The organism is Thermoanaerobacter sp. A7A (assembly GCF_000445185.1).
GTDB lineage: Bacteria > Bacillota > Thermoanaerobacteria > Thermoanaerobacterales > Thermoanaerobacteraceae > Thermoanaerobacter.
Genome location: NZ_AVAF01000010.1, coordinates 1 through 51244, shown reverse-complemented (window position 1 = coordinate 51244; position 51244 = coordinate 1). Strand labels below are relative to the sequence as shown.

Annotated in this window: 50 protein-coding genes, 5 tRNA genes, 1 other RNA gene, 2 riboswitches and 2 other annotated features; of the genes, 7 read left to right on the top strand and 49 right to left on the bottom strand. The window is 34.4% G+C overall.

Going from position 1 to position 51244, the window contains the following annotated elements; all coding sequences use genetic code 11:
* Positions 1-281 precede the first annotated feature (281 nt).
* The 31 genes from M663_RS0100945 to M663_RS0100790 form a co-directional block, all read right to left on the bottom strand.
* Positions 282-545: a DUF1657 domain-containing protein gene (locus tag M663_RS0100945; RefSeq protein WP_003867368.1), complete on the bottom strand. Its 264-nt coding sequence runs from the start codon at positions 543-545 to the stop codon at positions 282-284.
* An 81-nt stretch (positions 546-626) separates the two neighbouring features.
* A complete protein-coding gene (locus tag M663_RS0100935) occupies positions 627-899 on the bottom strand; it encodes a pro-sigmaK processing inhibitor BofA family protein (RefSeq protein ID WP_029687606.1) in 273 nt (90 codons plus the stop codon).
* Between the two features lie 55 nt (positions 900-954).
* Complete coding sequence (locus M663_RS0100930) at positions 955-1227, bottom strand: DUF2508 family protein (protein WP_029687605.1); 273 nt, start codon at positions 1225-1227, stop codon at positions 955-957.
* Positions 1228-1276: 49 nt separating this feature from the next.
* On the bottom strand, positions 1277-2449 hold the full coding sequence (locus M663_RS0100925; RefSeq protein ID WP_029687604.1) for an HD-GYP domain-containing protein: 1173 nt from the start codon (positions 2447-2449) through the stop codon (positions 1277-1279).
* Between the two features lie 54 nt (positions 2450-2503).
* Entirely contained in the window at positions 2504-2887 is a 384-nt protein-coding gene (gene crcB / locus M663_RS0100920) for a fluoride efflux transporter CrcB (protein WP_029687603.1), read from the bottom strand.
* Positions 2829-3287 (bottom strand): fluoride efflux transporter CrcB, encoded by a 459-nt coding sequence (gene crcB, locus M663_RS0100915; protein ID WP_273702567.1) that lies wholly within the window; start codon positions 3285-3287, stop codon positions 2829-2831. Before crcB (M663_RS0100915) ends, crcB (M663_RS0100920) begins: the two co-directional genes overlap by 59 nt.
* 60 nt (positions 3288-3347) lie before the next feature.
* A riboswitch (Fluoride riboswitch) is annotated at positions 3348-3407 on the bottom strand.
* 59 nt (positions 3408-3466) lie between these two features.
* Complete coding sequence (recR, locus tag M663_RS0100910; RefSeq protein WP_029687601.1) at positions 3467-4066, bottom strand: recombination mediator RecR; 600 nt, start codon at positions 4064-4066, stop codon at positions 3467-3469.
* Between the two features lie 9 nt (positions 4067-4075).
* Positions 4076-4411: a YbaB/EbfC family nucleoid-associated protein gene (locus M663_RS0100905; RefSeq protein WP_029687600.1), complete on the bottom strand. Its 336-nt coding sequence runs from the start codon at positions 4409-4411 to the stop codon at positions 4076-4078.
* Between the two features lie 70 nt (positions 4412-4481).
* On the bottom strand, positions 4482-6038 hold the full coding sequence (gene dnaX / locus M663_RS0100900; protein ID WP_029687599.1) for a DNA polymerase III subunit gamma/tau: 1557 nt from the start codon (positions 6036-6038) through the stop codon (positions 4482-4484).
* Positions 6039-6096: 58 nt separating this feature from the next.
* Positions 6097-7992 (bottom strand): HD domain-containing phosphohydrolase, encoded by a 1896-nt coding sequence (locus tag M663_RS0100895; protein ID WP_029687598.1) that lies wholly within the window; start codon positions 7990-7992, stop codon positions 6097-6099.
* Between the two features lie 293 nt (positions 7993-8285).
* An RNA gene (gene ffs / locus M663_RS15000) (signal recognition particle sRNA large type) lies at positions 8286-8552 on the bottom strand.
* A gap of 19 nt (positions 8553-8571) precedes the next feature.
* Positions 8572-8665, bottom strand: a tRNA-Ser gene (locus tag M663_RS0100890).
* Between the two features lie 55 nt (positions 8666-8720).
* Positions 8721-8811: transfer RNA gene (locus M663_RS0100885), tRNA-Ser, on the bottom strand.
* 4 nt (positions 8812-8815) lie between these two features.
* A complete protein-coding gene (gene tadA / locus M663_RS0100880) occupies positions 8816-9262 on the bottom strand; it encodes a tRNA adenosine(34) deaminase TadA (RefSeq protein WP_004399459.1) in 447 nt (148 codons plus the stop codon).
* 121 nt (positions 9263-9383) lie between these two features.
* Positions 9384-10406 (bottom strand): DUF1646 domain-containing protein, encoded by a 1023-nt coding sequence (locus M663_RS0100875; protein ID WP_004399460.1) that lies wholly within the window; start codon positions 10404-10406, stop codon positions 9384-9386.
* Positions 10407-10462: 56 nt separating this feature from the next.
* Positions 10463-10951, bottom strand: a complete 489-nt coding sequence (locus M663_RS0100870) for a 4Fe-4S binding protein (RefSeq protein WP_004399462.1) — start codon at positions 10949-10951, stop codon at positions 10463-10465.
* A 15-nt stretch (positions 10952-10966) separates the two neighbouring features.
* Positions 10967-12112 carry an NADH-quinone oxidoreductase subunit D gene (locus M663_RS0100865; protein ID WP_273702566.1) on the bottom strand — a complete coding sequence of 382 codons (1146 nt, stop codon included), beginning with the start codon at positions 12110-12112 and terminating at the stop codon, positions 10967-10969.
* Between the two features lie 6 nt (positions 12113-12118).
* On the bottom strand, positions 12119-12595 hold the full coding sequence (locus M663_RS0100860; protein WP_003869955.1) for an NADH-quinone oxidoreductase subunit C: 477 nt from the start codon (positions 12593-12595) through the stop codon (positions 12119-12121).
* Positions 12585-13181: an NADH-quinone oxidoreductase subunit B gene (locus M663_RS0100855; RefSeq protein ID WP_003869956.1), complete on the bottom strand. Its 597-nt coding sequence runs from the start codon at positions 13179-13181 to the stop codon at positions 12585-12587. The genes M663_RS0100860 and M663_RS0100855 overlap by 11 nt, the downstream gene beginning before the upstream one ends.
* A 23-nt stretch (positions 13182-13204) precedes the next feature.
* A complete protein-coding gene (locus M663_RS0100850; protein WP_029687596.1) occupies positions 13205-14089 on the bottom strand; it encodes a complex I subunit 1 family protein in 885 nt (294 codons plus the stop codon).
* A complete protein-coding gene (locus M663_RS0100845; RefSeq protein WP_029687595.1) occupies positions 14086-15960 on the bottom strand; it encodes a proton-conducting transporter membrane subunit in 1875 nt (624 codons plus the stop codon). The genes M663_RS0100850 and M663_RS0100845 overlap by 4 nt, the downstream gene beginning before the upstream one ends.
* A 10-nt stretch (positions 15961-15970) precedes the next feature.
* Positions 15971-17434, bottom strand: a complete 1464-nt coding sequence (locus M663_RS0100840) for a proton-conducting transporter membrane subunit (RefSeq protein ID WP_004399466.1) — start codon at positions 17432-17434, stop codon at positions 15971-15973.
* Positions 17431-17793, bottom strand: coding sequence for a cation:proton antiporter subunit C (locus M663_RS0100835; protein ID WP_004399467.1), 363 nt, complete (start codon positions 17791-17793; stop codon positions 17431-17433). The genes M663_RS0100840 and M663_RS0100835 overlap by 4 nt, the downstream gene beginning before the upstream one ends.
* A 4-nt stretch (positions 17794-17797) precedes the next feature.
* On the bottom strand, positions 17798-18538 hold the full coding sequence (locus M663_RS0100830; protein WP_004399468.1) for an MnhB domain-containing protein: 741 nt from the start codon (positions 18536-18538) through the stop codon (positions 17798-17800).
* Positions 18528-18770 carry a hydrogenase subunit MbhD domain-containing protein gene (locus M663_RS0100825; protein WP_004399469.1) on the bottom strand — a complete coding sequence of 81 codons (243 nt, stop codon included), beginning with the start codon at positions 18768-18770 and terminating at the stop codon, positions 18528-18530. The genes M663_RS0100830 and M663_RS0100825 overlap by 11 nt, the downstream gene beginning before the upstream one ends.
* A 1-nt stretch (position 18771) precedes the next feature.
* Positions 18772-19086 (bottom strand): monovalent cation/H(+) antiporter subunit G, encoded by a 315-nt coding sequence (gene mnhG / locus M663_RS0100820; protein ID WP_019907161.1) that lies wholly within the window; start codon positions 19084-19086, stop codon positions 18772-18774.
* Between the two features lies 1 nt (position 19087).
* Positions 19088-19339, bottom strand: a complete 252-nt coding sequence (locus M663_RS0100815; RefSeq protein WP_003869964.1) for a monovalent cation/H+ antiporter complex subunit F — start codon at positions 19337-19339, stop codon at positions 19088-19090.
* Entirely contained in the window at positions 19336-19809 is a 474-nt protein-coding gene (locus M663_RS0100810; protein WP_004399472.1) for a Na+/H+ antiporter subunit E, read from the bottom strand. Before M663_RS0100810 ends, M663_RS0100815 begins: the two co-directional genes overlap by 4 nt.
* A 312-nt stretch (positions 19810-20121) precedes the next feature.
* Positions 20122-20847: an SGNH/GDSL hydrolase family protein gene (locus M663_RS0100805; protein ID WP_004399473.1), complete on the bottom strand. Its 726-nt coding sequence runs from the start codon at positions 20845-20847 to the stop codon at positions 20122-20124.
* Between the two features lie 590 nt (positions 20848-21437).
* Positions 21438-21514 (bottom strand) — tRNA-Arg (locus M663_RS0100795).
* A 70-nt stretch (positions 21515-21584) separates the two neighbouring features.
* Positions 21585-24314: a UPF0182 family protein gene (locus tag M663_RS0100790; RefSeq protein WP_019907113.1), complete on the bottom strand. Its 2730-nt coding sequence runs from the start codon at positions 24312-24314 to the stop codon at positions 21585-21587.
* Between the two features lie 206 nt (positions 24315-24520).
* Here M663_RS0100790 and M663_RS0100785 point away from each other — a divergent pair, with 206 nt between their 5' ends.
* On the top strand, positions 24521-25738 hold the full coding sequence (locus tag M663_RS0100785; RefSeq protein ID WP_029687594.1) for an LCP family protein: 1218 nt from the start codon (positions 24521-24523) through the stop codon (positions 25736-25738).
* A 356-nt stretch (positions 25739-26094) separates the two neighbouring features.
* On the opposite strand, the gene M663_RS0100775 is transcribed toward M663_RS0100785, so the two are convergent.
* The 4 genes from M663_RS0100775 to lepB form a co-directional block, all read right to left on the bottom strand.
* Positions 26095-26188: transfer RNA gene (locus M663_RS0100775), tRNA-Ser, on the bottom strand.
* Between the two features lie 33 nt (positions 26189-26221).
* Positions 26222-26311 (bottom strand) — tRNA-Ser (locus tag M663_RS0100770).
* 82 nt (positions 26312-26393) lie between these two features.
* Positions 26394-27665, bottom strand: a complete 1272-nt coding sequence (gene serS / locus M663_RS0100765) for a serine--tRNA ligase (protein WP_003869969.1) — start codon at positions 27663-27665, stop codon at positions 26394-26396.
* Between the two features lie 36 nt (positions 27666-27701).
* Positions 27702-27892 (bottom strand) — a binding site (T-box leader).
* A gap of 48 nt (positions 27893-27940) precedes the next feature.
* On the bottom strand, positions 27941-28471 hold the full coding sequence (lepB, locus tag M663_RS0100760) for a signal peptidase I (RefSeq protein ID WP_004399479.1): 531 nt from the start codon (positions 28469-28471) through the stop codon (positions 27941-27943).
* A gap of 137 nt (positions 28472-28608) precedes the next feature.
* Between lepB and M663_RS14995 the strand changes: the two genes are divergently transcribed.
* Positions 28609-28779: a hypothetical protein gene (locus tag M663_RS14995; protein WP_003869971.1), complete on the top strand. Its 171-nt coding sequence runs from the start codon at positions 28609-28611 to the stop codon at positions 28777-28779.
* Positions 28780-28882: 103 nt separating this feature from the next.
* Positions 28883-29947 carry a sporulation integral membrane protein YtvI gene (ytvI, locus tag M663_RS0100750; RefSeq protein WP_029687593.1) on the top strand — a complete coding sequence of 355 codons (1065 nt, stop codon included), beginning with the start codon at positions 28883-28885 and terminating at the stop codon, positions 29945-29947.
* Positions 29948-29965: 18 nt separating this feature from the next.
* Here the strand turns inward: ytvI and ribE are convergent, their stop codons facing one another.
* The 12 genes from ribE to ilvN all read right to left on the bottom strand — a co-directional run bounded on the left by ribE (position 29966) and on the right by ilvN (position 42492).
* Positions 29966-30430, bottom strand: coding sequence for a 6,7-dimethyl-8-ribityllumazine synthase (gene ribE / locus M663_RS0100745; RefSeq protein WP_003869973.1), 465 nt, complete (start codon positions 30428-30430; stop codon positions 29966-29968).
* Positions 30431-30503: 73 nt separating this feature from the next.
* Positions 30504-31694 (bottom strand): bifunctional 3,4-dihydroxy-2-butanone-4-phosphate synthase/GTP cyclohydrolase II, encoded by a 1191-nt coding sequence (locus M663_RS0100740; protein WP_029687592.1) that lies wholly within the window; start codon positions 31692-31694, stop codon positions 30504-30506.
* Between the two features lie 37 nt (positions 31695-31731).
* Complete coding sequence (locus tag M663_RS0100735; protein WP_004399482.1) at positions 31732-32355, bottom strand: riboflavin synthase; 624 nt, start codon at positions 32353-32355, stop codon at positions 31732-31734.
* 10 nt (positions 32356-32365) lie between these two features.
* A complete protein-coding gene (gene ribD / locus M663_RS0100730) occupies positions 32366-33448 on the bottom strand; it encodes a bifunctional diaminohydroxyphosphoribosylaminopyrimidine deaminase/5-amino-6-(5-phosphoribosylamino)uracil reductase RibD (protein ID WP_029687590.1) in 1083 nt (360 codons plus the stop codon).
* 84 nt (positions 33449-33532) lie between these two features.
* Positions 33533-33647: riboswitch (FMN riboswitch) on the bottom strand.
* On the bottom strand, positions 33645-35306 hold the full coding sequence (gene ilvB, locus M663_RS0100720) for a biosynthetic-type acetolactate synthase large subunit (protein WP_029687589.1): 1662 nt from the start codon (positions 35304-35306) through the stop codon (positions 33645-33647). It overlaps the preceding riboswitch by 3 nt.
* Positions 35303-36973 carry a dihydroxy-acid dehydratase gene (gene ilvD / locus M663_RS0100715; protein WP_042805004.1) on the bottom strand — a complete coding sequence of 557 codons (1671 nt, stop codon included), beginning with the start codon at positions 36971-36973 and terminating at the stop codon, positions 35303-35305. The genes ilvB and ilvD overlap by 4 nt, the downstream gene beginning before the upstream one ends.
* Positions 36974-36978: 5 nt before the next feature.
* Positions 36979-38046, bottom strand: coding sequence for a 3-isopropylmalate dehydrogenase (leuB, locus tag M663_RS0100710; protein ID WP_029687587.1), 1068 nt, complete (start codon positions 38044-38046; stop codon positions 36979-36981).
* Positions 38047-38048: 2 nt separating this feature from the next.
* Positions 38049-38531 (bottom strand): 3-isopropylmalate dehydratase small subunit, encoded by a 483-nt coding sequence (leuD, locus tag M663_RS0100705; RefSeq protein ID WP_003867393.1) that lies wholly within the window; start codon positions 38529-38531, stop codon positions 38049-38051.
* Between the two features lie 2 nt (positions 38532-38533).
* On the bottom strand, positions 38534-39787 hold the full coding sequence (leuC, locus tag M663_RS0100700) for a 3-isopropylmalate dehydratase large subunit (RefSeq protein WP_029687586.1): 1254 nt from the start codon (positions 39785-39787) through the stop codon (positions 38534-38536).
* Positions 39778-40974, bottom strand: a complete 1197-nt coding sequence (locus M663_RS0100695) for a 2-isopropylmalate synthase (RefSeq protein ID WP_029687585.1) — start codon at positions 40972-40974, stop codon at positions 39778-39780. The genes leuC and M663_RS0100695 overlap by 10 nt, the downstream gene beginning before the upstream one ends.
* Before the next feature lie 19 nt (positions 40975-40993).
* Positions 40994-41989, bottom strand: coding sequence for a ketol-acid reductoisomerase (gene ilvC, locus M663_RS0100690; protein WP_029687584.1), 996 nt, complete (start codon positions 41987-41989; stop codon positions 40994-40996).
* Entirely contained in the window at positions 41989-42492 is a 504-nt protein-coding gene (gene ilvN, locus M663_RS0100685; protein WP_029687583.1) for an acetolactate synthase small subunit, read from the bottom strand. The genes ilvC and ilvN overlap by 1 nt, the downstream gene beginning before the upstream one ends.
* Positions 42493-42532: 40 nt before the next feature.
* Positions 42533-42771: a binding site (T-box leader), on the bottom strand.
* A 276-nt stretch (positions 42772-43047) separates the two neighbouring features.
* Between ilvN and namA the strand changes: the two genes are divergently transcribed.
* On the top strand, positions 43048-44061 hold the full coding sequence (gene namA, locus M663_RS0100680; protein ID WP_029687582.1) for an NADPH dehydrogenase NamA: 1014 nt from the start codon (positions 43048-43050) through the stop codon (positions 44059-44061).
* A 25-nt stretch (positions 44062-44086) separates the two neighbouring features.
* Here namA and gyrA read toward each other — a convergent pair whose 3' ends face one another.
* Entirely contained in the window at positions 44087-46510 is a 2424-nt protein-coding gene (gyrA, locus tag M663_RS0100675) for a DNA gyrase subunit A (protein WP_004399495.1), read from the bottom strand.
* 14 nt (positions 46511-46524) lie between these two features.
* A complete protein-coding gene (gene gyrB, locus M663_RS0100670; RefSeq protein ID WP_004399496.1) occupies positions 46525-48426 on the bottom strand; it encodes a DNA topoisomerase (ATP-hydrolyzing) subunit B in 1902 nt (633 codons plus the stop codon).
* Positions 48427-48618: 192 nt separating this feature from the next.
* On the opposite strand from gyrB, the gene M663_RS0100665 reads away from it, so the two are divergent.
* Genes M663_RS0100665 through M663_RS0100655 form a run of 3 tightly spaced genes read left to right on the top strand, consistent with a single transcriptional unit; the run spans position 48619 to position 51063 of the window.
* Positions 48619-48948 carry a tRNA-binding protein gene (locus tag M663_RS0100665; RefSeq protein WP_004399497.1) on the top strand — a complete coding sequence of 110 codons (330 nt, stop codon included), beginning with the start codon at positions 48619-48621 and terminating at the stop codon, positions 48946-48948.
* Between the two features lie 31 nt (positions 48949-48979).
* The gene (locus M663_RS0100660) at positions 48980-50335 is read left to right on the top strand and encodes a Mur ligase family protein (RefSeq protein WP_004399498.1); all 1356 of its coding nucleotides are present in this window, start codon (positions 48980-48982) and stop codon (positions 50333-50335) included.
* Positions 50332-51063: a glutamine amidotransferase gene (locus M663_RS0100655; RefSeq protein WP_004399500.1), complete on the top strand. Its 732-nt coding sequence runs from the start codon at positions 50332-50334 to the stop codon at positions 51061-51063. Before M663_RS0100660 ends, M663_RS0100655 begins: the two co-directional genes overlap by 4 nt.
* Positions 51064-51244 lie beyond the last annotated feature (181 nt).

Genomic DNA, 51244 nt, shown 5'->3' with positions numbered 1-51244 from the left:
TATTAGCAAATTCTATTCCCTTTGTCAATACCCTCTTTTGTCCATTTATCCTAAAAGTTTTATTAATAAAATTTGACTTTGCGTGTATATACTATATCACAAATACATGTTCATGACAAGCCTTAAAAATATTTATTAAACTTAAATAACGACTATTTAGTGTATCTATCTTATTATTACATGTTAATCCTCATTTTTATGAGATTAAATTCGTGTAAATATTAGCAGGAAGTTTTAATTTATTAGGAATAAATTGATTGGAGGCACAAGGCCTCCACAAACTACTTTTTATTAGTAAGAACATTTTGTTGATTCTGCTGAGTTGCTTGTTGAGTAGCTTGAGACTGTTGATTGAGTTTGTTGTGGGTATTTATATAATTTAACCTATTAGTGAGCATAGTAACATGTCTCTGCATATCTTGTTGCATCTGTTGGAACATTTGTTTTGCAGCAGGGTCGTCTGTAGAGCTTGCAAACTGCGCATAAGTTCCAAGGGCAGCTTGCGCTGCTGCAATAGCCTTTTCCATATCGCTCTTGACAGTCATAAAAATCCTCCTTTTATTTGTTTTACATAAATTATTATTTCAAAAAGGAGGATTTTTAAACTATTTATTTTTGTTGCAACTTCAAACAATATACTGAAGAATTATCAAAAGAATAATCCCAGGGATGCCTAAAAAACCCGCAACAAGAGCAGTAACAGGATTTATAGCTATATATAAGCCGATGGATTTTCCTAACAAATTGATAATAAACAAAATCAATCCACCAATAATTCCATTTATTATAATTCTTAACAAAAATTTTCTTGGTACAACTAATAACCAACCTAAAAAGTAGAGGAGAAATAAGCCTATTAGATAAGCGATAATTATATTGTATTCAATGCTTATGTTCATATAAAAACCCCCTAAGAGTTTATACTGTTATATTTATACTTAGGGGAAGGACAAATTATGATAAAAGAGAGTTAAAATTATCAGAATTTATTCCCTCTTCTTTTGCTTTTTTCAATAAATATATGTACTTTCTCTTTAAACTCTCTAACCGATATATGGCATAATCTACTAAATCAGGGTCTGTGACACTTTGAAAATATATTTCTGCATCTTTCAATTCTTTTATCGTTTGTCTCACTTCATTTACTAATTGATAGTTCTCACTATTGTAGTCATATATATTTTTTGTTACCGCTATTTCTTTTAAATAATCAAAAAGCATTCCCATAATATACCTCCTCAACCGTATTATTTCCTAAAATACGGTTGAGTATACATCAAAGTACCACTTCTTTTAAAATTTCTAAAGATTCTTCGCTTACTTTATTATCTTTCACCGATTTTGCAATAATGTCTATCGCTTGCTTCGGTTCAAGTCCCTTTCTATAAGGCCTGTCTTCTGTCAATGCTTGATACATGTCACAAACCGCCACATGTCTATCAATCTCTCCAATTTCATCACCTTTTAATCCCTCAGGATACCCGCTTCCATCTAATTTCTCGTGATGATTTGCTGCCCATTCTGCTATATCATCTATTCCTCCTATTTCTTTGAGTATTTCTTTAGTATAATAGGTATGAGATTTTATAACCATAAACTCCTCTTCAGTAAGCTTGTCCGGTTTGTCAAGAATAGAATTAGGTATAGCTAGCTTTCCAAGGTCATGTAGCAATCCCGCAATTTTTATTTTCCTGGTCACTTCTTCATCATAGCCTATCACTTTGGCCATATTATATGCCAAGTTTGAAATACCTCTTGAATGGTTATATGTAAATCGGCTTCTATTATCGATAATCTGCGCGAAAGTTTCTGCTATATCCTCTAATTCATTAATTCCTATTGAAACCATGTCCTTAGGTTCAATCCTTTTTAATATAGTTTTTATATCAAAAAATTTATAATCAAGCCAAAATTTTTCTTGTCTTGTAAGATCAAGTAATGCATTTGCAATCACAGGATTAAACGTCTTGCCAGCACCACTTTTTATATATTCTTTGATATTATTCCGAATACTATACTCGCTTTCTTTCCCAGCCAATGAGGTGTACCGTATATCAAATTGATCAGATATAAAAACAATTTGAGCTCCTAAAGGAATAGAATCGCCGTTTAGCTTAAAATGTCCGCTTCCATCGTAATTTTCATGATGATATCTTATAATATCCGAAAAATTTTCTCCAAAGGGCAACTTCTTTACAATCTCACTTCCTCTTTCACTGTGTTTCCACCATTCATCTGTGTCAAAGTCTTCGTATATATCCCCTTTCCCTATATCATGTAAAAAAGCAGAATAGTATACTTTTTTTGATTCTTCTTCGTTTAAATTTAACATCTCAGAAATCCTTAAAGAAATATAAGCCACCCTTCTTGCATGTCCCATGTTTTTATACTCTTGGACGTCAAGGGCCAAAGATAAAGCGGACAGCAAATTATTATAATTTAAGTTCACATTTTATTCCTCCTAATTGATATTTATTTTCTACTGATATATATTATACACCAATCAAATCAATTTTCCCATATAATTTCCGAGATAATATCCCAATACTCCTCCTATTAGTCCAAATATAATTGTTAAGGACATATATATAAATGCATGAAAATATTTTTTATTCTTGATTAAGTCTACTGTCTCATGGGAAAAAGTTGAGTATGTTGTAAAAGCACCTAGAAATCCCGTTGTCAGAAAAAGTTTAACATCATAGCTTAAATTTACATTTATTTTAGGACTTGATAAAAAGTTTAATAAAAACGCACCTAATACATTTATAATAAAAGTTTCAATAGGAATAACTATCTCTCGGTTTTCCTTTATATGCCGCGATATTTCATATCTCAATATTGTTCCAAAAATTCCTCCAATTCCCACATACAGTATACTTGTTATCTTCCTTCTTCCGCTCCTTTAGTAAGTCAAAAGTTTTGTCAGCAAATTCAAATCCTAAATAAGACATCAAAAGGCCACCAAATATTGATAAAATTATATAACTTAGAGCAATATAATCTTTCCCTGCTTTTAATAAATTTATTGTTTCCATACTAAAAGTAGAAAATGTTGTAAAAGCCCCAATAAATCCTGTTGTTATCGCTAACCTCAAATTAGTATTTACCTCGTACTCATCCATAGTAAAATTAGCGATAAAACTTAACAAAAACGAACCTAAAATATTTATCATAAAAGTTTCAAAGGGAAATATAGTGTGATACATTTTTGTAAAGTAAATTGTTATTAAATATCTTAGTACTGCTCCAAAAAATCCTCCAATTCCTATATAGATGTACTCCATGAAAATCCCCTTTCTGTTTACATTTTTAGGCAATAAAAAACCCCTATTAGGCCTTCTATCATCCTAATAGGAGCCATTAGCGTTTCCGCATTTATGGCGAGCTCCATCGCCTTATGGTATTCATCACAAATTTATTATAAATTTATTATAATAAACTACAAATGAAAATGCAATACCTTTTACAATTCTCTTCTACCTTCAAGAGCCCTTGAAAGAGTTACAACATCGGTGTATTCCAGGTCACCGCCTACCGGCACCCCATGAGCAATCCTTGTGACTTTTATTCCTAACGGCTTTAATAGCTTAGCAATGTACATTGCCGTCGCTTCTCCTTCTATGTCAGGATTTGTAGCAAGTATGACTTCTTTTATATTTCCATTTTTAACCCTGTCTAAAAGTTCTTTAATTTTTATATCTTCAGGACCAACGCCTTCTATCGGAGAAATAACACCATGGAGTACATGATACACTCCTTTATATTCTCGTATTTTCTCCATTGCGACAACATCCATAGGATGAGAAACAACACATATAAGAGAATGATCTCTTTCTTTATTACTGCATATATTACAAACCTCTGTATCAGTTATGTTATAACAAATTCTACAATACTTTATCTTTTCTTTTGCATCAATAATCGCTTGAGATAAGCTTTTTACCTCTTCTAAAGGCATGTTTATTATGAAAAAACCAAGCCTTTGTGCTGTTTTAGGACCTATACCGGGCAACTTTGACAGTTCTTCTATAAGCTTTGCTAAAGATGCAGAATAATAATTCATTTTTTCACCTCAAAACAGTCCAGGAATGTTTAGTCCTCCAGTTATCTTTGCCATTTCAGAAGCAATCATTTCTTCTGCATTTCTCAAAGCTTGATTAACCGCAGCCAATACAAGGTCTTCCAGCATTTCTACATCCTCTTTATCCACCACATCAGGGCTTATTTCAATACTGACAAGCTCTTTTCTGCCATTAGCCACTACTTTTACCATCCCACCACCGGCAGTAGCTTCTACAGTTTTTTGCACTAATTCCTCTTGCACTCTTTTCATTTCTTCCTGCATCTGTTGGGCTTGTTTAATCATGTTATTTATATTAAACCCGCCCGGAAATCCTCCTTTTGCCATAACAGTATAACCTCCTAAATTTTTATTCTAAAAATATTTATATGCTTTTTTGAATTATTTGTGAAAATTATTATATTATCTCTATATCTTCGCCAAAAAGCTCTTTAACTTGCTGCACAAGTAATTCTTCTTCATTTTTCCTTAACTCAAACTTCAAAGGGATTGCTTTCCCAACTAGTTTTTTTAATATTTCTTCAATAAAACTCTTGTTTTCCGCTTTGCTTAATTCTTCCTTTAATAAAGCATACTCTTCAGGATATTCTACCACAATTATTCCTTTTTTTAAATAAGGAGTCCCTTTTTCTATAAAGGCATACAAAGCTATTCTTTCTTTTTTTATCATTTCTTTTACTTCAGCCCACACCTTTTCTAGATCTATATCCTCTTGCTGTACTATTTGCGATATCACGTTTTCTTCTTTTTCTTCTTCTGGCAAATTTATTTTTTTATTTTTCTCTCCTTTTTCTTCCTTCAAAAAAAATTGTCCTTTTTCTAATTTGTCTTCTATTTGTTCTACTCTTGTTAACAAACTCATCATATCGTAAGAAATTTCCGGCTTTATCAACCTCAAAATAGTTACTTCTAAGAGGGTTAACGGAGATATAGCATATCTAACTTCTTTTTGTAGATTTGTAAATTTTTCTAAAGCGTTAGTCAAAAAAGCTGTACCAAATTTTTGCACTCTTTCTTTTATAGTTTCTACATCGCTATACAAAATTTCTTTTAACTCTTCTCCTCCTGTTTTGTAAAGCACCATATCTCTTAAAATATAAGTTAAGGACTTTAAAAAATTTCCCACGTCTATTCCATAAGACAAAATTTTATCTAATTGTTTCAATGAAGCTGCTACATCTCTAGCATTCATGTGATCTAAAAGTGAAAATAACATTTCATCATTAGCTACACCTAACATTTCGCATACATCTTCATAGGTTATAAGGCCTTCTTTGTAAGAACCACATTGTTCTAGTAGACTTATTGCATCTCTCATAGAACCATTGCCATAGAGAGCAATAGTTTTAAGGCCCTTCTCTTCGATTTTTATTCCACTGTCATTGCAAATTCTATCGAGATTTTGAGCGATTAACCGGGTAGGTATTCTTTTGAAGTCAAACCTTTGACAGCGGGATAAAATTGTATCAGGCAATTTATCCGGTTCAGTAGTAGCAAGAATAAAAATCACATGAGGAGGAGGTTCTTCCAACGTTTTTAAAAGAGCATTAAAAGCCCCCGTAGAAAGCATATGCACTTCATCAATTATATATACTTTGTACTTAGCTTGAGAAGGAGCGTAAATTACAGACTCTCTCAATTCTCTTACATCATTTACACTGTTATTAGATGCAGCATCAATCTCTAAAACATCCATCGTAGTATTGTTATTTATAGCTTGACAAATCTCACAAGAATTACAAGGCTCTCCATCTGTATTATTTAAACAATTAACTGCTTTTGCAAAAATCTTAGCTATACTGGTTTTCCCTGTTCCTCTTGTGCCTGTAAAGAGATAAGCATGTCCTATCTTATTAAGCTTTATTTGATTTTTTAAAGTTTTTACAATATGCTCTTGCCCCACCACCTCTTTAAAGCTTTTGGGCCTGTACTTTCTATATAAAGACTGATACATACTTTAACACCTCGTTATATTCAATTGTAACAAAAAAAAAGAGATATTTCTATATCTTTTAAGAAGCATTTGAAAAAACTTGATTTTTTATCTCTTCTAGTCTGTGTTTTTCATTCATGTAAAGAGAAATAAAGGTATCTACCACTTCAGGATGGAATTGTGTTCCTTTATATTTTAAAAACTCATTTATAGCTTCTTCAACATTCATTCCTTTTCTGTAAGACCTATCTGAAGTCATGGCATCAAATGCATCTGCCACACCGAGAATTGCTGCCTCTATAGGAATTTCTTCCCCTTTTAACCCATAAGGATAACCTTTCCCATCATATCGCTCATGATGCTTTGAAACAGCCTCTAATATCTCTTCTGGCAGATCAATAGGCATTAAAATTCTTCTTGATATTTCTGGATGACTTTTAATTACCTTATATTCTTCATCTGTAAGTTTTCCCATCTTCAAAAGAATCGCATCTGAAATACCTATCTTTCCTATATCATGTAATATCCCAGCAATTCTAAGTTGTTCTACTTTTTCTCTTGAAAGTCCCATATATTCTCCTATCAAAGCCGCATATTGAGATACTCTCATAGAATGTCCTTTCGTATATAAATCCTTTGCTTCCATTGCATAAGCTAAAGCTTCTATAGTCTTTATAAATAACTTCTTGATTTCGTCATAAAGCTTGGAATTTTCAATTGCAACAGAGACTGCACTCGCAATCGACCTCAACAAACTCATGTTTTTTACTGTCTTGGTAGAAGTCCATACAGTCAATATTCCAATCGTTTCATTCCTGGAGACTAAAGGCACAATAACGACAGAAAAGACTTCTTTAGCAACAAAAATAGAGGTTAAATTATTATCATGTGGGAACTCCTCAACACCTTTTATTTTTATTTCTTTCAAATTCACTAAATCATTAATATCTTGTTGTGGTAATATTATTTCACTTGAGATAGGATAATCTTTAAGCTCCCCGCCTTTTGTAAGTAAAATAAATTTTTGTGACTTTTTATCATGCTCTCTTATGGTACAGAGAGGTGAATTGAGTATATTTGCTACTTTTTCCACAATATTATTTAACACTTCCTTCATGTCACTTCCCGATGTTAAAAGTCTTCCTACATCGCTTATGGCCAATATTTCATTGTTTTTTTCAACTATTTGCTGTTTAACATGATAGATCTCTGTAATATCCCTGGAAATACCTTGTATGCCTACCACATCTCCCTCAACTTTAAGCCTTTTTACATGAGTTTCTGTTATGACCAGCAAACCTTCTTTACTTTTAAAATTAATCTCCGAAAAATTGATTTTTCCTGCCATCATGTCTTTTAATGTCTCTTTACTTTCTTCATCCACAATTTCCAAGAGACTTTTCCCTATTAACTCCGGAGGTGTATAATTCAAATATCTTACAACTCTTGAATTGACAAATTCAATAATAAAATTTTTGTCTGTCACCCACAAAATATCTAGAATATTATCAACTAACAATCTATATTTTCTTTCAGAAATTTCTAGCTCATGAGCTAAAACTTCTAATTGCTCATATGAAGCTTCCAACTCTGCATTAAATTCTTGTAATTCTTCGTTTTGGCGCATTAAATTCTCAGTTTGTTCTTTTAGTTTCATGTAACTTTGTGATAACTCCATTGCCATAGAATTGAAATTTTTTGATAGTTCTATAAATTCTTTTGAATCGGTAACATTTATGCGAAAACTAAAATCCCCTTGAGCTATTCTTTTTACACCTTCATTTAATTTCTCAAGGGGCTGAGATAGCTTTTTAGACAAAATAACAGATAGCCCCGTTAAAATTAATAAAATTATGCCACCGATAAAAATTTTATTTTCAAATCCTGATAAAAAATGCGCAACAGACAATGTGTACACAGTTATCGATAAACCAAATAAAACAAAGAATAGCTTTTTATTATAATCACTTAACATAAAATCCCCCAACTTTCTTCTTTTGTAGAAAACGACTTCTCTATGTTATTTCGGATAAACCTATAAAAACTTAAATGGAAACTTTTAAGAAGGGTTATGTAAAAACATATGGGTTCTAGAATAAACGTTGGAGTAGGCAAAAATCACCCATAAAAAAATAGCGCACTTATTCTGAATGCCTCCCACAAAAATAGACTCAGAATAAGTGCATCCCAATCATCACAAAATTTCTAAAAGCTGAAGATATGATTTTTGAGAACATAATAGGCAAAGGACAAATAAAAAATAAAAGGCCGTACACCCAGCTTCGACCTGCCACCATAAGCGTTACATAAGCAGTTAGCTCCACTCAAGCGCCCCTGCGGCACACGGAAGTGTTTGCTTACCGCTGCTTCCTTCCGGACCTGACGGGGTTCGCAAATTTCCGTTGCGCAGGACTCAAGTATCAACGCCACTTACTTATGCCAGACCTTACAATGGTCAGGCCTCAGCCTGGGAATTCGACCCTGCTATAGCGGGTTGCAGGTTATAGGGCACCGCTACCTCCCCATCTAGTACGGCCAAGAATTACCTTTTTCATGGCGGAGAGAGAGGGATTCGAACCCTCGGTACCCCTTTTAAAGGGTACACACGATTTCCAGTCGTGCACCTTCGTCCACTCGGTCATCTCTCCACGTTTTACTGGACTTCAACCCATGTAATTACTCCACCTTTTTATTCAATTTTCATGGCGGAGAGAGTGAGATTCGAACTCACGAGGCGAAAAATTCGCCCACTCGCTTTCGAGGCGAGCGCTTTCGACCACTCAGCCATCTCTCCGCACTTATCCCCTTAAATTTTCAAAGAAATCTTTTAAAAGAGTTTTGCATTCCTCTTCCATTATTCCAAAATACACTTCTGTTTTACTTCCTAAATAGCTGTTATTTAAAATATCAACTACTGTACCTGCAGCACCTGTTCTTTCACTTTCCGCTCCTATATATACCCTCTTTATGCGGGATTCTAAAATAGCTCCAGCGCACATAGGGCAAGGCTCTAAAGTCACATACATGCTACAGTCATCAAGTCTCCAACTGCCAAGAGTTTTACAAGCTTCTTTTATCGCTAATATTTCCGCATGAGCTGTTGCATCATTTGATGATTCTTTTTGATTGAATCCTTTCCCAATTATTTGTCCATCTTTTACAATAACAGCTCCAACAGGTACTTCTCCAAGTTGGTAACTTTTCTTCGCCTCTAAAATAGCAGCTTCCATGAATCTATTAATCATACAATCCACCGTAAATATGCATGCCCACAAAATAAACCTGTGGCTTTTTATTTGTACTCTGCATAAAGGTATTTTATCAGAGAATTATTTAAGTGTCAAGTATACTCCTACTTGAATTTATTTAGATCACAAACAATACAATATAATACACTATCAAAAGTATTGCACCTAGAGGAACAGCAGTTCGTGCCCATTCTGTACTTTTTATTTTTAATTTTCCCGCTGAAATGATGTTTGGAATATTACCTGGAATTAACATCCCTCCACTAATAAGCATTCCCATTAAAATAGCTCTTATCTGTTCCGGCGTCATTGATGGAGAAATTTCTGCTGCTGCTAGCGTAGCATTATCAACAATTGCGGAAATTGTATTTACCCAGTATAAAAGCTCACTTTTCATTTTAACAATATATAAATCAATTATAGGCTTAAAACCTGTTCCAAGTAGCTCTAATGCAAAAATAAAGACGAATACTTTAAAAGCTCTAATGAATACTTCTTTTATATTCTCATCTGCCTCAACATCTTCTGTAGGCTCACCTATCCCACTTTCTCTTTTTGCAAAAAATGTTCCTATTAATCCAAGAGCTAAAATTGCAATTATTATATCAATACCTATTAATCGTGCAAGATAAAAGAAGTCCGCATGTAACTTGGATACAACAATAGTAGCCAGTGGCTCTCCTACAGGCGTTAAAACAGCACCAAGGCCTATGGAGAAACAAGCAATGACAATCAAATTTACTTTGTTTTTTCTAGTAAGAGGCAAGTAGTTTACGACTTCAACCAAAACCAAAGAGGCAATTATTGCTGTAATAATGCTTGACATGAGCCCAAGTACCACGATTATAATGAATGCGAAAAGCCTCAAAGATATTTTATCTGCAACTTTTTCAACACCTATTTTCAATTTTTCTTTTAACAATGTAAAAATTAACCCTGCAATCAAAACTGCCAAAGTAATATAGTAAATGAGTGGATTTTTGAAAATATGGAAAAACAATTCTGCACTAAATTGTTTTGACACAATTACAGATATAATTCCCATTGTAAATAAAAAATATTCCAAATTGTGTTCTACTTGCTTTACCACAAATGGCAATAACAGAATAAGTACTAAAATTACAACTAATGCTGTTACCATATATTATACCTCCTACTTTTGCATATGTTTATCAATATAATCACAATGAATAATTTTTATCCTAATATTTTCTTGGCTTTCCCAGTATTATACCCTATATCATCTCCCAAAGATTCATCCGGCATAAGCTTAAATTTTTGCTTTATATGCTCTACCTCTTCCTTTGCACTCATCGATTTTACTGTCTTTACTTTGTATATATAATGTCTTGACATCTTTAATGAGTTAGTTGGACAAACATCTACGCAAAATCCACAAAAACTACACCTTCCATAATCAACAACTGGTTTTTTAATAGCTCTGCCTTGCTCATTTTCGCCAATAACTTTCATTTCTATAGCATCGAAAGGACATATTCTCTGGCACATTCCACATCCAATACATTTGTTTAAATCATTGGTATGAAGCCCTCTATAAATAGGCGATACGCCATCTTTTGGAAACACTTTCAAAATTTCTTTGGGATATTTTACTGTTATAGGTTTTTTAAATAAATTTTTAAGATTAGTAAGCGGGGAATATACACTCTTATCTCCCAGTGACATATCGTTACTTCCCTCCTATTTATCTATATCAGGCGGACAAATTGCAAGTGATGCCATCCACGCAGCTACATCATCTATTTTCATTTTGGGAAGATGTTTTTGCGCAAGCAGTAATCCTGCAGGAAGAGAAGGACCTCTAACCGCAACTCTGTATGGCTTCATTCCGCCGTCTGACACTACATAATATCCAAACTCTCCCTTTGACGATTCAACTTTTGCATATGCTTCTCCTTTTGGCACTTTAAGTGCCGAAAGATTTCCAAGATTTAGTCTAATCTCTCCTTCTGGCATGGTCTTAAGTGCCCGCCTTATAAGATTAATCGTTTCTTCAAACTCCAATCTTATTTGAATAGCCCTAGTTAATGCATCTCCACCTTCTTGTGTTATTACTCTAACGTCAAGGTAGGGGTAAGCTGCATATGGATCATCAACTCTTACATCATAGGGGTTACCTGATGCTCTAAGATTCGGGCCAGTAAGCCCATATTTTACTGCATCTTCTTTAGAGACATAACCTAATCCTTTTAATCTTTTGTGGATTATAGGATTTTCAAACAGTAATTTATCATATTCAATTAGCCTTTTTTCTAAATGGTCCAATACTTTATATAGTCTTTCTACAAAACCATCAGCCAAATCATTTCTAACGCCTCCTGGTATGCTAAACATGTGGTATACTCTTGCTCCTGTTAACCATTCGAATAAATCAAGTATTAAGTCCCTATCGGCGGTCATAATGTTCATAGCCGTATATAGACCTACAGCTGCAGCAAGGGCACCCATTCCCATTAAGAAAGAAGACAGCCTGCTCATTTCAAGAGTGATTGTTCTTAAAAATTTTGCTCTATCTGGGATGTCAACCCTTAGTATCTTTTCAATGGCTGTACAATAGGCTACTTCATTGGGGTCTGGATCAGCAACACATATTCTAGGAACAAGTGCTATATTTTGAACCCACAGCTTCTGTTCCATTAATTTTTCAAATCCTCTATGCAAATGTCCTGCATTGGGTCTAACTTTAACTATTTCTGTCCCTATCATTTCAAGTACATAGCCAAAATTACCATGCATTCCTGGATGATTAGGACCAAAAAAAAGCTCGTATACAGTTAAATTGTCTTTTTCAGCTATTTTGCTCAACATATATGATGGTGAATCCATCATATATCACCTCCTTATCTCGGCACCAAACAATCTTACAGAAAACTCTTTTGTATCAAAATCTTTTCTAAGCGGCGGTATATCTACCCAATTTTCCAAGAACAAAGGAGATAAATCTTTGTTTCCCTCAAAAATTATCCCAAAAAACTCGTGTATTTCTTGCTCATAAAACTGCGCTTGTTCCCAAAGATTTACTATCGTTGGTATAACAGGATTATTTCTGCTTATTCTTACTTTGTTTAAAACATGAATTTTATGAGTGTAAGACCAAACATGATAAACAAGTTCAAATTCACCTTCATCTATAAAATCAACTGCATTTATAAATGATAGATGATCAAAACCTATTGACCTTAAAAATACCAAATGGTTTAAGAGGTTATCTTTTTTAATATTTACACTTATTTGATTTGGATAAAGGTCTAAAACCTCTACTCCTTTTTGATTTAAAAGTTCTATTATGCTTTCTTTATCAAGTTTCATAATTCCCCTCCTTTTCTTGATAAATTGACTCTGTTTCGCTGCTTCCTAATATTGGGGCTGTTTTCCTTAAAACTCTATCCTGGTTCTTTTTATAGTATTCATAGTTTTCTTTGTATTTTTTGTACGCTCCTCCCTCGCCAGACTGTATCATTTCCATTAGCGTTTGCAATGCATCTATAACTGCTTCTGGCCTAGGCATACAGCCCGATACAGTAATATCAACAGGAATATATTCCGCAAGATTTGTTATGGTGTTATAAGAATCCCAGTAAATTCCTCCATTTACTGTACACGAACCAAATGCTAAAACCCATTTGGGTTCTGGCATTTGTTCATAAATCTTTATAATCCTCTTTAATGTCTTCAACGAAACATATCCTGTTACTAAAAGGACATCTGCCTGTCTTGGCGTCGCCATTGGCACTATGCCAAATCTTTCAATATCCCACCTGGATGTCATTGAAGGCGGCAGTTCCACTGCTCCGCAACCTGTACAGTAATGAAGCATCCATATAGATCTTTTTCTAAAAAAATCTATCAAATTATCAATATAGCTTCTTTTATCATTAGCCTTTAAATCTTCCATTCAAATTGCCCCCTTCTATTATCTTACAATAATATTATCGCAAGCTGGACAACTGCAATGCTCATGGGAACAGTCCAGAGAAATTTAACTGCCTGCTCTATTCTAAATCTCGGGAATACGGCCTCAATAAGTATAGTAATTAAATATATTTCAAATTGTTTTAATACAAAAGTAAATACATTTGAAGCACCGCCCATAAATAAATTTACCATTATCCCTGTTTCAACAAAAATTGAAACTGCATGTGTCAAAAATGCAAGTCCCAGGTACTTACCACCAAGCTCCACCATAGGTCCTGAAGCTATCTCAGCAGGTGCTACCATTGCATCAAATGGTTTTTCTCCCATTATCGCTTGTAATGCAATTTCAGCTGCTAAAAATCCAAGCGGAAATTTAACCATATTCCAATTCAATATTCCACCTGCCTGACTTTGCGCAATAAGCTCAAGAGAAGAAGTCCCATTAAAAATTATTAATCCTAACATTACTGTAAAAAACGGAATTTCATATCCCAGCATCATTGTAAGTGCACGAGATACGCCAATTGTTGCATTGGGATTTCCACTGGCTGCAGCTGCCATCGCCATTCCAAGATGTCCAATGGCCATGAGGTAAATTATTAGAATTAGATTAGAACTAGTCTTTATAGCCATATGTCCAGCTACTGGAACAAATAGCATAGTTGACAGTAGTCCCGCAAGCGACATTATCATTCCAAGGTCCATCACAAAATTGTGTGTTATGGACTTTCTGGCAAAGAGTTTTCCTACATCTAAAAATGCCTGATAAAATGGTGGACCTAATCTCAGCTGAATTCTTGCAATAATCTTCCTCCCTATACCCATAAATAAGAGTCCAATAAATATTGCAAACAAGCTATAACCAAAAACTCTTATAGCTGCTATCATAAAATCCAACCCCCTAGTATAAATAAGAGAACACCAATGCTAAAAAGCAACACTGCTCCTTCTCCTCTTTTATATAGCCCTTGAATGGTTGGGCTTATATATTCAAAATTTTTACCTATACTTGAAAAAAATCTATCTATTGAAATTCTTTCAAAAAGCGGGTCAAACATCTCCTTAAATGGTTGGTAAAATGAATAAGAATAGTTAAACTTGTCTGCATCAACTCCCCATTCTATTGGGTTCTCTCCTGCTGTGTAATTATCATGCTGTGGTATAGTTTCGGATTTGTTTCCAAACAAATACATCAAAGCTGCAACTACAATACCCATAGCAAACATGTAAAATACTATTTTTAAATCTATCGTCGCATTTTTAAAAGACGAACTAAGAGTAGTCCAAGTAGCGATATCAACTTTATACCCTAATGCATCCAGTGCAATAGTTAATGGTTTCATCACAACCCCTGGTACCACACCAATTAGAAGCATCAAGCCCATCATTATAATCATGGGTATTGACATTGTATATGGTACCTCTTTTACATCCTTATATCTTTCGGGAAGTTGTCCTAAAAATATAGAAACAAGTGCCCTAAATAAATACATAAACGCTCCGGTTGATGCAAATACCATGGATATTACAAGAACAACCATCTTCTTCTCCATAAGCGCTTGTATTATCATCCACTTTGAGCCAAAGCCATTAAGCGGTGGTATTCCTGCTGCTGCTATTATTCCAAAAAGAAATGTCAAAAAAGTAATAGGCATTTTATATACAAGTCCACCTAATTTGTGCATCTCACTCTCACCCGTCCTATACACTACAGCAGCAAGAGATAAAAATATCGCAGCTTTTAAAACAATATGATTAACAACATGGAAAAGCGAACCTTCAAAACCTACTATACTCATAGATGCGAAACCTAAAAGTATATATCCCATGTTTGCCACAGAGGAATACGCAAATAATTTTTTCATATCAGTCTGAAACATAGCAAGTAAAGTCCCTACAACAGCACTAAGCGCTCCAAGATAACCAATAAAATATTGCATCCAATTACCTGCATTAAATATCTTAGGAAGTTGTAAATTTCCAATTACAGGAACTATGAATATTGCCATAGGATAAATGCCATATTTTATCATTACTGAAGACATAAACGCAATGTAATCTTCAGGACCTACAGCATATACTTTTGAAGGCCACATGTAAAATGGAAATATTGCCGATTTTATGAAGAATGCCATAATAAACAAAAGTAATATTGTTGTAAAAACACCTTCTGCCAAATTAAACAGCTGGATCAATCTATAAGCAGAAGTAATAATAATAAAAGTTTTAGTATATGCACCAAGCAGTAATATTGCAATTAACATGGAAGACCCACCAAGAAGAGAAAGAGCCAAGTAATATTTTGCACCATCTAATGCTTTAGTATTTCCATTGGTTATTGCGAAAAAAGATGTCCATCCCATAAGTTCCCACATCATAAAAAATGTTATCCAATCTGCTGCATAGAATATTCCAAGATTAGCAAATATAATTAGCATCCATATAGGAGCTACATTTCCTTTAGAGTTTGTATTAAATCCTATAGAAAATATAGCAATTACTAAGGTAACAACAGCCGAGAAAAAGGCAAAATACCATCCTAAAGGATTATTTGAAAGTCCTAAACTTAGTTTTGCACCAAATATTTGGTAATCAGTGTTTAATATATAAGTTAAATCCCACTTTCCATACAATGAGTAAAGTTTATATAATATATAGCCATTAGAAATCAGAAAAAGAAACCATACGAGCCGCTTGTTTTTTATAAAAATATCCGATATAAATGCTGTTATAAGAGGAACCAGTAAAATTTCTACCATATTCTCACCCTCACTTTAAAGGCAAAATTACTTGTATATATTTTTCTGGTGTATTCTGTATTTCATTTATCATCGTCCATATTATATTTTCAATTGAATTTGGATATATCCCTATAATCAAAATAACCGCCGCTAAAATTATTGGTAGCACGCAATTAATCCTTGATAATTTAGTGTCTTGAATATTTCCATCACTAAAAAATGTATGAGATATTCTAAGATAATAAACACCTTCAATTACAGAGGAAATCAGTATTATTATTACACCTATAATGGCAATTTTGTCCATTAAAAGTGCATTTCCAACTATGGAAAGTTTACCCCAAAATCCTGCGAAAAAAGGCATTCCCATAAGACTTAAAGCTGATATTGTAAAAGCTATCGCGAGTCCAGGATATTTTCTCCCTAATCCTTTCATGTCCTCGTAATTTCTGCTTCCTGCAATAACAGAATAATTTTTTGCAACAATAAACATTACAAATTTCGCAAAATAGTTTGATATAACTATATAAAATGCTCCTTTTAGTGCTTCATAATTGCCTAAACTTATTCCAAACAGGAATATACCAAGTTGTGCCATAGAGGAAAACGCCAAAACTTTAATTAAATTTTTTTCTGTCAAAGCTCCAATTTCACTTATTATTACTGTTATAAAAGCTAACAATATTAAAATGTTTGCTATGTTGCTACTTTGACTTAACATTATACTATTTTTTGAAAATACCATAAGAAGTATTCTTATTGCCCCATATACACCGGCAGTACTAACCATCCCATGAAGAAAAAGATTTACTGCTGGAATAGAAGCATCATAAGCCTTTACAACCCAAATGTTAAATGGAAAAATCTTTAGTTCAACTAGCATACTAGAAATAAAGAGTATTAAAATTAAAGATAATGATGCTTTGTTTAAATTAGAAATTTTGCTGGCTATGTCTGCGAAATTAAGAGTCCCTAAAGTCTTGTATATGAGGCCTATTGCTGCTAAGCTAAAAGTAGATGCAGTTGATGATAATATTAAATATTTTAGTGATGCACCTGTAGCTAATCTATCTCTTTTGTACGCCACAAGTCCTCCAATTGCAAAGGTAGTAAGCTCTGTAAAAAGATAAAAGTTAAATATATCACCTGTCAAAACCATACCATTAGTCGCAGCAAGTAGTATAAAATAGAAAGCATAGAATTGGTACTCCATATGTTCCTTTATTGTTGTCAGTGAAAGAACTGCTGCTACATTAATAAGTAGTAAAAAGAAAATTGTGATATCACTAACAACAAAGTTTATTCCATATGGAGCCCTCCAACCTCCAATTGCAACATTAAAGGGTATTTTCCCACTTACAAGGACAACTATAGAAAAAGATAAGTTAAAAATTGTAACTATATATGCAATTAATTTATTCACCTTGCCTAAAAATAAAGATAAAAACGCCGCAATAATTGGTATTACAACTAAAAAAACTATGCTATTCATATACCTCTTCCCTCTTCCTCTTCAGATGCATTTATCGAAATAGAATTATGAGTAATTTTGTATCGTATTGCCAATGCTAAAGCAAATGCAGTTGTTCCCAAGCCTATAACTATTGATGTAAGAACAATCGCCTGTGGAACTGGATCTACCATTTTATTTAGGTTAAGTATACTCTCCTGTGAAGTTAAAATAGGTGTTATTCCATGATCAATGTATCCAAAGGAAACCAAAAGTAAGTTGATACCTGTTTCTATAATATTTAGCGCTATAATTATTTTTAGTAAATTTTTTCTCGTCAAAACTCCATATAGACCTATAAACATAAGAGAAAGGGAGGACAGTATAAAAACTTGCGTCATAACATCACTCCTCATAAAATTCAAAATAGATATTTGAAAGCTCAGCAGCAACTTTAAATGCTATAAGACCATAAAATATAGGTATCAATCCACCTGAAAATAGATCTCCTATCTTGTCATTTAATATAAAATTCTGAAAGAAGCTACCAGTTAGAAAATAACTTATGATTCCGATGGAAAATATTGATATACCTGTTATTGCCTCTATTATTTTAAGGGATTTTTGACTTATTGTTCTCCTTCCAGTCAAAACACCCGTCAAAATAGCCGTCGATATAATAGCACCTGCCGGGAAACCCCCTCCAGGAGATAAGTGTCCATTAATAAATGTGTATCCCCCTATCATAAGCATAAGCAGCATCAGAATTGGCGCCCACCTGTTAAGTATAGTAGTAGGTTTAATTATCTTTCTCTTGTCTTTAGGAATAACAAAGCCAAAACCTAATATTGTAATAAATAAAACTATTACCTCAAGAGTTGTATCAAATAATCTATAATCAACAACAACCGAAGTTACAATATTAGCAGCTGTATCTTCAGCTGTACCTCCCCATTGATATGTGCTATTATCATCTAACACGTTCTTGTTTAGATATTTATCGGCCACCCTCATGGTAGGAGTTATATTATCCGTTATTTTTATTCCTGCTCCTGTATCAATAGCTACACTATATATATAAATTCCTATCACAAAGAGAATTAAAAAAGCAATAATATTTACTAATACAGATGTTTCATCTTTCATCTTTTTCCTCCTCCACTTTTTTGTATGTGAAAATAAATAGCCCAGTAGTTATGCCCGAGCCTATAGCCGCTTCCGTTATAGCAACATCTGGCGCCTGCATAAGTAAAAACATTATAGAAGAAGAAAGGGATACTATTGCAAATATAACAATAGCTTTAAATAAATCTTCAGTTACAATTGTCCACATAGCACCAAATATCATAATAACCGCAATAATTACTGATAAAAACATATTACTCACCTTCTTTTGAAAAAGCATTTTCTTTTAATATAAATTTTGCTTTATTTCTCTTTATCGCTGCCTTACATATTGCATGTGAAGCAATCGGCGAAGTAAAAAGAAAAAACAATGCCATAAGAATTAACTTGGGTGCCCACAATGGCTTGAGAAAAGCAAAACCAACAAACAATCCAACAATCCCCATAGTTGATGCTTTAGTCCCCGCTTGAGATTGATTTAATACATCCGGCATCCTATATATTCCGAGACCTGCTAGCGCTAAAAAAACAGCTCCAATAAGCAAGAAAAAGTATCCAATATACTGCATACTAAATTCCTCCTTCTAAATAACGAGCTATTGCTACAACCCCAATAAAAGACAAAATACCATATACTAGCGCCACATCTAAAAATAACCCGTTATCGCTTATAAAAGCAAAAATCACTATTAGTCCCGAAGAAATAGTTGTCATAATGTCAATAGCAACCACTTTGCTTTCAATTGAACTGCTCCTTACCAACCTTATAAAGCTTAATAAAAGACCGAAAATCACTAATCCTAAAATAACATTTATTATCATTCAAAAGCCTCCCTTAAAATCTTTTCAAAGGGTCCTTTTAAATCTTCAACGTTTTCTACTTTATCACCCTCAACCACATGAATGTATAATGTATCCCCATCAAGTTCTACAGATATTGTTCCTGGAGTTAAAGTTATAGAATTTGCAAGTAATGTTCTTGCTATTGGAGACTTAAGGCTTGTTGTAACCTTGAAAATCTTAGGCGAAATAGGTAAATAAGGAGTCAAAACTATTCTTGCCATATTCAAATTAGCTTTGACAAGTTCTTTTAAAAACACGAGGAAATATTTAATCAAATAAAAAAAAGTTTTTAATTTAAATTTTTTTTGCTCTTTATCATATACATTAGCAATTACTGCAATCAAAAATGATAAAATAATTCCAAAAATAGTTTTTTGGGCTGATAGTGGCGCATTCAATGCAGTCCATACCAAAAACATCGCTACCCAAATAAATAACAAATTGGTCAATTAGTCACACCTCCATTTTCATTAGTATCACGTATAAAGCTCAGCTGTATCGTCGTTTATTACCGCCTTACTCTAGGGAGGTATATATTATTTCCACTTGAAATTATATCACACAAAACATTCATAGTAAACATTCTCAACAAAATTTTTTTAATTTTGTTCAACTTTTATAATAGTTGTAGCAAAATTATTATTTAATACAAAAATAGATTGTCACAGATTCCTTACTTCCTTGATAAAAATAAAAGGATATCGTTACAACATAAGTCTTTGCTATCTTTTTTTTTAAATTTTGGATTAATCTTTATATGTTTACTCTTTTAAAAGATATGTATAATTTCTCTGCAGATACTCATATATCTTATGTGCTATTATTTTATGGCCTTTTTCATTAGGATGAATACCATCTGCACAAATAAATTGCCTAAAATCTGGGTAATCCAAAAAAGCGCTCCTTATATCAATAAGCCTTGTTTTTGTTTCTTCAGCTATACTCAATATAGCTGAGTTATACTTTTCCTGCCACCAATATATTTTAGTCACACTGCCTAACCACTTTAAAATGTTTTTGCCCATCTCTTCACTGTTTTTACTTATCCATTTAAAATATCTGTCAGCATCCAAAGGAGGTAATGTCATTAACACAGGAATTATGTTTGCATCATCTAAGGATTTTATCAATTCTTTAAGCTTTTCTTTAAAAATATAAAAATCTGTTTTGGGTCTATGCTCATCATAAGGATTCTTTGCAATTTCTTCCCAGTCGAAATCACAGTCATTTCCTCCAAATTCTATTACAACTATATCAGGTTTATCTTTTGACAAGTACCTCTTCAAAGTGTCAATACCTTTTAAAAGAGTGTTCCCAAACTTAGCAATATTTTTTACTGTTCCTTTTATGTTATTCTTTAGTAAATTTACATAATTTACATCTGATATAACATATTTATTTTTTTCTTCGCTGTATACTACACCCCTTGAAATAGAGTCCCCTGCTATAACAATGTCATAATAATTTTGCAATGTCACACTGGCCATTTTTACCACCCCACCATAAAATTTTTATTTGCCAAAACATCAACTGACATCAACCATTTTGTAACAAAAGTTAACTTTTTAGCAATTTCCATTATCATTATACCACTAATAACCACTTACACCAATGGAGGAAATTTGGCACTTTTGTACAAAATAATGTCGCTTAAGTCCAAATAATCGGAATTTCTAACACCAGGTGAAATAGTTAAGAAAATTAGAAAAATGCTAAAAATGAAGCAAAGAGAATTACAGGTTTGTATAGATACCTAAATATAAAAAGAAAATATTGGATGTTAATATTGCAAAAGTGCCTACTTACTTGCTTCGTAAAAAGGTGAAAAATATGAATAAAAATAGAAATACTGGTTTTTTATATCATTGCAGATAATTTCGGATATAGGAAATTGGTAGATAGAATTGCTGTTTTAATGTTAGTATACAATATTAATAAGTCACCTGTAGACATGTCATTTCTATCTATTATGATGTTATGCCTTCAATAATATTTGGAGCTTTTGCTGGGAATGCATGAAAAATATAAAAATCAAAAAAGGTATCGGCGCAATTCCGATACCTTCAATCTCTCAAAATGGTGCGCCCGGAGGGACTCGAACCCCCAGCCTTCTGATCCGTAGTCAAACGCTCTATCCAATTGAGCTACGGGCGCTTAAGCTATAATATATAATAACACATTTTAATTTCAATTGCAATTGTAACTTTGCTTTATTTCCCTTATATTATTTTTTCACACTTTTATTTAATTCATCTAATATCTTCCTTAATTCCTCCATATATTTTCCAAAATCAGACCAATTTCCTTTCTGAACTGCTTCCATAGCGTTTTGATATGTTTCATGAGCCTTCTCTATAAGCTGCTTTTGTGTATCATTTGCTGTATTTGAAGGTACATTTTGCTGAGATATTTGCTGAGTATTCAGGTTAAACAATTTATTTAAAGCATTTTTTAAAGTATCTTCCATTACAATCTGGTCTTTATAAGCTACAATAACTCTCTTTACTTCTGGCAATGCATTCTGATTTTGCGACTGTATATACAAAGGCTCTACATAAAGCATAGAATCATCAATCGGGATCGAAAGGAGATTTCCTCTGCTGACTGTTGAGCCCTGTTGGTTCCACAAACTTAACTCTTTAGAAATATTAGGGTCCTGGTCAATCATGTTTTCTATTTGCAAAGGTCCATAAATAATGGTATTTTTGGGAAATTTATATAAAATAAGTTTGCCATAATTTTCTCCGTCCATTCTCGCTGCCATCCAAGCCACCATGTTAGCTTTTGTAGCAGGAGTATAAGGTATCATCAAAATGAATTCTTCCTTGCTTTCCCCAGGTAACCTCATTATCATATATTGAGATTCTTGGTACTCTATTTTATCTTCAAATTTTTCTTTTGCAATATCCCATGCGTCTTCTTTATTGTAAAACACTTGTGGGTCAGTCATGTGATAATTTTTATAAACCTCTGCTTGAATGTCAAATAGAAATTGAGGATACCTTATATGCTGTCTCAAACCAGGAGGCATTTCTTTTATATCTCTAAATAATGTAGGGAAGATTTTGCTATATACTTTTATTAAAGGATCATTATTGTCTGAAATATAGTACTTAACATCTCCATTATAAGCATCTACTACTACTTTCACAGAATTTCTTATATAATTGATTCCCATACTCCCATAAGGCTGAGAATATGGATAATTGGCAGAATAAGTGTAAGCGTCTATTATCCAATATAATTTACCATTATCTATTACAATGTAAGGGTCATCGTCATAGAGCAAAAAAGGAGCTATTTTAGAAACCCTTTGCTCTATATTGCGATATATGAGTATCTTACTGTCTTTTGTTATATCAGTAGACAATAAAATTCTTGCATCCCCTGTATATATGCTAAAAAGTATCCTGTTTATAAATGTCATAGGTATACCTGTAGTTCCTTTATAATTTGTCTGGACATTTTTGTCTCCAGAAGGATAATCAAATTCTCCAGTTTTTGTATTTACAATTGCATAATCGTTAGTAAGTTCTCCAAAGTAAATTTCAGGCCTATCAATTTTTATATCAGTATTAGTAGAAGGTGGTATGTTTTTTATTATCATAGCCGGTTGGCCTGTTGGTGTAACATCATTGACTAGAGACATTACTACACCGTAGCCATGGGTATATTTTAAATGCAAATTTATCCATGTTTTTGCTTGAGGAGATAAACTCTCATGGTCCATCTCTCTTGCTGCTAAAAATACTTGCCTGTACTTTCCACTTATTGTATACCTATCTATGTCAATGTCATTAAACTTGTAATAAAGCCTTATCGCTTGTAATTGATTATACGCCTGTTTAACTGGTCTATAGTCGTTAATCATTATATTATCAATAGTAGCCTTATTTTCTTCCAAAACTTTAGGAGTTAACTCTTTTTTCATATCATAATTTTTTTCTGTTACTCTATCTAACCCAAAAGCCTTTTTTGTGTATTCTATGTTATAGCTTATATATTTTTTTTCTTTGTCTAACTCATTAGGAGAAACAATTAAATTCTGAACGGCTGTTTCAGTGATCACCATTATGGCTGCTAAAATTATTATAATAGCCGGAGCAGCAACTATATATTTTATATTTTTCTTATAAAATCCTATCAAAAGTAAAATAGCTGCTACAAAAGAAATTATTGCAAGTGCCCTGTAAAACTGCAGTGAAACGTGAATATCAGTATAAGTCGCTCCAAAAACTATACCTTTGGTAGAATACAAAAGTTTAAAAGCTTTTAAATAATACCCTATGCCCATGAGTACAAAAAAGATAAATCCTAAGAGGACAACTTCTTTAAATGCTTTTATTAAAATGTCTTTGTTATAAATGGCTTTAAATAAATTTCCGTCTCTGTCTGAAATCTCATAAAACCTTGTTTTATCAGACAAGTACATTAGTCCATACGCGATTATTACGACAACTATCATCACAGGTATAAACACAATTAAAAGATTATAAATATCATAAAAAAGCGGTAACTTAAACATATAGAAGCTAATGTCTTTATGAAATATGGGGTCAGTTTCATTAAAATCTACAGAATTTACAAAAAACAATAAATCATTCCACCAATTTGTCGCTGCATATAGCGTTATAAATAGTGCAATTAATAGAGAAATAGCAATACCCAATCTTCTATATATGTTAATATTCTTTTTAACGATTATATCCTGTGCAAAGTTAACATAATCTCTTATTATCTTGTTTGTATAAAAATACAACACCATAAATACAAGAATGAAAATCGGCACACCCATTGTAAGCTGAGTCAAAAATTTTTTAAAAAATACATTAAGATAATGCAAATCAGAAAACCATTGAAAATCCACGAGGATGTTTATAAAACTCACAATAATTCCCAAAATCACAAAAATTAAAATGATAAAAGAAATTAAAAAAATATTAGGTCTTTTCAAACTCAGCACCCCTTTTTCATAGCTTTTCTTTTTATTAATTATATCATAATCTTGATATGTAGTCTTTAAATAGAGAAAGAAGGAGAATAAACTTAATAAATATTTAATAACTTTTAACATTCTATTAATTGACTTTTAATTTTTAAAATGCTATATATTCATTATATAAACAAAATAATGGTACGGTAGTTATAGGAGGAAAAACCATGAAAAGAATATTAAAAATAATAATTCTTATTATAATAGGTATTGTCCTTTCCCTTGGTGTGGGAACTTATATATTTTATAAAAATATTCATGTCCCTGCTTCTCATGAAAAAAATACTTCTACCGTCAGTAAAAATGAGTCTCAAAATAAAGAGCAAGCTATAGAAAGGAAAAACATTCTTTTTGTAGGCAGTGATGAAAACAATTTATCAGATACTATTTTTGTAATAAACTATGACGCTGTAAACAAAAAAATAAATATATTATCAATTCCAAGAGATACATACTATCCAAGGCCAGGATTTAACGCTCCAGAAGAGAAAAAAATAAATGCTGCCTTTTCTGAAGGAAAAATTGAAGGGCTAGAAAAAGCAGTAGAAGATTTATTAGGTATCAAAATTGATAATTATGTAATTTTAAATTATGAAGGTTTCAAAAAAATAATAGATACAATCGGGGGAGTAGAAGTCGATGTACCCTTTAACATGAAATACGATGACAACAGTGCAAATCCCCCTCTTCATATAGATTTAAAAAAAGGTAGGCAAGTATTAGATGGAGAAAAGGCAATTCAGTTTGTAAGATATAGACATGGTTATGTAGACGGTGACCTTGGAAGAATAAAGGCACAGCATCAATTTCTCGAAGCTTTCTTAAAAAAAATGCTGCAACCCTCAATATTACCAAAAGTACCTTCTTTAGCAATAACAGTCAGTCAATATTTGAAAACAGACTTAACCGCCTCTGAGATAACTCAATACGCTTATCAATTTATAAAAGACAAGCCTTCGACTATAAATGCAATGGCTCTTCCCGGAGAAGGCCGATATGAAGGAAATACCAGCTATTTCTTTGTAGACAATATAAAAGTTCAAGAAATAGTAAAAGAACTTTTTAGCGATGAGGTTTCAACCTCAAATACTTCAACAACATCTTTTGCAGAAAACAAAAACATAAAAGTAGAAGTGTTAAACGGTGCAGGAATACCAGGGCTTGCCACAAAGTACGCTGAAGTTTTAAAAAATGAGGGTTTTGACGTTGTGAAAATCGGAAACGTCATTGGCATGACTTTTACTTCTTCCCATGTATATGCAAGAACAGATGAAGAAAGGGCTGAAAAAGTCGCAAAAACTCTTTTTATAACCAATGTAGAAAAAGATATCTCTCCTGATGCAAATGTAGATGTGACAGTTATATTAGGCAAAGACAAAGAATAAAAGTAGGCAAAAGCCTACTTTCAGTTTGTTGACAAAGTTAAAAAATATTCAAAGGAGATATTTTGCATCGTTGCTCCGATGTTCCAAAGCGACAAAACTAAACTCGACCTTCAGGTTCCGGCAGGGTACCGGGCACAATCGGCATCCATGCCTTAAGGTGCCCGCCTTCGCCATCCATGGCTTCGGCCCTGCCTCCACCCTTGGTCTCGCTAAGTTTTGTTGCCGCTTTGTCACAAGTCGTTCCTTATGCAAAATATCTCCTTTACGAAAGTTTGTCTACAGTCTGAAAGTAGGCAAAAGCCTACTTTGTATTTTTTCTATGAAAAATAGAGCAACACTATAACACTATAATAAAATGGCGGAGAAGGAGGGACTCGAACCCTCGCGCCGGGTTATCCCCGACCTACAGTCTTAGCAGGACCGCCCCTTCACCATCTTGGGTACTTCTCCACGTTAGTTGCTCATAAAAAAATATTAACTTTCTGGCGGAGAGGGTGGGATTCGAACCCACGGCTCCGTGAAGGAGTCACTGGTTTTCAAGACCAGCTCCTTAAACCACTCGGACACCTCTCCCAGCTGGGACGATATAAAGTATATCATACCCCAGCTTTATTGTCAATATGCTTATATAGTATAATATTGGAAAACAATATATTTATTTCTTTATCACATCTACTTTCATGTATGGCCTTAAAACTTCTGGTATTACAACAGATCCATCTTCTTGTTGATAATTTTCTAATATTGCAGCAAAAGTTCTTCCTACAGCAACTCCAGAGCCATTTAAAGTATGGACATATTGAGCCTTTCCACCGTCTTTAGGCCTATACTTTATATTAGCTCTTCTTGCTTGAAAGTCTTCACAATTGCTACAAGAAGAAATTTCTACATATCGTCCATAGCTTGGCATCCACACTTCTATATCGTATTTTTTAGAAGCAGTAAAGCCTAAATCTCCTGTGCATATGGCCACTACTCTGTAAGGAAGTCCTAACGCCTGCAATACTTCTTCAGCATCTCTAGTCATTTTTTCTAACTCTTCATAGGATTTGTCTGGCTCTGTAAATTTGACAAGTTCAACTTTATTAAACTGGTGCTGCCTTATAAGCCCTCTCGTATCTCTTCCTGCAGAACCTGCCTCTTGTCTAAAACAAGCGCTATAAGCACAGTGGTATATTGGAAGCTTATCGCCGTCTATTATTGTGTCTCTGTACATATTAGTAACAGGCACTTCTGCCGTTGGTATCAAAAAATAGTCTGTACCGTAAACTTTAAAAGCATCCTCTTCAAACTTAGGAAGTTGACCTGTGCCAAACATGCTTCTTCTATGTACCATAAAGGGAGGAAACACTTCAGTATAGCCATGTTTTTCAATGTGTAAATCTAACATAAAGTTTATAAGTGCTCTTTCTAGTCGTGCCCCCAAACCTTTATAAAAAGTAAATCTAGAACCTGTAACTCTTGCAGCCGCTTCAAAATCTAATATACCTAATTCCTCCCCTATTTCCCAATGAGGTTTTGGTTCAAAGTCAAATTTCCTCGGTTCTCCCCATCTCCTTATTTCAACATTATCTTCATCACTATCGCCAATTGGAACACTCTCATGAGGTATATTAGGGATTGTCCATAAAATTCGCTCCAATTCTTCTTCTACTTCTTTTACCTCTTGTTCCATTTCTTTAATCTTATCCGATAATTCTTTCATTTCAGCAATCAAATCGCTAGCATCTTTGCCTTCTCTTTTAAGTTTTGCAATATTGTCTGATTCCACATTTCTACGATTTTTTAATGTTTCCAACTCCACTAGCATTTGTCTTCTTTTTTCGTCTAATTCTAAAAACCTATCTATATCTGCTTTTTCTCCTTTAAGCTCTACAGCTCTTCTTACAGCCTCTGGATTATTTCTTATCCTCTTTACGTCTAACACTTTACCACACCTCCCTTAAAAATAATTCCCGTCCCATAAAGGGACGGGAATGCCGTGTTGCCACCCTCTTTTGGCTTAAATAAGCCCTCCACATGATTTAACGGTCGCCCGAAGGTCATTACACCTTAGCTCCGGGATGGAATTCATAAGTAAAACTTACTGGTTCGCACCCACCACCAGCTCTCTTAAAAGTTTATACTTACTACTCGTCCCTTCATTGCCGACAATATTATGTTTTTTAATATTATACTACTTTATAACACTACTTTCAATAACTATTTTCCAGACATAGAACCAATTCGATCAGGAGGCCAAATTCTAAAAACTATTTTACCCAAAATTTGGTCTTTTGATACATACTTGTGCTGCCAAAATCTACTATCCATAGACTCATTTCTATTATCACCTAACATAAAATAATGACCAGGTGGGACGACATATGGTCCAAAATTGCCTTTCATAGGTTCTTTTATATAGGGCTCCTTAACTACTTTTCCATTTCTTATTAACTGACCATTTTTTATTTCAATTACATCTCCACCAATGCCAATAACTCTTTTTACAAAATTAACTTTTGGGTCGTCAGGAAAACGAAATACTACAATATCTCCTCGTTTTATAGGTTCAAACCTGTATATAAACTTGTTTACAATAAATTTATCATTTATTTGAATAGTATTTAACATTGAACCTGTGGGTACATCTACCAATTCAAAAACATAAGTTCTTATAAACATTGCAATTAAAAAAGCAAGAGCTATAGTAAATATCCAGCTTAATATTTCTTTTTGTACATTTTTGCCCATATTTTCTCTCCTCACTTAAAAGTACAGTGATATTATAGCATAAACTTCAAACAAATTCTAATTTTTTTATTTTGTATGCATATTTTTCTAATATATGTCAATAATAAAATTAAAGAATTATTTGGGAGAGATGTAAAATGAGAGAAATAGAATATCTTCTAGATTTAGCCGAAATAAAAGACACAGAGTACAAAAATTTATTGGCTTTACTTTCCCTCATAGATTTACTAGTAGAAAAAGGAATTATAACGCGAAGCGAACTTGCCCAAAAATCAAAAGAAATAGCAAAAATAAAAACCGCCCTTTAAAAAATCCGTTTCGGCGGATTTTTTTATTATAGTCAATAATTACTCTTAATGATAGACTTTCATCAATTCTCATATTATAATAAAGAAAAAGGAGGTCAAAACGGTGAATAATTTTCTATTGAGATACGGTGATATAATAAAAAAAACACTGCTCATTGTTGCTGTCTTTATTATATTTTACTTAATCATATTTAAAATTATTCCTTTCTTGATGCCATTTGTAGTGGCTTTGCTTTTCGCTGTGATAATCGATCCTGGTGTAAATTTCTTAGAGAAAAAATTAAAGGTGCCGAGAGGATTAGCATCCTTTATTTTACTTTTGATATTAATAGGCGTGATAGGTTCACTTATTGCAATATCAATAACACAACTTATATATGAACTAAGTTCTCTTGCGGAAATAAGTACAAATTATGCAAATACTATTAATGACATAATTTTAAATCTCGTTGATAGAATAAGAATGTATTACGTAACATTACCCCCAAATATTACATCCCTTATTGAAAACAACATGCAATCGATTTTAAACTATATATCATTATTTGCAAAAAATCTTTCTACATGGCTTTTGAATTTTGCAACAAAATTGCCTAATTTTTTCTTTATGACTTTGATAACACTCGTTGCTACTTTTTTTATAAGCAAAGATAAACAGCTTATACTAGATTTTATAAAAAGGCAGATTCCATCTCATTGGGCACAGCATGCAAAAAATATTCAGGTAGACCTTTTAAAGACATTTTTCGGTTATCTGCGAGCAGTAGCAACAATAATGCTTATAACCTTTTTGGAAGTCTCCATAGGCCTTGCAATGATAGGTTTTGACTATCCATTTCTATTGGGTCTTCTTGTAACCATTGTAGATGCATTGCCCGTACTTGGTCCTGGTGCTGTCATGGTACCATGGGCGCTTTATAACATCATAATGAAAAACTACATGGTAGGGATATATCTTTTAATACTGTACGGCTTGGTGGTAGTTGTAAGACAGATGATAGAGCCTAAGATTGTAGGTCAGAGTATCGGACTTCATCCTCTTGTTACGCTTTTATCTATGTTTATAGGTGCAAAACTTTTCGGTGCTTTAGGGCTTGTAATAGGGCCTGTATTTGTAGTAGTATTTAAAGCTCTTCAAAAAGCAGAAATTATTCCTCCTTGGAAATAAAATAAGGGCATTTTGCCCTTATTTTATTTCATCTATTAGATTTGCCATCTCTATTGCTGTAACGGCTGCCTCAAAACCTTTATTCCCACCTTTTGTTCCCGCCCTTACAATAGCTTGCTCAATTGTATCTGTGGTAAGAACGCCGAATATAACTGGAACTTCTGTATCAAGAGATATTTTTGCAATACCTTTTGATACCTCATTTGCAACGTAATCAAAATGGGGTGTCTCTCCTCTTATTACTGCTCCAAGTGCAATTACTGCATTATATCTTTTAGATTCAGCCATCTTTTTAGCTATAAGTGGTATTTCAAATGCTCCAGGTACCCATGCAATTTCAATATCCTCATTTAAAGCACCATGCCTTTTTAGGGCATCAAGTGCTCCTTCGAGAAGTTTGTTCGTTATAAATTCATTGAATCTGCTTACCACAATTCCAAATTTCTTTCCTTCTACCGTAAGTTTTCCTTCGTATATTTTCATAACTATACACTCCCCTTACTAGTGTTCTTCACTGTGCTTATAATTACATTCAATTCACTTTTTGCATAGCATTTCACACTTCCAAAATTAGATGTCCCATTTTTTCCTTTTTTGTTTTGAGGTATTTTTCATTATAATAATTTGGACAAATTTCTATAGGAATCCTTTCTACAACCTCAAGACCATAGTCTGATAATTCCATAATTTTTTGCGGATTATTTGTCATAATCCTTATCTTTTTAACTCCTATATCTTTCAAAATCTGGGCAGCTATGCTGTATTCTCTTAAATCAGGTGGAAAACCAAGCTTAATATTCGCTTCAACAGTATCAAACCCTTGATCCTGCAAATGATACGCCTTAATCTTGTTTAAAAGTCCTATACCCCTTCCTTCCTGTCTCAGATAGACTAGTACTCCTCCTTCCTGTCCTATTCTTTCCATTGCCGCATGAAGCTGGTCACCACAGTCACATCTTAATGACCCCAATATATCCCCCGTCAGGCACTCTGAATGTATCCTCACAAGTACAGGGTCCCTATTTATGTCTCCTTTAATCAGAGCTACATGCTGTTTTCCTGTTAATATTTCTTCATACCCGACAATTTCAAAATTCCCATATTTTGTTGGAAGTTTCGCCTGTGCTACCCTTCTCACAAGTATTTCATTTTTCATTCTGTACTCTATTAAATCTTCAATAGATATAATCCTCAACCCAAATTTTTTTGCAAACTCCAAAAGGTCAGGCAGCCTTGCCATATTTCCATCATCTTTTATGATTTCGCATATTACTCCAGCAGGTTTGAGTCCCGCAAGAACTGCAAGGTCTACAGCTGCTTCTGTATGTCCTGCTCTTACTAAGACACCACCATCTTTTGCTCTTAAAGGAAAGATATGTCCTGGCTTTGTAAAATCTTCTGGCTTTGAATTATCATCTACTAATTTCTTCACCGTCATTGCTCTTTCAAATGCAGAAATACCAGTGGTACATTCTTTATAGTCTACAGATACAGTAAAAGCAGTTTCTTTATGGTCAGTGTTATTCTCAACCATTTGGTAAATGCCAAGCTCATTAAGTCTATTTTCTGTCATTGGAACACATACAAGACCCCGTCCATATTTTATCATAAAATTAATGTGTTCTCCTGTAACTTTTTCTGCTGCCATAACTAAGTCGCCTTCATTTTCCCTATTTTCATCATCTACCACAATAATCATTTTCCCTTGCTTTATATCTTCTATTGCATCTTCTACCCTATCAAACATTGGTCTTTCCTCCTTAACTTAGAGAAGTCATCAACATCTATATAAATCCATTTTCTTTTAATAAATCTTTTATATCCTTTTTCCCTATTAGTTTTTCTACATACTTAGAAAGTATATCAACTTCGATATTCACACTATCTCCTACCCTTTTATAACGCAATGTCGTCTTAAGCATTGTATGTGGAATAATTGAAACAGTAAAATAATCATATCCATCCTCAACAACCGTTAAACTTATACCATCAACCGCAATACTTCCCTTCCGCACAATGTATTTTGCAAATTTCTCATTTATAGCTATCTTAAATATAAAAGCATTTTTTTCCTGCCTTTTGTCTATGATTTTTCCAACGCAATCTATATGACCAGTTACGATGTGACCACCCATTCTCCTTCCAACTTGAAGTGCTCTTTCAAGATTGACAATGCTTCCAGTTTTTAAATCTTTTAAATTGCTTGCTCTCATGGTTTCAGGCATAACGTCAGCTGCAAAACTTTCGTTTGATATATTAGTAACAGTTAAACATACACCGTTAACTGCTATACTATCACCTATTTTTGTCCCCTCAAGGACTTTACTACATTTTATAACAATTTTTGTAAAAGTACCATGTATAATATTTTTAACAGTTCCTGTTTCTTCTATAATTCCAGTAAACATACGCCATAACCTACTTTCTTACATATGCTGTTATTAGTATATCATCATCTATTCTATCAATCTCCACATCTTTTAATTCTATTGAATTTCCTATATCCGAAAAACCTATACCTTCTACAGGTGTTAAAGCATTTTTTCCTCCTATTATTCTAGGTGATATAAAAAACATAACTTTATCAACAATTCCCTCTTTAAGTGCAGACCAATTTAATGTCCCACCGCCTTCAATCAATACACTATCAATCCCCCTCTCTCCAAGTTTTATCATTAGCTCTTTTAAAGGTACTTTTCCATTGTCGTTTTTTAATATAATAACTTCAATATCCATATCTTCAAGCTTCTTTCTCACATTGTTTGGCATAAGTTCTGTTGTAGCAATTATCGTTTTTGCCGTTTTGTCTCTTATTACATTTGAGTCAAATGGAATTCTACCTCTACTATCCACAATAATCCTTACAGGACTTTTATACCCCTCCAACCTTGTTGTAAGCATTGGGTTATCCTTAATTACTGTATTTACCCCAACCATAATCGCGGATACACGTCCTCTTATTTTATGAGCAAATTTTCTTGATTTCTCATTTGTAATCCATTTAGAATTTCCATTATAACAAGCAATCTTACCATCAATACTCATAGCAGATTTTACTATCACAAATGGAAATTTTGTCGTAATATATTTAACAAATATTTCGTTGAGTTTCCTCGCTTTTTTCTCCATTATCCCCACATGTACTTCTATTCCCGCCTCTTTTAACCTTTTTATACCGTTCCCGCTAACTTTAGGATTTGGGTCTTCCATCGCTATATACACTCTCTTAATGCCAGATTTAATTATTTCTTCAACACAAGGAGGCGTTTTGCCATAATGGCTGCAAGGTTCAAGTGTTACAAACATAGTAGAACCTTTGACATCTTCAACTGCATTTTTTAATGCATTTACTTCAGCATGTGGCCCTCCAAAATATTCATGATAACCCTCGCCTATTATTTTTCCATTTTTAACTATTACAGCACCCACAAGTGGATTAGGGTTTGTATATCCCCATCCTTTTTCAACCAGTGTTAAAGCCCTTTTCATATATTCTTCCAATTTAATCCCTCCTATACTAAAAAATCCTGAAGGTTAAACCTTCAGGGTTAAAAAATCCCCAGAGAATATATCCCCTGGGGAATATTTCTCCTTCTCCCATCCAGACTTTAACTGTCGGCCTCGGAATTTCACCGAGTCTGCCAAAAGGCTCGCGGGCTATACCGCCGGTACGGAATTTCACCGATCCCCGAAGGTTTTATCCAATTGTATTTTCAACAGTTCCACCTGCAGGAATAAATGGAAGCACCATCTCGTCTTTATTTATAATACATTCTATCATAAAAGGTCTTTTTTCGCAATAGGCTTTTTTGAAGGCTTTTTCAAATTCTTCTTTTGTTGTAACTCTTATTCCTTCTACTCCAAAGTCGTTTGCGAGCTTAGCAAAATTCAAATTTGCGTTCAAATCTGTGTGGGAAAATCTCTTGTCATACAAAAGGTTTTGCCATTGTCTTACCATGCCTAAAGTTTGGTTATTGAGTAGTACTGTTATAACCGGAAGATTATACACAGCAGCTGTTTCTAAGGCATGTATATTCATTCTCAGACTTCCATCACCTGCAATGTTTACAACTCTTTTATCTGGCCTTCCTACTTGCGCTCCTATTGCAGCAGGAAGTCCAAAGCCCATTGCCCCTAATCCTCCTGAGGTGACAAAGGTTCTGGGGTGTTTAAATTTATAAAACTGGGCAGCCCACATTTGATTTTGTCCTACTTCAGTGGCTATTATAAGGTCATCGTTTGAAAGCTGTTGAATTTTTTCTACTATCCACTGAGGCCTTAAAACTTCATCGTTTTTGTATTTTAATCCGTGCTTTTCTTTTAAGTCAGAAATTTCTTTTAACCATTCTTTTCTCTCAAGGAACGGAAGTTTGTTCGTTAAGAGTTTTAAAACTTCTTTTACTTTACCTATAATTGCTACCTCTACTTCTACATTTTTCCCTAATTCTGCAGGGTCAATATCAATATGGATTATTTTAGCATTTGGAGCAAGTCCTCCTGCTTTGCTAGCGACTCTGTCGCTAAATCTCGTCCCTATCGCTATCACAAGGTCTGATTTAAATACAGCCAAATTTGCAAATCTACTTCCATGCATGCCTATAAGGCCTAATGACAAAGGATGGTCCTCTGGAAAGCATCCTAACCCCATTAAAGAACTGGCAACAGGTATATTGGTCTTCTCTGCAAATTCTATGAGTTCGGCTGATGCTTCCCCCCAAATCACTCCTCCTCCTGCAAAGATTACAGGCTTTTTACTTTGCAAAATAAGCTCTATAGCTTTGTCTAACTCTTTTTGTGAAACTATTCCCTTGACATTGTTTTTTATATTACTATCTTCCTTTCCTTTAACATATTCTATATCGGCATTTTGCATATCTTTTGGAATATCAACTAACACAGGACCAGGCCTTCCACTTTTGGCTATTGCAAATGCCTGCCTTATTGTATCTGCTAATTTATCAGGAGATTTTACAATAAAGTTGTGTTTAGTTATAGGCATTGTAATTCCTGTTATGTCAACCTCTTGAAAAGCGTCTTTTCCTATGAGATTTGTAGGAACCTGTCCTGTTATCGCCACAACAGGTACAGAATCCATATAAGCATTGGCTATGCCTGTCACAAGATTGGTAGACCCAGGACCAGAGGTAGCAAAACAAACTCCAACTCTTCCTGTTGCCCTAGCGTAACCATCTGCCATATGGGCTGCCATTTGCTCGTGAGTAGCTAAAATATGCCTTATATCAGAGTCATAAAGAGCATCATAAATGGGAATAACTGCCCCTCCTGGTATGCCAAATATAGTATCAACGCCCATCTCTTTTAAAACTTCTATAATTACTTGCGCTCCTTTTAACTTCATATACCTCCCCCCTTAAAAACTGCACCTGTATTTGCAGAAGTCACTTGTTCTGCATATCTTGCCATATAACCAGTTTTTATCTTTGGTTCAGGTCTTACCCATCTTTTCATTCTTTCTTTAATCTCCTCATCAGTTAATTTCACATTAATTTTTCTTGCGGGAATATCAATTTCAATAATATCCCCATCTTCAATAATCGCTATTTCTCCCCCTTCCATAGCCTCTGGAGATACATGTCCTATTGAAGCCCCTCTTGTTGCACCTGAAAACCTGCCGTCTGTTATAAGAGCGACATCTTTGTCAAGTCCCATACCTGCAAGGGCTGAAGTAGGACTTAACATTTCTCTCATTCCCGGCCCACCTTTTGGCCCTTCGTACCTTATTACAACTACATCGCCTTTTTGTATTTTTCCTCCATATATTGCAGCTATGGCTTCTTCCTCAGAATTAAACACCTTTGCTGGCCCTTCGTGTCTTAACATCTCTTTTGCTACAGCAGATGCTTTTACAACAGCTCCTTCTCTTGCAATGTTCCCGTACAGTATCGCAAGACCTCCAGTACTGCTGTAAGGGTTGTCTATTGGCCTTATCACATCATGATTTAAAACTTTCGCGTCTTTTATATTCTCTCCTAATGTCTTTCCTGTAACTGTTAACGCTTCAGTATTTATAAGATTAGCTTTCGTCAGTTCTTTTAAAACAGCCGATACTCCCCCTGCAAAATACAAGTCCTCTATGTGGTATTTACCTGCAGGACTTAACTTACACAAATTAGGCACTCTCCCGCTTATATCGTTTATTTCATCAAGAGATATTTCTACCCCTGCCTCATGGGCTATAGCCTTTAAATGCAAAATTGTATTTGTGGAACCGCCTAAAGCCATGTCTAAACTAAAGGCGTTTATGAATGCCTCTTTTGTGATTATATAAGAAGGCTTAATTCCTCTCTCTACAAGCTCCATGATTTTTATTCCAGCTTGTTTTGCAAGTCTTATTCTTTCAGAATAAACCGCAGGAATTGTGCCATTTCCCGGAAGCCCTAATCCTAAAGCTTCTGTCAAGCAATTCATAGTATTTGCCGTAAACATTCCTGAACAGGACCCACAAGTAGGACAAGCATTAAGTTCTATTTTATAAAGGTCTTCCTCTGAGATTTTCCCTATTTTATGTGCTCCTACAGCTTCAAAGACGCTGCTTAAATCGCACACCTCTCCATTACACTTTCCTGCAAGCATTGGGCCTCCGCTTACAACTATTGCAGGAATATTAAGTCGTGCTGCTGCCATAAGCATTCCCGGCACTATTTTGTCGCAATTGGGAATCAGCACAAGCCCATCAAATCCGTGTGCTGTTGCCATAATTTCAATGCTATCTGCTATAAGTTCTCTGCTTCCCAGTGAATATTTCATACCTTTATGGTTCATGGCAATACCATCACAAACGCCGATAGTGGAAAATTCTATAGGCGTTCCTCCTGCCATTCTGATGCCTGCTTTTACAGCCTCAGCTATTTTATCAAGGTGAATATGTCCTGGTATAATTTCGTTTTTTGAATTTGCTACACCGATAATCGGCCTTTTTATTTCTTCATAAGTCAAGCCTAAAGCATATAAAAGTGACCTATGTGGCGCCTTTTCAACTCCCTTTTTTATGCTATCACTTATCAATATCCTCACCCCTTTATATACTCCACCACTTTATCTCCCATTTGTTGGGTATTTAAAATTATTCCTTTTCCTAAATCAAAAGTCCTATAACCTGCCTCTAAAACTTTATTTACTGCATCCTTTATGTCATTAGCAGCATCAAGTAGATTAAAAGAATATTCCAACATCATAGCAACTGACAGTATTGTAGCTAAAGGATTTGCCTTCTTTGTTCCAGCAATATCTGGAGCAGAACCGTGTATAGGTTCATAAAGTCCCACTTTATCTTCTCTTAAGCTAGCAGAAGGAAGCATACCTATAGAACCTGTAAGTTGGGAAGCCTCGTCACTTAAAATATCGCCAAACATATTGGAAGTAAGAATTACATCAAATTGAGAAGGATTTTTAATTAGTTGCATAGCACAGTTATCTACATACATATGGTTTAACTCAACATCAGAATATCTCTTACTTATTTCTTCTACCGTTTTTCTCCACAATCTTGAAGAATCTAAAATGTTTGCCTTGTCTACAGAAGTGACTTTCTTTTTCCTCTTTAAAGCCGCTTCAAAGGCAATAACCGCTATCCTTTCTATCTCTGAAGTCTGGTACACTTCTGTATCATAAGCCTTAAAGCCATAATCTATAGCAACTATTCCTCTTGGTCCAAAATAAATACCACCAGTAAGTTCTCTTACCACAAGAATATCTAAACCCTCTTGTAATAACTCGTTTTTTAAAGGAGAAGCTTCTTTTAAAGGAGGATAAAGAACAGCAGGTCTTAGATTTGCATAAACCCCTAGGCTTTTTCTTAAAGCCAGAAGACCCGCTTCTGGCCTTTTATCCCCCTCAAGGTCATCCCATTTATGTCCACCTACTGCTCCCAAAAGAACAGCATCGCTGGAAAGACATGCATTTTTTGTCTCTTCCGGATAGGGAACGCCATATTTGTCTATAGCTTCTCCCCCAAAAGGATACTTTTTTACATCAAATTTAAGTTTGTACTTGTCTTCTATAGCAGACAAAACTTTTAACCCTTCTTCTATGACCTCAGGTCCAATTCCATCTCCAGGCAGCACTGCAATTTTAAACAATGTCACACCTTCTCTCTGACATAATTTATAAGTCCACCATATTTCATTATTTCTTTTATAAAGTCAGGAAAGGGTTGAGCTTTAAATTCTGTCCCTTTAGTTAAATTTTTTATAATTCCATTATCTGTATCAACCAAAACAATATCACCTTCTTCAATCCCATCTACTGCCTCTTTGCATTCTAATATCGGAAGCCCTATATTTATCGCATTTCTGAAAAAAATTCTTGCAAACGACTTAGCAATTATACAGGATATACCAGATGCTTTAATAGCGATTGGCGCGTGCTCTCTAGAAGAACCACTACCAAAATTTTCACCTACAACCAGTATATCTCCTTCTTGAACTTTGTTTTTAAACTCTTTGTCTAAATCTTCCATGCAATGCTGTGCCAATTCTTGTGGGTCTGATGTGTTTAAATACCTTGCTGGTATTATAACATCTGTATCTATATTGTCCCCGTATTTTATGGCTTTCCCCTGCATCATTATACCTCCTCTGGACTTACGATATATCCTGCAATAGCTGAAGCCGCCGCAACAGCTGGACTTGAAAGATACACTTCACTCTCAGGATGTCCCATTCTTCCTACAAAATTTCTATTAGTAGTAGCCAGTGCCCTTTCTCCTTTAGCCAAAATTCCCATATGTCCGCCAAGGCAAGGTCCACAAGTAGGAGTAGATACTGCCGCACCTGCTTTTATAAACTCTTCGATGTAACCTCTTTTAACACATTCTAAGTATATTTCCTGTGTTGCGGGAAAAATTAAAAGTCTTACATCAGGATGAACCTTTTTGCCTTTTAGTATCTTATACGCTATCTCCATATCTGAGAGACGTCCATTCGTACAAGAACCAATAACAACTTGGTCTATTTTCACTTTTCCAACCTCATCAATATTTCTGGTGTTTTCAGGCAAATGAGGAAATGCTACTTGAGGCCTTATCTCATCCAAATTTATCTCATAAACCTCACTGTACTCAGCATCTTCATCCCTTTCAAATACTTTATATTCTCTTTTTGCTCTCCCTTTAACATATGCGTCGGTAATTTTGTCAAAATCGAAAATACCGTTTTTAGCCCCTGCTTCAATTGCCATATTGGCAATTGTGAATCTATCGTCGATTGACAAAGCTTTTATGTTTCCTGTAAATTCCATAGATTTGTATAAAGCTCCGTCAACTCCTATTTTTCCGATTATATACAAGATAACATCTTTTCCGCTTACCCATTTTTGCAAATTGCCTTTTAACACAAATTTTATAGCTTCTGGCACTTTAAACCAAGCCTTGCCTGTCGCCATCGCTGCCGCCATGTCAGTGCTTCCAACTCCTGTAGAAAAACAAGTAAGAGCGCCATAGGTACAAGTATGAGAATCGGCACCTATGACAACATCCCCAGGAAGTACAAGTCCTTTTTCGGGTAAAAGTGCGTGCTCTATTCCCATTTGCCCTACTTCAAAGAAATTTACTATTCCATGTTTTTTTGCAAATTTTCTCATTATATTCACTTGCTCCGCCGATTTTATATCTTTATTAGGAACAAAATGATCAGGAACAAGGGCAATTTTTGTATTGTCAAAAACTCTATCAATGCCTATCTTTTCAAACTCCTTTATAGCAACAGGAGCAGTGACGTCATTGCCTAACACCATATCCACATCAACTTCAATTAACTCCCCTGGTTTTACTTCTCTACCAACTTTTGCTGACAATATCTTTTGTGTCAATGTTAAGCCCAAGCTTCTCCCTCCTTAAAACTCCTAAACTCTTCCAAAGTCTCTTCAACAACAAATCTTATATCCTCATCCACAATGACCTTTTTTCTGTCTGCCAAATCTTTAAACCTTCTAAAAGCATCACTTAATTCTCCTGGTGAAAGATTATTGTACCCCAATTGTCTGACTTTCAATTCAAAAGCATTTCTTCCTGAAAGCTTACCTAATGCAAAAGTATCTGGAATTATTCCAATGTCCTCTGGTTTCATTATTTCATAAGTAGCTCTGTTGTTTATAACTCCATGTTGGTGAATTCCCGCTTGATGTCTAAAAGCATTAGCACCTACAATTGCTTTATTAGGTTGGAGTTTAATTCCTGTAAGTTCGCTTACCAATTTGCTTGTATTGTATATCTCTTTAGTGTTTATTCCGTGAACAAGGCCAAAATAATCTTTTCTCGTATTTAATGCCATCACTACTTCTTCCATAGCTGCATTTCCTGCCCTTTCTCCTATTCCGTTTACAGTCACTTCTACCTGAGTTGCTCCGTTTTCTATGGCAGACAAAGAATTCGCTACAGCCATTCCTAAATCATTGTGACAATGAGCACTTATCATTACTCCATCGATGTTGGGAACATTATTTCTGATGTATTTTATGAGTTCTCCAAATTCTCTTGGCATCGCATATCCCACAGTATCGGGCACATTTATTACATTTGCTCCTGCATCAATTACCTCACTAAAAACTTTTACTAAGAAATCCCAATCAGTCCTTGAAGCGTCTTCTGCTGAAAATTGAATCTCATCAAATTTTCCTTTTGCGTATTTTACCATTTCAACGGCTTTTTCAAGCATTTCTTCTCTTGACATCTTAAGTTTGTATTTAAGATGTATATCAGAAGTTGCGATAAAAACGTGTAATCTCGACCTTTCAGCATTTTTCAAAGCGCTGCTAGCTCTGTCTATATCCTCTTTTACAGACCTTGCCATTGCAGCAATAGTAACCCCTCTTAATTTGTCAGCAATATTTTTGACTGCTTCAAAATCTCCATTTGAAGCCGCGGGAAATCCAGCTTCTATGACATCTACCCCTAAATTTACCAATTGCTTTGCTATTTCAAACTTGTCATTGCTGTTAAAATTCACACCAGGAGTCTGCTCACCATCTCGTAACGTAGTGTCAAAAACAATGACTCTTTTGACCCCCATCGCCTATCTACCTCCTTATTCATTCTTTTTTAATCCAAGCCATCATTTCTCTCAAACCTTTGCCGACTTTTTCAATAAGATGATTTGCCTCTTTATCTTTCATAGCATTATACTGTGGTCTTCCTACCTGATTTTCTAAAAGCCACTCTTTTGCAAATTTTCCTGATTGTATTTCTGACAAAACTTTTTTCATCTCTTTTCTTGTTTCCTCTGTTATTATCCTCTTACCTGTCATATAGTCTCCAAATTCTGCAGTATCCGAAATAGAATATCTCATATAACTAAAACCGCCTTCGTATATGAGGTCAACTATAAGTTTCATTTCATGCACACATTCGAAATAAGCTATTTCTGGCTGATAACCAGCTTCTACTAATGTTTCAAAACCTGCCTTCATAAGTTCGGTGACTCCTCCGCAAAGCACCGCTTGTTCTCCGAAAAGATCTGTCTCTGTCTCCTCTTTAAATGTGGTCTCAATAACACCTGCCCTTGTACCACCTATACCTTTCGCATAAGCCAAAGCTATGTCAAAAGCTTTCCCTGTGTAATCCTGGTATACTGCTACCAGATTTGGAACTCCTTTTCCTTCTTGGTACACTCTCCGCACTAAATGTCCCGGACCTTTTGGAGCCACCATAAACACATCCACATTTTCAGGAGGAACAATCTGTTTAAAATGAATGTTAAAGCCATGAGCAAAGGCAAGAGCTTTACCTTCTGTAAGATTTTTTTCTATGCTTTCTTTATAGACTTTTGCCTGCTTTTCATCCGGTATCAGCATCATTATGATATCTGCTACTTTAGCTGCTTCCTCAACTGTATAAACTCGCAGCCCTTCTTTTTCTGCTCTTTCTTTTGATTTACTTCCCTCGTAAAGACCAACTATTACATCAAGTCCAGAATCTCTTAAATTTAGTGCATGAGCATGACCTTGACTTCCAAAACCTATTATTGCAATCTTCTTATTTTTAAGTAAATTTAAATCTGCATCTTTATCATAATACATCTTTGCCATTACAATTCCCCCTCAAATTCTTTTAATGTTTTATTACCTCTTTCTAAAGATACAAGTCCTGTCCTTACAAGTTCTTTTACGTCAAACTTATTTATTAAATTTATAAAAGCGTTTATCTTTTCATTATCTCCTGTAAGTTCTATGATTAATGAGTCAATAGAAATGTCTATAACTTTTGCTCTAAAGGTTTCTACAATGTGCATTATATCATCTCTCGTATTTGAATCGTAACCTACTTTAACTAGCACCAATTCTCGAGAAACATTGTCCCTTGCCCCTATATTTTGTACTTTTAAGACATCTATAAGCTTATTAAGTTGCCTCATCATCTGTGTGACGATGTAATCATCTCCTTCCACCGTCAAAGTTATTCTGGATACATCTTCTCTTTCTGTCGTTCCTACTGCAAGGCTTTCAATGTTATAACCTCTCCTAGAAAATAGACCTACTACTCTTGACAAGACTCCTGGATGATTGTTCACAAGGACAGATATAATGTGCAAATTATCACCCCCTATATAAAAATCATTCCCCGCCCTGAAAGCACAGGGCGGGGATTTTCTCCACGCGGTACCACCTGTTTTCGCTATTACCTCACGGCAATAGCCTCACCAAGTTATACAACTTGACCTGTAACGGGTAATCCCGGTATAGCCTAATAAGCTTACCGCCGTTCAGCTATACAGCTCCAGAGCGATCTAATATGCGCCTCGGCACCGGTTTGCACCACCCACCGGCTCTCTTAAGCCTACGCACATACCCCTCACCTTCATCGCTTTTTATCCTGTATGCTGTTAAAAAAGTAAATCCAGTTAAAGTTACTTGTTATTTTAACAGCATATTTTACTTTAGTCAACTAAATTATTTGTAAATTTTCAATAATCTATCGTTTACATTTACTAAAAAATTTTAAATATCTCCCAAAAAAATTGCTCTTTTTTTAACTATCATTAAAAATTGCTTTAATCACATGCAGCTTAAACATTTTTGCTAAATTTGGTTTTTAAAAAGATATGTATTATGATTAAAATTAGAAAGTTCAAGAAAGGAGAGTGTTTATGAGTATTTTACATATACCTTTAAAGATAAAGGATATTACAATAAAAAATAGAATCATGATGTCTCCTATGTGTATGTACACAGCTTCTACAAATGGGATGCCAAATGACTGGCATATAGTTCATTACGCCACAAGGGCTATTGGTGGAGTAGGACTTATTATGCAAGAAGCTACAGCTGTTGAAAGCAGAGGAAGAATAACTGACCATGACCTTGGTATATGGAATGATGAACAAGTTAAAGAATTAAAAAAAATTGTAGACATTTGTAAAGCAAATGGCGCTGTGATGGGAATACAGCTTGCTCATGCAGGAAGAAAATGTGATATACTTTATGAAGATGTTGTAGGACCTTCCCCTATTAAAGCAGGAAACCACTACAAACTCCCAAGAGAATTATCAGTTGAGGAAATAAAATCTATAGTAAAAGCTTTTGGAGAGGCTGCCAGAAGGGCTCATTTAGCAGGTTATGATGTGGTTGAAATACATGCAGCTCACGGCTATTTAATCCACGAATTTCTTTCTCCTCTTTCAAATAAACGAAAAGATGAATACGGCAATAGCATTGAAAATAGAGCAAGATTTTTAATTGAAGTGATAGATGAAGTTAGAAAAAATTGGCCTGAAAATAAACCTATTTTCGTGCGTGTATCTGCAGATGATTACATGGAAGGCGGAATAAACATAGATATGATGGTAGAATATATCAACATGATAAAAGACAAAGTTGATTTAATTGATGTAAGCAGTGGAGGACTTTTAAATGTTGATATAAATCTATATCCTGGATATCAAGTTAAATACGCTGAAACAATTAAAAAGCGCTGTAATATAAAAACTTCTGCGGTAGGATTAATAACGACACAAGAGCTTGCAGAAGAAATTCTTTCAAATGAAAGGGCAGACTTAGTTGCACTTGGAAGAGAACTTTTAAGAAATCCCTATTGGGTTCTGCATACCTACACTTCAAAGGAAGACTGGCCAAAACAATATGAAAGAGCTTTTAAAAAATAAGCCCCCAAAAATTGAGGGCTTATTTTTATTCTTCATTTTCTATTCTTGCAGTAGAAACAACCCTGTCACCATCATCAAGCTTCATAAGGGTTACTCCTCTTGTATCTCTGTGCATCTTAGAAATATCGGACACCTTCATTCTTATAAGAATCCCATTTGCAGAAATTATCATAAATTCATCTTCCGGATTTACTGACCGTATAGACACCAATTTACCAGTCTTTTCGCTAAGCCTTATTGCAATTATTCCCTTTCCTGCTCTTGTTTGAAGCCTGTATTCCTCTAAGTCCGTTCTCTTCCCAAATCCATTTTCTGTTACTACTAAAATTTCGCTATTGGGATGAACAAGGTCCATTTCTACCACTTCATCATCTTCTCTCAAGGAAATAGCTATTACACCTTTTGCCACTCTTCCCATAGGTCTTATGTCTTTTTCATTAAATCTTATAGCATAGCCTCTGGCAGTCCCTATTATTATTTCTCTTTCTCCATTTGTTAATTTTACATTTATAAGCTCATCACTTTCTTCCAACGTGATAGCAATTATACCATTTCTCTTAATTGACCTGAACTCTTCTATAGAAGTCTTTTTAATTATGCCTTTTTTAGTGCACATCACAATATACTTAATATCTTCTGACTTTTTAAGAGGAATAACCGCTGTGACTTTCTCTCCTTGAGCTATCTGTATGAGATTGACAATAGCCGTGCCTTTTGCTTGTCTTCCTGTCTCAGGAATGTCTATTGTCCTTAAACTATATACTTTCCCTTTGTTTGTAAAGAACAACAGTCTGTCATGAGTTGTAGTGATAAATATATCCTCTACAAAGTCATCTTCTCTTGTAGATATACCTAATATGCCTTTCCCTCCACGTTTTTGAGCCTTGTAAGTATCAAGAGGCATTCTCTTTATATATCCATAGTGTGTCATTGTCACTACAACATCTTCCAATTGAACCAAATCCTCTAAATCTAACTCTTCTTCTTTTGCCACAATGCTTGTCTTTCTCGGAGTAGCATATTTATCTTTTATTTCCAAAAGCTCTTTTTTGATTATTTCCAGCACTTTTCTTTCATCTGCCAAAATTTCCTTCAATTCTTTTATCTTTTCAATTAACTCCTTAAGCTCATCTTCTACTTTTTGCCTTTCAAGCCCAGTCAACCTTCCTAATCTCATGTCAACTATCGCTTGTGCTTGTTTTTCGCTTAACCCAAACTTGTCCATTAAATTTTGTTTAGCAATTGCTTCTGTCCTTGAACTTCTTATTATGTTTATCACTTCATCAATGTGGTCAAGGGCGATTTTTAACCCTTCTAAAATATGGGCTCTTTCTTCTGCTTTTCTTAAGTCAAACTTGGTCCTTCTCGTTACAACATCCGCTTGATGATCTACATACTTTTCTATAATCTGCTTTAAATTTAGTATTTTTGGCTCTCCATCTACAAGAGCTAACATTATAGCTCCAAAGGTCTGCTGCATTTGTGTGTGCATATAAAGTTTATTAAGTATCACCTTTGGATTGACATCTCTTTTTAGCTCTATTACAATTTTCATTCCATTCCTATCAGATTCATCTCTCAAATCAGAAATCCCTTCTATGTGCTTGTCACGGACTAACTCAGCTATTTTTTCAATTAACTTAGCTTTTAAAACCATATAAGGAATCTCAGTAATTACAATTCTCGTCTTACCGTGGTGTTCTTCAATTTCTGCCTTTGCCCTAACGACAATTTTACCTCTTCCTGTCTCATAAGTCTCTTTTATACCGTCTCTTCCTAGAATTATTCCTCCTGTAGGAAAGTCAGGTCCTTTTATATATTTCATCAGTTCATCTACTGAAATATAAGGATTGTCTATATAAGCGACAATTCCATCTATGACTTCTCCTAAATTGTGAGGAGGAATATTCGTAGCCATACCTACAGCAATTCCTTGAGAGCCGTTGACTAAAAGATTAGGAAATCGAGAGGGAAGTACAACTGGTTCCTTTAAAGTCTCATCAAAGTTTGGCACAAAATCTACTGTCTCTTTGTTGATATCTGTAAGCATCTCAAGGGCAATTTTTGAAAGCCTCGCCTCTGTGTACCTCATGGCAGCCGGAGGGTCTCCATCTATGCTTCCAAAGTTTCCGTGCCCATCTATCAAAGTTTCTCTCATTGAAAAATCCTGTGCTAGTCTCACTAAAGTATCGTAAACAGCTGCATCACCGTGAGGATGGTATTTTCCTAAAACTTCACCAACAACTGCAACGCTCTTTTTATATGGCTTGTCAGGGGTTAATCCCAACTCATTCATAGCATAGAGAATCCTTCTATGAACTGGTTTTAAACCATCTCTCACATCTGGCAATGCCCTTCCAACAATTACACTCATCGCATAATCTATATAAGATTTTTTCATTTCATCTTCAATGTCTACAGGGATTACTTTCTCTTTTTCTTCACTCATCTATTTCACCTCTTTTATATGTCCAAGTTTCTAACTGTTTTTGCATATTTTTCTATAAATTCCCTTCTTGGTTCGACTTTATCCCCCATCAAAATGGTGAAAATTTCATCTGCAGCTATCGCATCCTCTAATGTAACTTTAAGCATCGTCCTCTTCTCTGGATCCATAGTTGTATCCCATAACTGGTCAGCATTCATTTCTCCAAGACCTTTATACCTTTGAACAGTATAATTTTCCCTTCCAATTTCATTTAAGATCTTGTCTAATTCTCTATCCGAGTAAGCATAATATACCTTTTTGCCCTTTGTAATTTTATATAAAGGTGGTTGAGCAATGAACACATTTCCATTTTCAATTAAAGGTCTCATAAACCTATAGAAAAATGTTAAAAGTAATGTCCTAATATGGCTTCCATCTACGTCTGCATCTGTCATTATAACTATTTTGTGGTACCTTAACTTACTTATATCAAAATCATTCCCTACGCCAGTACCTAAAGCAGTTATCATTGCTCTTATCTCTTCATTAGACAATATCTTGTCAAGTCTTGCCTTCTCTACATTTAAAATTTTTCCTCGGAGTGGAAGTATCGCTTGAAATCTACTGTTTCTACCTGATTTAGCAGAACCTCCTGCAGAGTCACCCTCTACCAAGAAAAGCTCACATTTGGAAGGGTCTTTCTCCGAACAGTCGGCAAGTTTACCCGGCAAAGTAGTATTTTCAAGAGCAGACTTTCTTCTGGTAAGCTCTCTGGCTTTTCTCGCAGCTTCCCTTGCTCTTGCTGCTTGAGTAGCTTTTTCTACTATAACTTTTGCAACTGAGGGATTTTCTTCTAAAAAAGCCGAGAGTTTTTCTGTTACTACATTTTCTACAATAGACCTCATTTCAGAATTTCCTAATTTTGTTTTAGTCTGTCCTTCAAACTGTGGATTTTTTAATTTTACACTTACAATAGCTGTAAGTCCTTCTCTTACATCTTCACCCTGTAAATTTTTCTCGTTATCTTTTATAATCCCGTATTTTCTTGCGTAATCATTAATGACTTTAGTCAAAGCTGCTTTAAAGCCTACTAGATGGGTACCGCCTTCTCTAGTATCAATATTATTAGCAAAACTAAAGATATTTTCATTATAGCTGTCATTATACTGCATGCAAACCTCTACTTCATAGTCGCTATTTTTCGCTTCCATGTATATAGGCTCTTCATGGAGGACTTCTTTATTTCTATTTAAATACTTTACAAAAGATATAATTCCACCTTCGTAGTTAAAGACCTCTTCTTTTCCGTGTCTTTCGTCTATAAGCTTAATATTTATACCCTTATTTAAAAACGCTAATTCTCTCAATCTTTGAGCTAATACATCATAGTCGAATACAGTTTCTTCAAAAATCTCCTTATCCGGCTTAAAAGTAATAGTTGTACCTGTCTCTTCTGTCTCTCCAATAACCTCTAAATCCGTTTTGGGAACTCCTCTTTCATATATTTGCCTATAAATTTTCCCATGTTGTTTTACAATAACTTCTAATTTTTCAGATAATGCATTTACAACAGAAACACCTACTCCGTGCAATCCTCCAGATACTTTATAAGCGTCATTATTAAATTTTCCACCTGCATGTAACATCGTTAAAGCTACTTCTACAGCCGGTTTTCCAACTTTTGGGTGAACATCTGTAGGTATACCTCTTCCGTCGTCTTCAACCGTTATAGAATTATCTTTGTGTATAGTAACTACTATATTTTTGCAATAACCGGCCAATGCTTCATCTATACTATTATCGACTACCTCGTATACAAGGTGATGCAGTCCTCTGCTACCAGTAGAACCTATATACATTCCTGGCCTTTTTCTCACAGCTTCTAAACCCTCTAATATTTGTATTTGACTCGCAGTATAAGTTTCATCCTTTGCCATATTCACAACCTCCGCAAATTTATCCAACAGTTTTATTTTATCATTCTTTTAAGAATTGCTCAATTCAAAACATTTCCCGAAAAATTTCCCGGGAAATGAAGAGGAAATAATTTTATTTTTATTATTGCCTATAATATAATATACTTAACAAATATACCTATAATATAATATACTTAAATTGAGGTGAATTCAATGGCTACTTATGAAGATTTTTTAAAACTTGACATACGTATAGGAAGAATAATTGAGGTAGAAGACTTTCCAAAAGCAAAAAAACCTGCTTATAAGTTAAAAATTGACTTTGGCGAATTAGGAATCAAAAAGTCCAGCGCTCAAATAACAAAATTGTACAAAAAAGAAGAGTTGTATAATAAATTGGTGGTCTGCGTAGTTAATTTTCCTCCAAAACAAGTAGTAGATTTTATATCTGAAGTATTGTTGCTTGGAGTTGATGACGAAGATGGGAATGTCGTCTTGCTTCAACCAGAAAGAGAAGTAAAAATAGGCAATAAAATCTATTAATGGTTTTATTTTTTATGGAAGGTGGTAAATAATGAAATTTTTAGGCGTCAACATAGGTAAACTCATCAACATATCCTGCAAAATCACAGGAAAAGGTGGAACATCTCTTCCCGGAAAAATCGCACTAAAGTACGATTCTAAATTAATTGAAAAACTAATAGGGCCCATAAAAAACAACAAAGTAATAATAACAGGTACAAATGGCAAAACTACAACTTCCGGATTAATAGCCTCTATTTTGACCACTGCTGGGAAAAGTGTTGTACACAACAAAGAAGGAGCAAATATGAAAACGGGAATTGCGACTGCTTTAATAAAAAGCAGCAATTTTTTGGGAAATTTACAAAAAGATGCGACCGTTTTTGAAGTAGATGAAGCAAACATGCCCATTGTGATAGAAGATGTAAAACCCAATATAGTAGTAATAACCAACTTTTTTAGAGACCAATTAGACAGATATGGAGAACTAGATACAACAGTAGAAAAAGTAAAAAAAGCCCTTTTAAACCTGCCACAAGATTCTATAGTATTACTAAACGCTGATGAACCTTTTACAGCTTCAATAGGAGATGAAATAAAATCGAAAGTTTTTTACTATGGAATTGAAGACAACATTGAAGGAATTAACTCCTCTTCTTTTGAACAAAAATACTGTCCAATTTGTGCCCACAAATACGAATATAAAAAAATATATTACGGGCAACTGGGAGACTATTACTGCCCCAATTGTGGCAAAAAGCGGCCAAATCCTAATTTTAAAGCCACTAATATATTTTTAAATGAAGATGGAATAAATTTTAATCTATACTATAAAGATAAAATTTTTACAGTTAAAAGTAGATTAATAGGCTTATACAATGTGTATAATTTATTAGCAGCTATATCTGCTGGCATTTTGTTGAACATAGACTTTAGCACTATATTAAAAGCAATAGAAAGCTATTGGCCAATAGAAGGAAGATTACAAAAAACTAAAATAAAAAGCAAAAGGACAATAATAAATTTAATCAAAAACCCCATCGGTTTTGAAAGCACTTTAAATATGCTATCTCAATTTAATAAACCCTTAAACCTTTTAATTTCTATAAATGATAATTACGCTGATGGAAGGGATGTGTCTTGGCTGTGGGATGTAAACTTAGAAAGCTTTTTATCAAAGACAAAAGTAAACTATATAGTAACTTCAGGTTTAAGGGCAGAAGACATGGCAGTAAGATTAAAATATGCCGGCTTTGATATTAAAAAAATAAAAATAATAAATTCTATAGAAAAAGCTCTTGACACTATAGCTGATTTAACAGAAGAAGAATTAATAGCTGTACTTCCCAACTACACTTCTTTGTATGATGTAAGCAAATATTTAAAATTACAGGAGGCAAAAAAATGAAATTAGTCGTTGGCCACATGTATCCTGATTTATTAAACTTATATGGAGACATAGGAAATATTGTAGCTTTAAAAAAAAGATGTGAATGGAGAAAAATTGAAATAGAGATAAAGCCAATAACTTTAGATTACACTGAAGAATTTACTGACATAGACCTTCTATTCTTAGGAGGAGGGTCAGATAGAGAGCAAAAAATTGTAAGTGATGATTTAAAAAATAAAAAGGGTAAAAATTTGAAAACAGCTATTGAAGATGGTTTGACAGTATTAGCTATATGTGGAGGATATCAATTACTTGGAGAATACTATCAAACTCTGGCTGGTAGCAAATTAGAAGGTTTAGGAATTTTAAAAGCCTGGACAATAGCTGGTAATAGAAGAATGATAGGAAATATAGTTATAGATACAAATATAGCCGATAAAAATTTTAAAATGGTAGGTTTTGAGAATCACTCAGGAAAAACTTTTTTGGAAAAAATGGAGCCTTTAGGTAAAGTAATAATTGGAAATGGAAATAATGGAGAAGATAAAACAGAAGGATGTATCTATAAAAATGTGTATGGAACATATCTCCACGGTCCAGTACTACCCAAAAATCCTGAATTTGCAGATATTTTAATTGAAACTGCTTTAAAGAGAAAATATGGAAAAGTAGAATTAACTCCTTTGGATGACTCTTTAGAACAACAAGCTAAACAATCTTTGATAGAAAGATTTGTAAAAAAATAGAGGATTACGGCCTCTATCAGCTTGTTGACAAAGTATAATTTTGATTGGCATTTTGTTGCTCCAGCGACAAAGCAGGCTAAACTAACGCTCGCTCTCAGACTCCAGCGGGGTTCCGGCCACATTCGACATCCTGTCTCAGGTGGCCGCTTCCGCCATCCGTGGCTCCAGCCCCGCCTCCGTC

Bases quoted from the DNA above. Each gene is read 5' to 3' on its own strand.
- M663_RS0100945 (WP_003867368.1), bottom strand. From the start codon at position 545: ATGACTGTCAAGAGCGATATGGAAAAGGCTATTGCAGCAGCGCAAGCT.
- M663_RS0100935 (WP_029687606.1), bottom strand. From the start codon at position 899: ATGAACATAAGCATTGAATACAATATAATTATCGCTTATCTAATAGGC.
- M663_RS0100930 (WP_029687605.1), bottom strand. From the start codon at position 1,227: ATGGGAATGCTTTTTGATTATTTAAAAGAAATAGCGGTAACAAAAAAT.
- crcB (WP_273702567.1), bottom strand. From the start codon at position 3,287: ATGGAGTACATCTATATAGGAATTGGAGGATTTTTTGGAGCAGTACTA.
- recR (WP_029687601.1), bottom strand. From the start codon at position 4,066: ATGAATTATTATTCTGCATCTTTAGCAAAGCTTATAGAAGAACTGTCA.
- M663_RS0100905 (WP_029687600.1), bottom strand. From the start codon at position 4,411: ATGGCAAAAGGAGGATTTCCGGGCGGGTTTAATATAAATAACATGATT.
- dnaX (WP_029687599.1), bottom strand. From the start codon at position 6,038: ATGTATCAGTCTTTATATAGAAAGTACAGGCCCAAAAGCTTTAAAGAG.
- M663_RS0100895 (WP_029687598.1), bottom strand. From the start codon at position 7,992: ATGTTAAGTGATTATAATAAAAAGCTATTCTTTGTTTTATTTGGTTTA.
- tadA (WP_004399459.1), bottom strand. From the start codon at position 9,262: ATGATTAATAGATTCATGGAAGCTGCTATTTTAGAGGCGAAGAAAAGT.
- M663_RS0100875 (WP_004399460.1), bottom strand. From the start codon at position 10,406: ATGGTAACAGCATTAGTTGTAATTTTAGTACTTATTCTGTTATTGCCA.
- M663_RS0100870 (WP_004399462.1), bottom strand. From the start codon at position 10,951: ATGTCACTGGGAGATAAGAGTGTATATTCCCCGCTTACTAATCTTAAA.
- M663_RS0100865 (WP_273702566.1), bottom strand. From the start codon at position 12,112: ATGGATTCACCATCATATATGTTGAGCAAAATAGCTGAAAAAGACAAT.
- M663_RS0100860 (WP_003869955.1), bottom strand. From the start codon at position 12,595: ATGAAACTTGATAAAGAAAGCATAATAGAACTTTTAAATCAAAAAGGA.
- M663_RS0100855 (WP_003869956.1), bottom strand. From the start codon at position 13,181: ATGGAAGATTTAAAGGCTAATGATAAAAGAAGCTATATTGATAATTTG.
- M663_RS0100850 (WP_029687596.1), bottom strand. From the start codon at position 14,089: ATGATAGCAGCTATAAGAGTTTTTGGTTATAGCTTGTTTGCAATATTT.
- M663_RS0100845 (WP_029687595.1), bottom strand. From the start codon at position 15,960: ATGGTAGAAATTTTACTGGTTCCTCTTATAACAGCATTTATATCGGAT.
- M663_RS0100840 (WP_004399466.1), bottom strand. From the start codon at position 17,434: ATGAATAGCATAGTTTTTTTAGTTGTAATACCAATTATTGCGGCGTTT.
- M663_RS0100835 (WP_004399467.1), bottom strand. From the start codon at position 17,793: ATGACGCAAGTTTTTATACTGTCCTCCCTTTCTCTTATGTTTATAGGT.
- M663_RS0100830 (WP_004399468.1), bottom strand. From the start codon at position 18,538: ATGAAAGATGAAACATCTGTATTAGTAAATATTATTGCTTTTTTAATT.
- M663_RS0100825 (WP_004399469.1), bottom strand. From the start codon at position 18,770: ATGTTTTTATCAGTAATTATTGCGGTTATTATGATATTTGGTGCTATG.
- mnhG (WP_019907161.1), bottom strand. From the start codon at position 19,086: ATGCAGTATATTGGATACTTTTTCTTGCTTATTGGAGCTGTTTTTTTA.
- M663_RS0100815 (WP_003869964.1), bottom strand. From the start codon at position 19,339: ATGATAATAAATGTTATTTTAGGATTAGTGATTTTCGGTCTTTTATTA.
- M663_RS0100805 (WP_004399473.1), bottom strand. From the start codon at position 20,847: ATGGCCAGTGTGACATTGCAAAATTATTATGACATTGTTATAGCAGGG.
- M663_RS0100785 (WP_029687594.1), top strand. From the start codon at position 24,521: ATGAAAAGAATATTAAAAATAATAATTCTTATTATAATAGGTATTGTC.
- lepB (WP_004399479.1), bottom strand. From the start codon at position 28,471: ATGGGCAAAAATGTACAAAAAGAAATATTAAGCTGGATATTTACTATA.
- M663_RS14995 (WP_003869971.1), top strand. From the start codon at position 28,609: ATGAGAGAAATAGAATATCTTCTAGATTTAGCCGAAATAAAAGACACA.
- ribE (WP_003869973.1), bottom strand. From the start codon at position 30,430: ATGAAAATATACGAAGGAAAACTTACGGTAGAAGGAAAGAAATTTGGA.
- M663_RS0100740 (WP_029687592.1), bottom strand. From the start codon at position 31,694: ATGTTTGATAGGGTAGAAGATGCAATAGAAGATATAAAGCAAGGGAAA.
- M663_RS0100735 (WP_004399482.1), bottom strand. From the start codon at position 32,355: ATGTTTACTGGAATTATAGAAGAAACAGGAACTGTTAAAAATATTATA.
- ilvB (WP_029687589.1), bottom strand. From the start codon at position 35,306: ATGAAGTTAAAAGGAGCGCAAGTAATTATAGAAGTTTTAAAAGAGATG.
- leuD (WP_003867393.1), bottom strand. From the start codon at position 38,531: ATGCAGGGGAAAGCCATAAAATACGGGGACAATATAGATACAGATGTT.
- M663_RS0100695 (WP_029687585.1), bottom strand. From the start codon at position 40,974: ATGGGGGTCAAAAGAGTCATTGTTTTTGACACTACGTTACGAGATGGT.
- ilvC (WP_029687584.1), bottom strand. From the start codon at position 41,989: ATGGCAAAGATGTATTATGATAAAGATGCAGATTTAAATTTACTTAAA.
- namA (WP_029687582.1), top strand. From the start codon at position 43,048: ATGAGTATTTTACATATACCTTTAAAGATAAAGGATATTACAATAAAA.
- gyrA (WP_004399495.1), bottom strand. From the start codon at position 46,510: ATGAGTGAAGAAAAAGAGAAAGTAATCCCTGTAGACATTGAAGATGAA.
- gyrB (WP_004399496.1), bottom strand. From the start codon at position 48,426: ATGGCAAAGGATGAAACTTATACTGCGAGTCAAATACAAATATTAGAG.
- M663_RS0100665 (WP_004399497.1), top strand. From the start codon at position 48,619: ATGGCTACTTATGAAGATTTTTTAAAACTTGACATACGTATAGGAAGA.
- M663_RS0100660 (WP_004399498.1), top strand. From the start codon at position 48,980: ATGAAATTTTTAGGCGTCAACATAGGTAAACTCATCAACATATCCTGC.
- M663_RS0100655 (WP_004399500.1), top strand. From the start codon at position 50,332: ATGAAATTAGTCGTTGGCCACATGTATCCTGATTTATTAAACTTATAT.